The 56373-nt window shown below is 71.2% G+C and carries 50 protein-coding genes, 7 tRNA genes and 4 pseudogenes (1 of these 61 cut by a window edge); 39 read left to right on the top strand and 22 right to left on the bottom strand.

All coding sequences use genetic code 11. From position 1 onward, the window contains the following. Nucleotides 1-134 precede the first annotated feature (134 nt). A pseudogene (locus tag ACIBAE_RS11120) lies at nucleotides 135-206 on the bottom strand (ATP-binding protein); the annotation flags it as partial. 249 nt (nucleotides 207-455) lie between these two features. Between ACIBAE_RS11120 and argC the strand changes: the two are divergent. The 5 genes and pseudogenes from argC (at nucleotide 456) to ACIBAE_RS11095 (ending at nucleotide 5430) form a co-directional block, all read left to right on the top strand. Then, nucleotides 456-1493: an N-acetyl-gamma-glutamyl-phosphate reductase gene (argC, locus tag ACIBAE_RS11115; RefSeq protein WP_399283966.1), complete on the top strand. Its 1038-nt coding sequence runs from the start codon at nucleotides 456-458 to the stop codon at nucleotides 1491-1493. Continuing rightward, the gene (gene argJ / locus ACIBAE_RS11110; RefSeq protein ID WP_399283964.1) at nucleotides 1490-2671 is read left to right on the top strand and encodes a bifunctional glutamate N-acetyltransferase/amino-acid acetyltransferase ArgJ; all 1182 of its coding nucleotides are present in this window, start codon (nucleotides 1490-1492) and stop codon (nucleotides 2669-2671) included. Before argC ends, argJ begins: the two co-directional genes overlap by 4 nt. Further along, nucleotides 2668-3555, top strand: a pseudogene (gene argB / locus ACIBAE_RS11105) (acetylglutamate kinase); the annotation flags it as partial. The gene argJ and the pseudogene argB, both read left to right, overlap by 4 nt. A gap of 131 nt (nucleotides 3556-3686) precedes the next feature. After that, nucleotides 3687-4886 carry an acetylornithine transaminase gene (locus ACIBAE_RS11100; RefSeq protein WP_399283962.1) on the top strand — a complete coding sequence of 400 codons (1200 nt, stop codon included), beginning with the start codon at nucleotides 3687-3689 and terminating at the stop codon, nucleotides 4884-4886. Between the two features lie 7 nt (nucleotides 4887-4893). Then, nucleotides 4894-5430 carry an arginine repressor gene (locus ACIBAE_RS11095; protein ID WP_399283961.1) on the top strand — a complete coding sequence of 179 codons (537 nt, stop codon included), beginning with the start codon at nucleotides 4894-4896 and terminating at the stop codon, nucleotides 5428-5430. Nucleotides 5431-5451: 21 nt separating this feature from the next. Here ACIBAE_RS11095 and ACIBAE_RS11090 read toward each other — a convergent pair whose 3' ends face one another. Both ACIBAE_RS11090 and ACIBAE_RS11085 read right to left on the bottom strand, forming a co-directional pair. Continuing rightward, nucleotides 5452-6204, bottom strand: a complete 753-nt coding sequence (locus tag ACIBAE_RS11090) for a L,D-transpeptidase (protein WP_399283960.1) — start codon at nucleotides 6202-6204, stop codon at nucleotides 5452-5454. Nucleotides 6205-6275: 71 nt separating this feature from the next. Further along, complete coding sequence (locus ACIBAE_RS11085) at nucleotides 6276-6857, bottom strand: pyridoxamine 5'-phosphate oxidase family protein (protein WP_399283959.1); 582 nt, start codon at nucleotides 6855-6857, stop codon at nucleotides 6276-6278. Between the two features lie 266 nt (nucleotides 6858-7123). Between ACIBAE_RS11085 and ACIBAE_RS11080 the strand changes: the two genes are divergently transcribed. Then, complete coding sequence (locus tag ACIBAE_RS11080) at nucleotides 7124-8317, top strand: argininosuccinate synthase (protein ID WP_399283957.1); 1194 nt, start codon at nucleotides 7124-7126, stop codon at nucleotides 8315-8317. Between the two features lie 82 nt (nucleotides 8318-8399). Beyond that, a complete protein-coding gene (argH, locus tag ACIBAE_RS11075; RefSeq protein ID WP_399283956.1) occupies nucleotides 8400-9827 on the top strand; it encodes an argininosuccinate lyase in 1428 nt (475 codons plus the stop codon). 10 nt (nucleotides 9828-9837) lie between these two features. Here argH and ACIBAE_RS11070 read toward each other — a convergent pair whose 3' ends face one another. Next, entirely contained in the window at nucleotides 9838-10344 is a 507-nt protein-coding gene (locus tag ACIBAE_RS11070) for an HAD domain-containing protein (RefSeq protein ID WP_399283954.1), read from the bottom strand. 81 nt (nucleotides 10345-10425) lie between these two features. Here ACIBAE_RS11070 and ACIBAE_RS11065 point away from each other — a divergent pair, with 81 nt between their 5' ends. Together ACIBAE_RS11065 and ACIBAE_RS11060 are read left to right on the top strand one after the other, a co-directional pair. After that, on the top strand, nucleotides 10426-10974 hold the full coding sequence (locus ACIBAE_RS11065; protein ID WP_399283952.1) for a TetR/AcrR family transcriptional regulator: 549 nt from the start codon (nucleotides 10426-10428) through the stop codon (nucleotides 10972-10974). Further along, nucleotides 10971-12512 carry an MFS transporter gene (locus ACIBAE_RS11060; RefSeq protein WP_399283951.1) on the top strand — a complete coding sequence of 514 codons (1542 nt, stop codon included), beginning with the start codon at nucleotides 10971-10973 and terminating at the stop codon, nucleotides 12510-12512. Before ACIBAE_RS11065 ends, ACIBAE_RS11060 begins: the two co-directional genes overlap by 4 nt. A 130-nt stretch (nucleotides 12513-12642) precedes the next feature. On the opposite strand, the gene ACIBAE_RS11055 is transcribed toward ACIBAE_RS11060, so the two are convergent. Next, nucleotides 12643-13410 carry a lysophospholipid acyltransferase family protein gene (locus tag ACIBAE_RS11055; protein WP_399283949.1) on the bottom strand — a complete coding sequence of 256 codons (768 nt, stop codon included), beginning with the start codon at nucleotides 13408-13410 and terminating at the stop codon, nucleotides 12643-12645. Between the two features lie 152 nt (nucleotides 13411-13562). Between ACIBAE_RS11055 and ACIBAE_RS11050 the strand changes: the two genes are divergently transcribed. From ACIBAE_RS11050 to ACIBAE_RS11040, 3 genes are all read left to right on the top strand, one after another. Continuing rightward, on the top strand, nucleotides 13563-14711 hold the full coding sequence (locus ACIBAE_RS11050) for a glycerophosphodiester phosphodiesterase (RefSeq protein WP_399283948.1): 1149 nt from the start codon (nucleotides 13563-13565) through the stop codon (nucleotides 14709-14711). Nucleotides 14712-15019: 308 nt separating this feature from the next. Continuing rightward, nucleotides 15020-15553 (top strand): sigma-70 family RNA polymerase sigma factor, encoded by a 534-nt coding sequence (locus tag ACIBAE_RS11045; RefSeq protein ID WP_399283945.1) that lies wholly within the window; start codon nucleotides 15020-15022, stop codon nucleotides 15551-15553. 37 nt (nucleotides 15554-15590) lie between these two features. Beyond that, nucleotides 15591-16094, top strand: a complete 504-nt coding sequence (locus ACIBAE_RS11040) for a GNAT family N-acetyltransferase (RefSeq protein WP_399283944.1) — start codon at nucleotides 15591-15593, stop codon at nucleotides 16092-16094. A 58-nt stretch (nucleotides 16095-16152) separates the two neighbouring features. Here ACIBAE_RS11040 and ACIBAE_RS11035 read toward each other — a convergent pair whose 3' ends face one another. Beyond that, complete coding sequence (locus ACIBAE_RS11035; RefSeq protein WP_399283942.1) at nucleotides 16153-16596, bottom strand: hypothetical protein; 444 nt, start codon at nucleotides 16594-16596, stop codon at nucleotides 16153-16155. A gap of 2 nt (nucleotides 16597-16598) precedes the next feature. Next, complete coding sequence (locus ACIBAE_RS11030) at nucleotides 16599-16958, bottom strand: hypothetical protein (RefSeq protein WP_399283941.1); 360 nt, start codon at nucleotides 16956-16958, stop codon at nucleotides 16599-16601. Nucleotides 16959-17384: 426 nt separating this feature from the next. On the opposite strand from ACIBAE_RS11030, the gene ACIBAE_RS11025 reads away from it, so the two are divergent. From ACIBAE_RS11025 to ACIBAE_RS10970, 12 genes are all read left to right on the top strand, one after another. Continuing rightward, nucleotides 17385-18464, top strand: coding sequence for a methionine ABC transporter ATP-binding protein (locus ACIBAE_RS11025; RefSeq protein WP_399283939.1), 1080 nt, complete (start codon nucleotides 17385-17387; stop codon nucleotides 18462-18464). Next, on the top strand, nucleotides 18461-19132 hold the full coding sequence (locus ACIBAE_RS11020; RefSeq protein WP_399283938.1) for a methionine ABC transporter permease: 672 nt from the start codon (nucleotides 18461-18463) through the stop codon (nucleotides 19130-19132). Before ACIBAE_RS11025 ends, ACIBAE_RS11020 begins: the two co-directional genes overlap by 4 nt. Before the next feature lie 157 nt (nucleotides 19133-19289). Next, nucleotides 19290-20147: a MetQ/NlpA family ABC transporter substrate-binding protein gene (locus ACIBAE_RS11015; protein ID WP_399283937.1), complete on the top strand. Its 858-nt coding sequence runs from the start codon at nucleotides 19290-19292 to the stop codon at nucleotides 20145-20147. Nucleotides 20148-20295: 148 nt separating this feature from the next. Continuing rightward, the gene (locus tag ACIBAE_RS11010) at nucleotides 20296-20934 is read left to right on the top strand and encodes a GNAT family N-acetyltransferase (protein WP_399283935.1); all 639 of its coding nucleotides are present in this window, start codon (nucleotides 20296-20298) and stop codon (nucleotides 20932-20934) included. 109 nt (nucleotides 20935-21043) lie between these two features. Next, nucleotides 21044-22264: a precorrin-6y C5,15-methyltransferase (decarboxylating) subunit CbiE gene (gene cbiE, locus ACIBAE_RS11005; protein WP_399283933.1), complete on the top strand. Its 1221-nt coding sequence runs from the start codon at nucleotides 21044-21046 to the stop codon at nucleotides 22262-22264. Between the two features lie 349 nt (nucleotides 22265-22613). Further along, on the top strand, nucleotides 22614-26051 hold the full coding sequence (gene cobT / locus ACIBAE_RS11000) for a nicotinate-nucleotide--dimethylbenzimidazole phosphoribosyltransferase (protein WP_399283931.1): 3438 nt from the start codon (nucleotides 22614-22616) through the stop codon (nucleotides 26049-26051). Nucleotides 26052-26408: 357 nt separating this feature from the next. After that, a complete protein-coding gene (cobA, locus tag ACIBAE_RS10995) occupies nucleotides 26409-27632 on the top strand; it encodes a uroporphyrinogen-III C-methyltransferase (RefSeq protein WP_399283929.1) in 1224 nt (407 codons plus the stop codon). A gap of 55 nt (nucleotides 27633-27687) precedes the next feature. Further along, nucleotides 27688-28590 (top strand): TrmH family RNA methyltransferase, encoded by a 903-nt coding sequence (locus tag ACIBAE_RS10990; RefSeq protein ID WP_399283927.1) that lies wholly within the window; start codon nucleotides 27688-27690, stop codon nucleotides 28588-28590. A 789-nt stretch (nucleotides 28591-29379) separates the two neighbouring features. Continuing rightward, nucleotides 29380-30561, top strand: a complete 1182-nt coding sequence (locus ACIBAE_RS10985) for a hypothetical protein (RefSeq protein WP_399283925.1) — start codon at nucleotides 29380-29382, stop codon at nucleotides 30559-30561. Next, nucleotides 30546-30917: a LamG-like jellyroll fold domain-containing protein gene (locus ACIBAE_RS10980; RefSeq protein WP_399283923.1), complete on the top strand. Its 372-nt coding sequence runs from the start codon at nucleotides 30546-30548 to the stop codon at nucleotides 30915-30917. The genes ACIBAE_RS10985 and ACIBAE_RS10980 overlap by 16 nt, the downstream gene beginning before the upstream one ends. A 396-nt stretch (nucleotides 30918-31313) precedes the next feature. Further along, a complete protein-coding gene (locus ACIBAE_RS10975) occupies nucleotides 31314-38018 on the top strand; it encodes an RHS repeat-associated core domain-containing protein (protein WP_399283921.1) in 6705 nt (2234 codons plus the stop codon). Beyond that, nucleotides 38015-38380, top strand: coding sequence for a hypothetical protein (locus tag ACIBAE_RS10970; RefSeq protein ID WP_399283920.1), 366 nt, complete (start codon nucleotides 38015-38017; stop codon nucleotides 38378-38380). Before ACIBAE_RS10975 ends, ACIBAE_RS10970 begins: the two co-directional genes overlap by 4 nt. Nucleotides 38381-38573: 193 nt before the next feature. Here ACIBAE_RS10970 and ACIBAE_RS10965 read toward each other — a convergent pair whose 3' ends face one another. From ACIBAE_RS10965 to ACIBAE_RS10955, 3 genes and pseudogenes are all read right to left on the bottom strand, one after another. After that, the gene (locus ACIBAE_RS10965) at nucleotides 38574-38918 is read right to left on the bottom strand and encodes a transposase (RefSeq protein ID WP_399283919.1); all 345 of its coding nucleotides are present in this window, start codon (nucleotides 38916-38918) and stop codon (nucleotides 38574-38576) included. Between the two features lie 23 nt (nucleotides 38919-38941). Further along, a pseudogene (locus tag ACIBAE_RS10960) lies at nucleotides 38942-39025 on the bottom strand (hypothetical protein); the annotation flags it as partial. Continuing rightward, a complete protein-coding gene (locus ACIBAE_RS10955) occupies nucleotides 38995-39270 on the bottom strand; it encodes a winged helix-turn-helix domain-containing protein (protein WP_399284264.1) in 276 nt (91 codons plus the stop codon). The pseudogene ACIBAE_RS10960 and the gene ACIBAE_RS10955, both read right to left, overlap by 31 nt. On the opposite strand from ACIBAE_RS10955, the gene ACIBAE_RS10950 reads away from it, so the two are divergent. Continuing rightward, nucleotides 39157-39438, top strand: coding sequence for a hypothetical protein (locus ACIBAE_RS10950; protein WP_399284287.1), 282 nt, complete (start codon nucleotides 39157-39159; stop codon nucleotides 39436-39438). The two genes, ACIBAE_RS10955 and ACIBAE_RS10950, sit on opposite strands and share 114 nt — an antisense overlap. Continuing rightward, the gene (locus ACIBAE_RS10945; RefSeq protein WP_399283918.1) at nucleotides 39435-39638 is read left to right on the top strand and encodes a hypothetical protein; all 204 of its coding nucleotides are present in this window, start codon (nucleotides 39435-39437) and stop codon (nucleotides 39636-39638) included. The genes ACIBAE_RS10950 and ACIBAE_RS10945 overlap by 4 nt, the downstream gene beginning before the upstream one ends. Nucleotides 39639-39665: 27 nt before the next feature. Here the strand turns inward: ACIBAE_RS10945 and ACIBAE_RS10940 are convergent. Further along, nucleotides 39666-39879 (bottom strand): annotated as a pseudogene (locus tag ACIBAE_RS10940) (tyrosine-type recombinase/integrase); the annotation flags it as partial. A gap of 182 nt (nucleotides 39880-40061) precedes the next feature. Further along, nucleotides 40062-41270 carry a serine/threonine-protein kinase gene (locus tag ACIBAE_RS10935; protein ID WP_399284263.1) on the bottom strand — a complete coding sequence of 403 codons (1209 nt, stop codon included), beginning with the start codon at nucleotides 41268-41270 and terminating at the stop codon, nucleotides 40062-40064. Between the two features lie 637 nt (nucleotides 41271-41907). Between ACIBAE_RS10935 and ACIBAE_RS10930 the strand changes: the two genes are divergently transcribed. The 3 genes from ACIBAE_RS10930 (at nucleotide 41908) to ACIBAE_RS10920 (ending at nucleotide 43846) form a co-directional block, all read left to right on the top strand. After that, the gene (locus ACIBAE_RS10930; protein WP_399283917.1) at nucleotides 41908-42114 is read left to right on the top strand and encodes a hypothetical protein; all 207 of its coding nucleotides are present in this window, start codon (nucleotides 41908-41910) and stop codon (nucleotides 42112-42114) included. Nucleotides 42115-42520: 406 nt separating this feature from the next. Then, entirely contained in the window at nucleotides 42521-43483 is a 963-nt protein-coding gene (locus ACIBAE_RS10925) for an aminoglycoside phosphotransferase family protein (protein ID WP_399283915.1), read from the top strand. 69 nt (nucleotides 43484-43552) lie between these two features. Beyond that, on the top strand, nucleotides 43553-43846 hold the full coding sequence (locus tag ACIBAE_RS10920; RefSeq protein WP_399283913.1) for a zf-TFIIB domain-containing protein: 294 nt from the start codon (nucleotides 43553-43555) through the stop codon (nucleotides 43844-43846). Between the two features lie 149 nt (nucleotides 43847-43995). Here ACIBAE_RS10920 and ACIBAE_RS10915 read toward each other — a convergent pair. The 5 genes from ACIBAE_RS10915 to ACIBAE_RS10895 form a co-directional block, all read right to left on the bottom strand. After that, a tRNA-Val gene (locus tag ACIBAE_RS10915) sits at nucleotides 43996-44070 on the bottom strand. 65 nt (nucleotides 44071-44135) lie between these two features. Further along, nucleotides 44136-44207 (bottom strand) — tRNA-Val (locus ACIBAE_RS10910). A 21-nt stretch (nucleotides 44208-44228) separates the two neighbouring features. Then, nucleotides 44229-44300 (bottom strand) — tRNA-Val (locus ACIBAE_RS10905). Between the two features lies 1 nt (nucleotide 44301). Further along, nucleotides 44302-44375: transfer RNA gene (locus ACIBAE_RS10900), tRNA-Cys, on the bottom strand. A 38-nt stretch (nucleotides 44376-44413) separates the two neighbouring features. Beyond that, nucleotides 44414-44486 (bottom strand) — tRNA-Gly (locus ACIBAE_RS10895). A gap of 156 nt (nucleotides 44487-44642) precedes the next feature. Here ACIBAE_RS10895 and ACIBAE_RS10890 point away from each other — a divergent pair. Genes ACIBAE_RS10890 through ACIBAE_RS10880 form a run of 3 tightly spaced genes read left to right on the top strand, consistent with a single transcriptional unit; the run spans nucleotide 44643 to nucleotide 47412 of the window. Then, a complete protein-coding gene (locus ACIBAE_RS10890) occupies nucleotides 44643-45698 on the top strand; it encodes a chorismate-binding protein (protein ID WP_399283912.1) in 1056 nt (351 codons plus the stop codon). Further along, nucleotides 45699-46520: an aminotransferase class IV gene (locus ACIBAE_RS10885; protein WP_399283911.1), complete on the top strand. Its 822-nt coding sequence runs from the start codon at nucleotides 45699-45701 to the stop codon at nucleotides 46518-46520. Between the two features lie 52 nt (nucleotides 46521-46572). Continuing rightward, on the top strand, nucleotides 46573-47412 hold the full coding sequence (locus ACIBAE_RS10880) for a GNAT family N-acetyltransferase (protein ID WP_399283909.1): 840 nt from the start codon (nucleotides 46573-46575) through the stop codon (nucleotides 47410-47412). Between the two features lie 9 nt (nucleotides 47413-47421). Here ACIBAE_RS10880 and ACIBAE_RS10875 read toward each other — a convergent pair whose 3' ends face one another. After that, nucleotides 47422-47940: a DsbA family protein gene (locus tag ACIBAE_RS10875; RefSeq protein WP_399283907.1), complete on the bottom strand. Its 519-nt coding sequence runs from the start codon at nucleotides 47938-47940 to the stop codon at nucleotides 47422-47424. A gap of 216 nt (nucleotides 47941-48156) precedes the next feature. Between ACIBAE_RS10875 and ACIBAE_RS10870 the strand changes: the two genes are divergently transcribed. Both ACIBAE_RS10870 and ACIBAE_RS10865 read left to right on the top strand, forming a co-directional pair. Next, nucleotides 48157-48603 (top strand): hypothetical protein, encoded by a 447-nt coding sequence (locus ACIBAE_RS10870; protein WP_399284262.1) that lies wholly within the window; start codon nucleotides 48157-48159, stop codon nucleotides 48601-48603. A 193-nt stretch (nucleotides 48604-48796) separates the two neighbouring features. Then, nucleotides 48797-48949: a hypothetical protein gene (locus ACIBAE_RS10865; RefSeq protein ID WP_399283905.1), complete on the top strand. Its 153-nt coding sequence runs from the start codon at nucleotides 48797-48799 to the stop codon at nucleotides 48947-48949. 3 nt (nucleotides 48950-48952) lie between these two features. Here ACIBAE_RS10865 and ACIBAE_RS10860 read toward each other — a convergent pair whose 3' ends face one another. After that, a complete protein-coding gene (locus ACIBAE_RS10860; RefSeq protein WP_399284261.1) occupies nucleotides 48953-49522 on the bottom strand; it encodes a CGNR zinc finger domain-containing protein in 570 nt (189 codons plus the stop codon). 250 nt (nucleotides 49523-49772) lie between these two features. Beyond that, complete coding sequence (locus ACIBAE_RS10855; RefSeq protein WP_003959770.1) at nucleotides 49773-50186, bottom strand: SsgA family sporulation/cell division regulator; 414 nt, start codon at nucleotides 50184-50186, stop codon at nucleotides 49773-49775. Nucleotides 50187-50376: 190 nt separating this feature from the next. Here ACIBAE_RS10855 and ACIBAE_RS10850 point away from each other — a divergent pair, with 190 nt between their 5' ends. Continuing rightward, a complete protein-coding gene (locus ACIBAE_RS10850; protein WP_399283904.1) occupies nucleotides 50377-50835 on the top strand; it encodes a TIGR02611 family protein in 459 nt (152 codons plus the stop codon). 78 nt (nucleotides 50836-50913) lie between these two features. Next, nucleotides 50914-50985 (top strand) — tRNA-Val (locus tag ACIBAE_RS10845). A 101-nt stretch (nucleotides 50986-51086) separates the two neighbouring features. On the opposite strand, the gene ACIBAE_RS10840 is transcribed toward ACIBAE_RS10845, so the two are convergent. Further along, on the bottom strand, nucleotides 51087-53585 hold the full coding sequence (locus tag ACIBAE_RS10840; RefSeq protein WP_399283902.1) for an SCO7613 C-terminal domain-containing membrane protein: 2499 nt from the start codon (nucleotides 53583-53585) through the stop codon (nucleotides 51087-51089). Between the two features lie 140 nt (nucleotides 53586-53725). On the opposite strand from ACIBAE_RS10840, the gene ACIBAE_RS10835 reads away from it, so the two are divergent. After that, a tRNA-Val gene (locus tag ACIBAE_RS10835) sits at nucleotides 53726-53797 on the top strand. Nucleotides 53798-53855: 58 nt separating this feature from the next. On the opposite strand, the gene ACIBAE_RS10830 is transcribed toward ACIBAE_RS10835, so the two are convergent. Then, nucleotides 53856-54584 carry a 3'-5' exonuclease gene (locus ACIBAE_RS10830; protein ID WP_399283900.1) on the bottom strand — a complete coding sequence of 243 codons (729 nt, stop codon included), beginning with the start codon at nucleotides 54582-54584 and terminating at the stop codon, nucleotides 53856-53858. Between the two features lie 188 nt (nucleotides 54585-54772). Here ACIBAE_RS10830 and ACIBAE_RS10825 point away from each other — a divergent pair, with 188 nt between their 5' ends. After that, entirely contained in the window at nucleotides 54773-55345 is a 573-nt protein-coding gene (locus tag ACIBAE_RS10825; RefSeq protein WP_399283898.1) for a DUF4365 domain-containing protein, read from the top strand. Then, on the top strand, nucleotides 55345-56373 hold the 5' portion of the coding sequence (locus ACIBAE_RS10820) for a hypothetical protein (RefSeq protein WP_399283896.1). The gene runs 267 nt beyond the window's last position; the window shows 1029 of its 1296 coding nt (coding positions 1-1029); the start codon lies at nucleotides 55345-55347; its stop codon lies off the right edge, out of view. The genes ACIBAE_RS10825 and ACIBAE_RS10820 overlap by 1 nt, the downstream gene beginning before the upstream one ends.

Here is a 56373-nt window from a genome sequence, read left to right as displayed (position 1 = left end):
CGGGGCGACCGCGTCCCGCTTGAACTCGGCCGTGTACCGCTTACTCATGTTGCTCTTGTTACTCACTACCTGTGACTGCTTCTTCCGGGACCATCCGTCCCAGTATCAAGCTGTCCAGCCGACAGGGGGAACCTCATCAGCTGCTGTACGAGTGCACTGGTTGTCGTCTTGCCCGCGCCGTGGGTGCCGTTGAGCCATACGATCACGGCCCAACGCTAGCGGCGTGCGTGCCGTGGGGGGCGGGCACAGCAGAAACTCCGATACCACCAAGATCAGCTGTCAGTGACTTGAGTCGGATCATTACACAGCGTTACGAAGGCGAGATCCGCCAATTAGCCTTCTCTGTCCGCCAACTAAAATTCTCGGTCACGCGCCTGGCGGCTACGGCCATTCCGGCGCTTTGCATAAAGCTGCAGCGGTACGTATAGTCATGCCATCACCGAGGAGGGTTTTCGATGGCGACACGTGCGGTACGCGCGGCGGTGGCGGGAGCGAGTGGGTACGCGGGCGGGGAACTGCTGCGGCTGCTTCTCGCGCATCCCGCCGTCGAGATCGGAGCCCTCACCGGCAATTCCAACGCGGGCCAGAAGCTCGGCGGGCTGCAGCCGCATCTGCTGCCGCTGGCCGGCCGGGTGCTGGAGGCGACCACCCCCGAGGCGCTGGCCGGGCACGACGTTGTTTTTCTGGCCCTGCCGCACGGCCAGTCCGCGGCCGTCGCCGAGCAGCTCGGCGACGACGTACTCGTCGTCGACATGGGCGCCGACTTCCGGCTGCGGGACGCGGCCGACTGGGAGCGGTTCTACGGCTCCGCGCACGCCGGGACCTGGCCCTACGGCCTCCCCGAACTGCCGGGTGCCCGTGCCGCGCTGGAGGGATCCAAGCGTGTCGCGGTGCCCGGTTGCTATCCCACGGCCGTCTCGCTCGCGCTCTTCCCGGCGTACGTCGCGGGTCTGGCCGAGCCCGAGGCCGTGATCACCGCGGCGTCCGGCACCTCCGGGGCCGGCAAGGCGGCCAAGCCGCATCTGCTCGGGTCCGAGGTGATGGGCTCCATGTCGCCGTACGGCGTCGGCGGCGGCCACCGGCACACCCCGGAGATGATCCAGAACCTCAGCGCGGCCGCCGGCGAGCGGGTCACCGTGTCCTTCACGCCCACCCTCGCCCCGATGCCCCGCGGCATCCTCGCCACCTGCTCCGTCAAGGCCCGGCCCGGCACGACGGCCCAGCAGGTGAGGGACGCGTACGAGAAGGCGTTCGCCGACGAGCCGTTCGTCCATCTCCTGCCCGAAGGGCAGTGGCCCGCCACGGCGTCCGTCTACGGTTCGAACGCCGTACAGCTCCAGGTCACCTACGACGGGGTCGCGGGGCGGATCATCGCGATCAGCGCCATCGACAACCTCACCAAGGGCACCGCGGGCGGCGCGGTACAGAGCATGAACATCGCCCTCGGACTCCCCGAGGACACCGGACTTTCCACGATCGGAGTGGCACCGTGAGCGTCACCGCAGCGAAGGGATTCACGGCAGCGGGCATCGCCGCCGGGATCAAGGAGAACGGCAACCCGGACCTGGCCCTGGTGGTCAACAACGGTCCGCGCCGCGCCGCCGCGGGTGTCTTCACCTCCAACCGGGTCAAGGCCGCGCCGGTCCTCTGGTCCGAGCAGGTACTGAAGGGTGGTGAGGTCACCGCCGTCGTTCTCAACTCCGGTGGCGCCAACGCCTGTACGGGCCCGCAGGGCTTCCAGGACACCCACGCCACCGCCGAGAAGGCCGCCGAGGTCCTGAGCGGACTCGGCGACAGCGCCCACAGCGCCGGCGAGATCGCTGTCGCCTCCACCGGGCTGATCGGGCTGCTGCTCCCGATGGACAAGCTCCTGCCCGGGATCGGGAAGGCCGCGGCCGAACTCTCCGCGCACGGCGGTGAGAAGGCAGCCATCGCCATCAAGACCACCGACACCGTCCACAAGACCGCTGTCGCCGGTGGCGGAAGCGGCGAGAGCGGCTGGACCGTCGGCGGCATGGCCAAGGGCGCCGGCATGCTCGCCCCCGGCCTCGCCACCATGCTCGTCGTCCTCACCACCGACGCCGACGTCGAAGCGCCCGTACTGGACTCGGCGCTGCGCGCCGCCACCCGTACGACCTTCGACCGTGTCGACTCCGACGGCTGCATGTCCACCAATGACACCGTGCTGCTGCTCGCCTCCGGCGCTTCCGGCGTGACGCCCGCGTACGACGAGTTCGCCGAGGCCGTCCGTACGGTCTGCGCCGACCTCGCCCGCCAGCTGATCGGGGACGCCGAGGGCGCCTCCAAGGACATCCGCATCGAGGTGATCAACGCCGCGAGCGAGGACGACGCCGTCGAGGTGGGCCGTTCCATCGCCCGTAACAACCTCCTCAAGTGCGCCATCCACGGTGAGGATCCCAACTGGGGCCGGGTGCTCTCCGCCGTCGGTACGACGAAGGCCGCCTTCGAGCCCGACCAGCTGAACGTCGCCATCAACGACGTATGGGTCTGCAAGAACGGCTCCGTCGGCGAGGACCGCGATCTCGTCGACATGCGCTACCGCGAGGTCCGGATCATCGCCGACCTGGCCGCCGGCTCCGAGACCGCCGTGATCTGGGCCAACGACCTCACCGCCGACTACGTCCACGAGAACAGCGCGTACAGCTCATGACCGCCCGCAAGCACACCGCCCTGCCGAAGGCTCAGATTCTCATCGAGGCGCTGCCCTGGCTCACCCGCCACAACGGCAGGACCGTCGTCATCAAGTTCGGCGGCAACGCCATGGTCGACGAGGACCTCAAGGCCGCTTTCGCCCAGGACGTCGTCTTCCTGCGCCAGGCCGGCCTCAAGCCGGTCGTCGTGCACGGCGGCGGCCCCCAGATCAACGCCCAGCTCGACCGGCACGGCCTGGTCAGCGAGTTCCGGGCCGGTCTGCGGGTCACCACGCCGGAGGCGATGGACGTCGTACGGATGGTGCTGGCCGGACAGGTCCAGCGTGAGCTGGTCGGACTGCTCAACCAGCACGGCCCGCTCGCCGTCGGCATGACCGGCGAGGACGCGCACACCATGACCGCCACCCAGCACCGCCCGCTGATCGACGGCGAACTGGTCGACATCGGCCGGGTCGGTGAGATCACCGCGATCGACACGGGCGCCATCGAGGCGCTGCTGAGCGACGGCCGGATCCCGGTGATCTCGTCCATCGCGCGCAGCGCCGACGACGGGCATGTCTACAACGTCAACGCCGACACCGCGGCCGCCGCCCTCGCCGCCGCCCTCGGCGCCGAGACGCTGATGGTCCTCACCGATGTCGAGGGGCTGTACGAGGACTGGCCCCACAGCGACGACGTGATCAGCAGGCTCACCGCCACCGAGCTGGAGAAGCTGCTGCCGGAGCTGTCCAGCGGCATGGTGCCGAAGATGGAGGGCTGTCTGTTCGCCGTACGCCATGGCGTCACCACCGCCCGGGTGATCGACGGCCGCGTCCCGCACTCGATCCTGCTGGAGATCTTCACCGACGAGGGCATCGGCACGATGGTGGTCCCGGACGGCCCCGCGTACTCCGGCCAGGAACAGGAACAGGATCAGGACCAGGACCCGCCCGCCGTGTCGAAGACCCTGTCGGGGCCCGGACCGGACACCGTACGGAAGCCCGCATCGGGACCCGCGTCAGAAGGGGGAGCACAGTGACCGGCAACGAGGAGCTCGTCCAGCGCTGGCAAGGCGTCATGGCGGACAACTACGGCACCCCGGGGCTCTCCCTGGTCCGTGGCGCCGGCGCCACCGTCTGGGACGCGGACGGCACGGCGTACACCGATTTCGTCGGCGGGATCGCGGTGAACGCGCTCGGCCACGCCCACCCGGCCGTCGTCGAGGCCGTCTCCCGGCAGATCGCCTCCCTCGGCCATGTCTCCAACCTGTACGTCGCCGAGCCGCCCCTCGCCCTCGCCGAGCGGCTGATCCAGCTCGCCGGCCGCCCCGGCCGGGTGTTCTTCTGCAATTCCGGCGCCGAGGCGAACGAAGCGGCCTTCAAGATCGGCCGGCTGACCGGCCGCTCGCACATGGTCGCCACCGACGGCGGCTTCCACGGCCGCACCATGGGCGCGCTCGCCCTCACCGGCCAGCCCCCGAAGCGGGAGCCCTTCCTGCCGCTGCCGGGTGACGTCACGCATGTCCCGTACGGGGACGCCGAGGCGCTGCGGGCCGCCGTCACCGAAGAGACCGCGTTCGTGATCATCGAGCCGATCCAGGGCGAGAACGGCGTGGTCGTCCCGCCCAGGGGCTATCTCGAAGCGGCCCGGCGGATCACCCGCGCCACCGGCACGCTGCTCGTCCTGGACGAGGTGCAGACAGGGATCGGCAGGACGGGCCACTGGTTCGAGCACCAGGCCCACCAGGGCGTCGAGCCCGATGTCGTCACTCTCGCCAAGGGTCTCGGCGGCGGGCTGCCGCTCGGCGCGACCCTCGCCTTCGGCCCGGCCGCCGACCTGCTCCGGCCCGGCCAGCACGGCACCACCTTCGGCGGCAATCCGGTCGCCTGCGCCGCCGGCCTGGCCGTTCTCGACACGCTCGCCTCGGACGGGCTCCTCGACCAGGTCAAGCGGCTGGGCGAGAGGATCCGGGGCGGCGTCGAAGCGCTCGGCCATCCGCTGGTCTCCCACGTCCGCGGCGCGGGACTGCTCCTGGGTATCGTGCTCACCGAGCCCCGCGCGCCTCAGGTGCAACAAGCGGCTCAGCGTGCCGGTCTCCTGGTGAACGTGCCCGCCCCCGACGTCGTACGGCTGATGCCACCGCTGGTCATCGGCGACGACGCGGTGGACGCGCTGCTCTCCGCACTGCCCGGCATCCTTGACGCGTGCTACGAGGACGGACGATCCGGAGAATGAGACGACGATGACCGAGGCCCAGGAAACCGAGCACGGCGGGCCGTCCGTGCCACAGACCAGAACGGCCCGCCACCGCCGGATCGTGGACATCCTCAACCGGCAGCCGGTGCGCTCCCAGAGCCAGCTGGCGAAGCTGCTCGCGGACGACGGGCTGAGCGTCACCCAGGCGACGCTCTCCCGCGACCTGGACGAACTCGGCGCGGTCAAGATCCGCAACCACGGCGGCGAGCTGATCTACGCGGTCCCGAGCGAGGGCGGCTTCCGCACCCCGCAGGCCCCGCTGGGCGAGTCGGCCAAGGAGGAGCGGATGCGCCGCCTCTCCGGCGAACTGCTGATCTCCGCCGAGGCCTCGGCCAACCTCGTCGTTCTCCGTACGCCCCCGGGTGCGGCCCAGTTCCTCGCCTCGGCCATCGACCAGGCCGAATTGAGCGACGTCCTCGGCACCATCGCGGGCGACGACACGCTGATGCTGATCAGCCGCGACCCGGCGGGCGGCCAGGCCCTCGCGGAGCATTTGCTGAAGCTGGCCCAGAACGACCGCTGAGCCGGCCCCGGCAGGTCCGCGTCAGTAGCGGGTGATCGCCGTCGCGCCCGAGGGGGTGCCCACCGCGATGTGCGGGGCGCGGCGCGGGTCCGCCCAGGTCAGGATGGCGCTCATCGCGCCGGGCGGTACGGAGACACAGCCGGCGGTCGCGCCCTTGCCGTTGACGTGCAGGAAGATTCCGGCGCCCCGGCCGTGGACCGGCCGGTCGTAGTTGAAGCCGATCACCAGGGCGCGGGCGTACTGGACCGGGTAGTCGGCCAGGTGTTCGGCGTCGGCCGGCCGGCAGTCCCGGGGAAGGCCCTCCACCCAGCGGTTGTAGGACCGCGCGTCGTTGTCCTGACACCACCAGGACGCGTCCGTCACCCGGCGGTAGCGGTACGCCGTACCGGAGGGCGCCGGCGAGACGCCGAAGGCGTACGGCAGGTCGTACAGCCCGGTCGGGGTGGTGGAGGTGCCCTGTCTGCGCGTCGCGCCCTCGGCCAGGCCGCCCGCCCCGAAGCGCGCGTCGGCGGAGCCGGCCGCCACCCATCGGCCGTCCTTCCGGTCCCACCAGGTCACCCGGCCGGTGGTCGACCCGGTGGCCGGGGCCTCGGCGGTGATCAGCTGGCTGCCGCCGCCGGTGTCCGCCATGCGCTCGGGAAGCGGTGCTTCCCGGGGAGCGGCCGGAGCGGCCGGAGCGGCCGGAGCGGCCGGGGAAGCGGGGGAAGCGGGGGAGGCCGCCGCTCCGGTGGTGACGGCGAGCAGGACGGAGGCGAGGGCGAGAGCGGTGCGCATGGTCCGGACCGTACGCCGCCGGGCCGCTGACGGCCGCTCAGGCCGGGTCGCCTTGGGCCGAACGGGCCGGTTCAGTCCGTCCGCGGGGGGAGCGGCAACGGCAGCGCCGGCAGCCCGTCCAGGCTCACCCCCACATGGTCCTTCTTCGCGCAGTACGCCGCGAACTCCTCGTCCGACTTCCGCCCGAAGTGCTCCGCGTGCTGGGTGCGCTCCTCCCGGTACTCCATGAAGGGGACGGCGAAGCCGCACGCGTCGCTGACGCGCTGCGCGCGGATGAGGATGATGGCGCGGGCGGAGGGGCCGTCCGCGTCCGTGAAGTACGGGATGTACTCGGCCCAGCGCGGATCGTCGCGGAAGACCGGCTCGCCCCGCCCGTGCACCCGGAGCACCTTCGGCGGCCCGGTGAACGCGCACCACATCAGGGTGATGCGGCCGTTCTCCCGCAGATGCGCGATGGTCTCGGCGCCGCTGCCGCCGAAGTCGAGATAGGCCAGGGTCATCGGGTCGAGGATGACCAGGGTCCCGGCCCGCCCCTTGGGCGAGAGATTGATGTGGCCGTCGTCCGCCAGTGGCGCGGTGGCGGTGAAGAAGACGGGCTGCTCTTCGATGAAGGCACGGATACGTCCGTCGATCTGTTCGTAGCGCTTACCCATGCCCCGGATTATCCCCGCGCGGGGGCAGCCGGGGCAGTGGTGTTCGAGGCAGCTGCCCGCCTGCCCGCCTGCCCGCCTGCCCGCCTGCCCGCCTGCCCGCAGCCCCGCCGACCCGCAGCCCCGCCGACCTGACTCCGCGACCCGGTCCTGAGGCTGTCATCGCGATCGTGGTGACCGCCGCGCACCTTCCCACCAGGGGCTTTGACAAAACATACGGTGCATTGCATAGTTATACCTGTCAGTGAATGGATCGTAAGGAGATACCCGTGACCGAGCGCGTCGTACTCGCCTACTCGGGCGGCCTGGACACCTCCGTCGCCATCGGCTGGATCGCCGAGGAGACGGGCGCCGAGGTCATCGCCGTCGCCGTGGACGTCGGCCAGGGCGGCGAGGACCTGGATGTCATCCGCAAGCGCGCGCTCGCCTGCGGTGCCGTCGAGGCCGAGGTCGCGGACGCCAAGGACGAGTTCGCCGAGGAGTACTGCCTCCCGGCGATCAAGGCCAACGCGCTCTACATGGACCGCTACCCGCTAGTCTCCGCCCTCTCCCGGCCGACCATCGTCAAGCACCTCGTCGCCGCCGCCAACAAGCACGGCGCCGGCATCGTCGCCCACGGCTGCACCGGCAAGGGCAACGACCAGGTGCGGTTCGAGGCCGGTATCTCCGCTCTCGGTCCCGACCTGAAGTGCATCGCCCCCGTCCGCGACTACGCGATGACCCGGGACAAGGCGATCGCCTTCTGCGAGGAGAAGAACCTCCCGATCGCGACCACCAAGAAGTCCCCGTACTCCATCGACCAGAACGTCTTCGGACGCGCCGTCGAGACGGGCTTCCTGGAGGACATCTGGAACGCGCCGATCGAGGACATCTACGAGTACACCGAGAACCCGGCCGTCCAGCGCGAGGCCGACGAGGTCGTCATCTCCTTCAAGGAGGGCGTCCCGGTCGCCATCGACGGCAGGCCCGTCACCGTCCTCCAGGCGATCCAGCAGCTCAACGAGCGGGCCGGCGCCCAGGGCATCGGCCGGATCGACATGGTCGAGGACCGGCTCGTGGGCATCAAGTCCCGTGAGGTGTACGAGGCCCCCGGCGCGATCGCGCTGATCACCGCGCACCAGGAGCTGGAGAACGTCACCGTCGAGCGCGAGCTGGCCCGGTACAAGCGGCAGGTCGAGCAGCGCTGGGGCGAGATGGTCTACGACGGCCTGTGGTTCTCCCCGCTCAAGCGCGCCCTGGACGGCTTCATCAACGAGGCCAACCAGCACGTGACCGGCGACATCCGGATGACCCTGCACGGCGGCCGGGCCGTCGTCACCGGCCGGAAGTCGGACGAGTCGCTGTACGACTTCAACCTCGCCACCTACGACTCGGGCGACACGTTCGACCAGTCCAAGGCGCAGGGCTTCATCGAGATCTTCGGCCTCTCGTCGAAGATCGCCGCCCGGCGTGACCTCGCCTGATCCCCTTCCGTACGGCAGCCGCCTCCCCGATCCTCCGCGGCGGGGAGGCGGTCGTGTTCTCCGACCCCTCTGAGGAGCAGCAGTGAGCAGCAACAACGGTGATGTCCGGCTCTGGGGCGGCCGGTTCGCCGACGGTCCCGCCGAAGCCCTCGCGAAGCTCTCCGCGTCGGTCCACTTCGACTGGCGGCTCGCCCCGTACGACATCGCCGGCTCCCGCGCCCACGCCCGCGTGCTGCACCAGGCCGGGCTGCTCACCGCCGGGGAACTGACCCGGATGCTGGCCGGTCTCGACCAGCTCGAAGCGGATGTGGCCGACGGCTCGTTCACCGGCACCATCGCCGACGAGGACGTGCACACGGCCCTGGAGCGCGGTCTGCTGGAGCGGCTCGGCGCCGACCTCGGCGGCAAGCTGCGCGCCGGCCGGTCCCGCAACGACCAGGTCGCCACGCTCTTCCGGATGTACCTGCGCGACCACGCCCGGATCATCGGCGGCCTGATCGCGGAACTCCAGGACGCGCTGGTCGGCCTCGCGGAGACGCACGCGGACGTCGCGATGCCGGGCCGTACGCATCTCCAGCACGCCCAGCCCGTCCTCTTCGCCCACCACATGCTGGCGCACGTGCAGTCGCTGTCCCGGGACGCGGAGCGGCTGCGGCAGTGGGACAAGCGCACCGCGGTCTCCCCGTACGGCTCCGGCGCGCTGGCCGGCTCGTCGCTCGGGCTCGACCCCGAGGCGGTCGCCGCCGACCTCGGCTTCGAGCGCGGCTCGGTCGGGAATTCCATCGACGGCACGGCCTCCCGCGACTTCGTCGCGGAGTTCGCCTTCATCACCGCGATGACCGGCGTCAACCTGTCGCGGATCGCCGAGGAGGTCATCCTCTGGAACACGAAGGAGTTCTCCTTCGTCACCCTGCACGACGCCTTCTCCACCGGCTCGTCGATCATGCCGCAGAAGAAGAACCCGGACATCGCGGAGCTGGCGCGTGGCAAGTCGGGCCGCCTCATCGGCAATCTGACCGGGCTGCTGGCCACCCTGAAGGCGCTGCCCCTCGCGTACAACCGCGATCTCCAGGAGGACAAGGAGCCGGTCTTCGACTCCTGTGACCAGCTGGAGGTCCTGCTGCCCGCCTTCACCGGGATGATGGCGACGCTGACCGTCCACCGCGAGCGGATGGAGGAGCTGGCCCCGGCCGGTTTCTCGCTCGCCACGGACATCGCGGAGTGGCTGGTCAGGCAGGGTGTGCCGTTCCGGGTGGCGCATGAGGTCGCGGGGGAGTGCGTCAAGGAGTGCGAGGCGCTGGGCATCGAGCTGGACGAGCTGACGGACGAGCAGTTCGCCAAGATCTCCGCCCACCTCACGCCCGAGGTGCGCTCCGTCCTCAACGTGCCGGGCGCGCTGGCGTCCCGTAACGGCCGGGGCGGTACGGCTCCCTCGGCGGTGGCCGTTCAGCTCTCCGAGGTCAAGGCCGATCTGGTGATCCAGCACGCCTGGGCGACCGCCAAGCGGTGACACGGGTTCCTCACCTCGCCGCCGCCCACTCCGCGAGCGCCTCGAAGTCCGGCCGGATCAGGCCGATCCCGGGATCGACGCGGAGCAACAGGGCGGCGGCGAGGTGCCGTTGCTCCACCCAGTCCCGGTCGTACGCGGTGATCTCGTCGTCGATCCAGGCGAAAGGCCGGCCGGCCGCGTACTCCAGGACGTAACGCGTCTTCCAGAAGGTCCCGCGAGGGGCCTTTCCGCGCGTCCGGGGCCAGTCGATGTACGGCAGCTCCGGCAGCCCGAGACGCGGCCCGATCCACTCGTTGGCGTCGTCCTTCCAGGTGGTGGCCCAGACGAGGTCGTACCGGTCGGCGAGCGCGAGCAGCTCGGCTCCGTGCCCGGGGTTGAGCAGCACGGGCAGCGGCTCGGGCCAGGTCCAGCCGGAGGGGCGGGTCCGGTGCTTGGTGTAGCCCTCCGGCGTGGGGCCCGCCAGAGCCTCGTACGGGTTCAGCGGACCGTCGATGTCGATCAGCAGCAGGGGTTTCATGGGGTGACACTCTCCTGACTCATGGTGCCTGACGTATCTGGGAATGAGACGTTCATGTCTCATATGGGTTAGCCTTGTCCCATGACTGTCGATCGTGACCAGGTGCTGCGCACCGCCGCCGCCCTCCTCACCCGCAAGGCGACCGCCACCATGGACGAGGTCGCCCGCGCCGCCGGTATCGGGCGGGCGACCCTGCACCGGCACTTCGCCGGGCGGAACGCGCTCGTCAAGGCGTTGGAGGAGCTGGGGATCCAGGAGATCGAAGCGGCACTCGACGCCGCGAGGATCGAGGAGGGGCCGGCCGCCGACGCGCTGCGCCGGCTCATCGCCGGCGTCGAGCCCGCCGCCGGGCTCCTCGCCTTCCTCGTCACCGAGAACCAGCTCTTCGAGGACGACGTCAACGACGGCTGGGACCGGCTCGACGCCCGCTTCTCCGCGCTCTTCCGGCGCGGCCAGGAACAGGGCGAGTTCCGGATCGACCTCAGCCCCGCGTGGCTGACCGAGGCTCTCTACGGACTCATCGGCGCCTGCGCCTGGACCATCCAGGACGGGCGGGCCGCCGCCAAGGACTTCCCCCACATGATCGCCGAGCTGCTGCTCGGCGGAGCACGACGGAGCGTGGAGACATGACCGGCACCCTCCGGCCGGCGGCGGGGAGCGCACTCGACGCCCGTCCCGGGCGGTGGGTCGCGCTCGCCGTACTCGTCCTGGCCGTCCTGCTGGTGGCCGTCGACGCCACCGTACTGGGTCTCGCGACCCCGTTCCTCAGCGAGGACCTCAAGCCGTCCGGCACCCAGCTGCTCTGGATCGGCGACATCTACTCCTTCGTCATCGCCGGCCTGCTGGTCTCCATGGGCAGCCTCGGCGACCGTATCGGCCGCAAGAGACTGCTGCTGACGGGCGCGGTGGCGTTCGGCGGGATCTCCGTACTCAACGCCTACGCGGGCTCCCCGGAGATGATGATCGTGGCACGGGCGCTGCTCGGTGCCGCGGGCGCGACCCTGATGCCGGCCACCCTCGCACTGATCCGCAACATCTTCCACGACCCGAGGGAACGCAGCCTCGCCATCGGCGTCTGGGGGGCGATGGCGTCCGCGGGCGCGGCGGTCGGTCCGGTCGTCGGGGGCTTCCTGCTGGAGCACTTCTGGTGGGGCTCGGTCTTCCTGATCAACGTCCCCGTCATGGTGGTGCTGGTGCTCGTCGGCATCAGGACGCTGCCCGAGTCGAAGGACCCGACACCCGGCCCCTGGGATCTGCCCAGTGTGCTGCTGTCACTCGTCGGCACCGTCGGCGTCGTGTACGCGGTCAAGGAGGCGGCGGTACGGGGCCCGGACTGGCAGGTGGCCTTGGTGGGCCTGGCCGGCGCGGGCGCGCTGTACCGGTTCCGGCGCCGCCAGCTCACCCTCCCCACCCCGCTGCTGGACATGCGGCTCTTCCGCCACCGGGGTTTCTCCGGCGCGGTGCTGGCCGACCTGCTGACCATCCTCGGCCTGTCCGGGCTGGTCTTCTTCCTGTCGCAGTTCCTGCAGCTGGTACAGGGACGATCGCCCCTGGAAGCGGGCCTCGCCGAACTTCCGGCGGCGGTCGGCGCGGTGACGACGGGTCTGCTCGCGGGCCGGGCCGCCCGGCGCTTCTCCGTACGCTCCGTGGTGGCGGGCAGCCTCGCGGCGATCAGCCTGGCCCTGGCGGCGCTGACCGGGATCGGCCAGGCCACCGGATATCCCCTGCTCGGCGGGGTGCTGCTGGTCGTCGGCGCCGGCGCGGGCTTCTCCTTCACCGTCACGGCGGACGTGATCCTGTCCGGCGTCCCCAAGGAACAGGCCGGTTCGGCCTCGGCGGTCTCGGAGACGGCCTACGAACTGGGCGCGGCGCTCGGCATCGCGCTGCTGGGCTCGATCGTCACCGGCGTCTACCGGGGCTTCCCCGTCCCGGCCGGCGTTCCGGCGGGGACGGCCTCGGCGGCCCACGAATCCCTCGGCGGCGCGGTGGACGCGTCCGCCGGTCTCCCGGCTCACGCCGGCGCGGCCCTGGTGAGCGCGGCTCAGGACGCCTTCGTCGAGGGTCTGCGCCTCGCGGTGGGCGTGGGCGCCGCGGTCCTGCTGGCCACGGCGGTGGCGGCCTGGTTCCTGCTGCGCGGTCAGAAGCTTGAGGACGGACCCGGACACTGAAGCCGCCCCCGGCCTCCTTGCCCGAGCGAGTCCGAGCGAGTCCGAGCGAAGAACCGCGCCCGGAAGGCCCCTCCGGCCGGAGACCGGCGGGCGGGCGGCCGGGCCCGGTCGGCGTCCCCGCCGCCGGGCGTCAGGCCGCCTTCGCCTTCGTGGCGTACATGTCCACGTACTCCTGGCCCGACAGCCCCATGACCTCGGTCATCACCGAGTCCGTGACCGCCCGCAGCACATAGCGGTCGCGCTCCATGCCCTCGTACCGCGAGAACTCCATCGGCTCGCCGAAGCGCACCGTCACCTTTCCGGTGCGCGGCATGCCCGAGCCGTTCGGCTGGAGCTTGTCCGTGCCGATCATCGCGAAGGGCACCACCGGAGCCCCCGTCATGAGCGTCAGCCGCGCGATGCCCGTACGGCCCCGGTACAGCCGGCCGTCGGGGGAGCGGGTGCCCTCCGGGTAGATGCCGAAGATCCGTCCCTCGTCCAGCACCCGACGGCCCGTCATGAGCGCCGCGACACCGCCACGCGCGCCGTCGCGGTCCACCGGGATCATGCCGACGCCGGTGAAGAACCACGCCATCAGGCGGCCCTTGAGGCCCTTGCCCGTGACGTACGAGTCCTTGCCGATGAAGACGACCTGCCGGTCACAGACCAGGGGGAGGATCATCGAGTCGATGAAGGTCAGGTGGTTGCCGGCGAGGATGACCGGCCCGCTCGCCGGGATGTTCTCCGCACCCTCCACCCGTGTGCGGAACATCAGGCGCACGATCGGTCCGAGCACTGCCTTGATGAGCGCGAAGCGGGACAACAGGTCCTCCGGCGTCGTATGACGATCAGGATGGGCGATGAACGGTGCAGGTGAGCACGTTACTCGCGGTGTGCGGCAGCCGCACATCGGGTTCACGTACCGGATACCCGCTGTTGACGTTCGTTTCCGCCTCGTTCGTCCAGGGTCCCCCTTGCGTAGGGCGTGGATCCCTACGCTCAGCCGTGACGTGACAGGTGCCGGACATCACACCCGCCACCTCCACACCCACCACATCCAGGGGAGCGTTCATGACACAGGCCGCGCGGCACACGCCCGGACGGCGAACCGTACTGGGAGCGGCGGTGCTCGGCTCGGCGGCCGTGGCGCTGCCCGCCACGGCGCAGGCCACGGAGCGGGGGCACGGCGGCCACGGACCGGTCCGTCCGGACCTGCCGGTGCCCACGATCGTCGGACACCGCGGCGCCAGCGGCTACCGCCCGGAGCACACCCTCGGCTCGTACCAGCACGCCCTCGACCTCGGCGCGCACGTCATCGAGCAGGACCTGGTGCCCACCAAGGACGGACATCTGGTGTGCCGTCACGAGAACGACATCACGGCCACGACGGACGTCGCGGACCACCCCGAGTTCGCCGGCCGCAGGACCACCAAGAAGGTCGACGGCGTCAGTCTCACCGGCTGGTTCACCGAGGACTTCACGCTCGCCGAGCTGAAGACCCTGCGCGCCAAGGAGCGCATTCCGGGCAACCGCCAGCGCAACACCCTCTACGACGGCCGCTGGGAGATCCCCACCTTCGAAGAGGTACTGCGCTGGGCGGACGACGAGGGCCGCCGCCGGGGCCGCCGCGTCTGGCTGTACACCGAGACCAAGCACCCCACCTACTTCCGGGGGATCGGCCTCGGCCTGGAGGAGCCCCTCGCGAAGCTGCTGCGCCGGTACGGGCGTGACCGCAAGGACTCCGCGATCTTCCTCCAGTCCTTCGAGCCGACGAGCATGCAGAGGATGGCGAAGCTGGTCTCCTCGCCGCGCGTCGTCCTGCTGAACGCCTCGGGCAGGCCGTGGGACTTCCAGGCCACGGGCGACCCGCGCACGGTGGCCGATCTGGTCAGGCCCGAGGGCCTGAAGTGGATCGCGTCCTTCGCGCAGGGCCTCGGCCCGACGCTCGACCTGATCATCCCCAAGGACGCCACGGGCAAGCTGGGCACGCCCACGACGCTGGTACGGGACGCGCACGCCAAGGGCCTGATCCTGCACCCGTACACGATGCGCAACGAGAACACCTTCCTGCCCGCGGACTTCCGGCGCGGCACGGACCCGAACGCGTACGGTGACGCGTTCGGTGCCTTCAAGGCCTACTTCGCGCAGGGCATCGACGGCGTCTTCACCGACAACCCGGACACCGGGCTGCTGGCGCGCGCGGACTTCCTCCGCCGCTGACCGACCGACCGGCTGACCGACCGACCGGCTGACCGACCGACCGGCCGCCGACCGTCCGTCGCGGACCCGCCGTCCGGCTGACGCGCCGTCCGGAACGTCAGCCGCTGACAGCGTGCCCCCCGGTCGGGTGACTGCCCGCCCGGGGGGCAACCGCCCGTCACCGCCATGACGTCCCGCCGGGCATGACGTCCGCCACGCTCGCCGAAACGACTCCCGCGCCGTGCCCGGCGCCCCGCTCCGCCCCGCTCCCGGCCCGCCCGCCCGCACCCTCGTCGCCCGCACCGTGGCCGCCCGCACCGGAAGACCTCGTGCGCGCGCTGCTCCCGCTGGTCAGTGCCGAGGCGGCGGCGGAGGCGTGGGGCGCGGGTGTCGAGGCGGGGGACCTCGAACAGAGTCTCTGGGTCCGGTTGCTGGAGCGGCTGGACGAGGAGGGGCCGCCCGGGGACATCGGGCGGTGGGTACGCGACGTCGTACGGGCGGAAGCGCGGCGCGCCCGCCGCACCGCGGCCCGTGAACTCCCGTACCGCGAGAACCGGCCTCCGGAGAACGGCCCCTACGGCGATGAGCCCGCCGCCCGCTCCGAAGCCGGCCCCGAGCGCTCCGCGCTGCGCGCCGAGCTCCGCCGTACACTCCGCGCGGCGGTCGTCCGCACTCCCGGCCGCTGCCCCCGGCTGCTCACCGCGATGCTGTCGCCGAAGGACCCCACCTACCGCGAGATCGCGGGGGAGTTGGGTACGTCACAGGGCAGTTTGGGCCCCTTGCGATCCAGATGCCTGGGATGCCTGCGCAGAATGCTCGCGGCGGGGGTTGCGGCTCCCGCGCCCGGGGGAAAGGAGCGGTAGACAATCGGCTTACCAGGTGAGCGGAAGGCATGCACACATGGGCATGAGCGTGACCATCTCAGCGGCGAGCGCGCAGGACGCGGAGTACATCCTCAAGCTGCAGTACCTCTGCTATCAGAACGAGGCCGAGCTGTACGGCGACTACACCATCGAGCCGCTCACCCAGACCCTTGACGATCTGCGGGCCGAACTGGACCAGGGCCACGGCCTGGTGGCCCGGCTCGGCGACGAGGTGGTCGCGTCGGTGCGGGGCAGTGCGGACGCGGCGGGTCTCGCCCGGTTCGCCAAACTCATCGTCCACCCACGGCTGCGGCGCCACGGTCTCGGCGGGCGGCTCCTCGACGCGATCGAGGCGCACTTCGCGGCGGAGCCGGCCGTCCAGCGGTTCCAGCTCCGCGCCGGTCACCTCAACGAGAGCAATCTGCGGCTCTACCGCAACCGGGGCTATGTGCCCGTGTCGACGGAACAGCTCGGCCCGCGGCTGCGGCTCGTCACCCTGGAGAAGGCCGCAGCCGTCGGAGCGTACGCGGCCAGCGCCTGACGCCGTCGTATCTCCTTGTCCCCGTCCCCGTATCCCCTTGTCCCCGTATCGCCGCCGGTCACCGACGCGACGTACGCAGCCACATCATGCCGGTGACCGGCAGCAGTACGGGGATGAAGAGATAGCCCATGCCGTAGTCCGACCAGACCGTGGCATCCGGGAAGGCCGACGGCTGGAGCAGGGTCCAGGTCCCGACGGTCAGTACGCCCATGAGTTCGGCGGCGCAGCAGACCAGCGCCGCCTTCCGGGCCGTTTCCCCGCCGCGCACGAGGGTGTAGGTGATGAAGACGTACACCACGGCCGCGACGGCGGAGAGCGTGTGGGCCAGCGGAGCCCGGTCGAATTCGGTCGCGATCTGGTAGGCGGAGCGGGAGACCGCGCCGACCGACATCACGCCGTACAGCCAGACCAGCAGCAGTCCGGGACCCGTGACGAGCCGGGCGGGGGCCTTCTCCCCTTCCGCGCTGTTCTCCGTCTTCGCGCCGGTGGCGGACCCGTCCATCGTCAGCCTCCCCAGATGTCATGGAGCCGTACTTCGAGCACGGCGAGGACGACCGCTCCCGCGGACACCGTCACGGAGCCCCAGCGGGTCCGCTCGGTCAGTGAGAGAAAACCGGCCGCCGGCACCGCGAACAGCGCGCCGATCAGATACGACACGAAGATCACCGAGCCGTCGTCGGGCTTCTCGCCGCCGGCCAGTCGCGCGATTCCTATGACCAGCTGCGCCAGTACCAGTACCGATACCACGGCCATACCGATGAAGTGCCAGTCCTTGGTGGGCTGGTCGCGGTAGGCGGCGAAGCCGCACCAGGCGGCGAGGGCGAGCGCGACCACGGAGACCGTGACCGTCAGGGCGACAAGCATGGGCCTGAGAGTATTACGGCGAAAAAGGCACCGGACGCGCGCCCCCGGCCCCGGAGATCCGTCCGCTATGCGGACACTTTTCCAGAACTCGTACTGATGTCTGCTTTACTTATCCCATGACCACGACGAGCTACCGCGACCCCGCGACCGAGGCGATCAACACGCCCGGTGCTCGTTGTCTGTGTCGAATGCGCGCCATCTGAGGGCCCCTGCCTGAACCTCGCGCCCCGAAGCGAGATCTGACAGCCGCGCCGCGTCCGCAGGCCGTGAAGCCTCATCTCCCGAGGCCGCCGGACGGACCGCGCCTGCCCCACGCGCACGCCGCTTCCCGGTCACCCACCGTGTCAGCCGTGCCGCGTCGGAATGACGAACGCCCCGTGCCCGGCGGCCACCTCGCCGCGCACTCGACAGTGACGGAACCCCCCTGTGATCACTACTACGGGCCTGACCAAGATCTACCGGTCCGCCCACGGGCGAGGCCGTGAGGTCACCGCACTCGACGGCGTCGACCTGCATGTCCGTGAGGGCGAGGTCTTCGGAGTCGTCGGACAGAGCGGAGCCGGCAAGTCCTCGCTCATCCGCTGCGTCAACCTCCTCGAACGCCCGACCACCGGCACGGTGACGGTCAACGGCCAGGACCTCACCGCACTCGCCGGCCGGGGCCGGCGCGCGGGCGGGGAACTGCGCCAGGCCCGCACGGCGATCGGCATGGTCTTCCAGCACTTCAACCTGCTCTCCTCGCGCACGGTCCAGGCCAACGTCGAACTACCACTGGAGATCCTCGGAGTCTCCGGCCAGGAACGCTCCCGCCGCGCCCGGGAACTGCTCGACCTCGTCGGTCTCGCCGACAAGGCGCGGTCCTACCCCGCCCAGCTCTCCGGCGGCCAGAAGCAGCGGGTCGGCATCGCCCGCGCGCTGGCCGGCGACCCCAAGGTCCTCCTCTCCGACGAGGCGACCAGCGCCCTCGACCCCGAGACCACCCGCTCGATCCTCCAGCTGCTCCGCGACCTCAACCGGCAACTCGGCCTGACCGTGCTGCTCATCACGCACGAGATGGAGGTCGTGAAGACGATCTGCGACTCGGCCGCGCTGATGCGGCGGGGCCGGATCGTCGAGTCCGGCACGGTCGGCGAACTGCTCGCCACCCCCGGCTCGCAGCTGGCGCGCGAGCTGTTCCCGGTCGGCGGGGCCGCCGCGGGCCCCGGCCGCACGGTCCTCGACGTCACCTTCCACGGCGACGCCGCCGGCCGGCCCGTGATCTCGCAGCTCTCCCGTACGTACAACATCGACATCTCGATCCTCGGCGCCGCGATGGACACCGTCGGCGGACGTCAGATCGGCCGGATGCGGATCGAACTGCCCGGCGTGTACGAGGACAACGTCGTCCCGGTCGGCTTCCTGCGCGAGCAGGGACTCCAGGTCGAGACCGTCGACGAGGCCACCGCCCCCCACGACGGCGCCGTCCCGGCGCAGCGCCCCATCCCGGTGAAGGAAGATGCCAAGTGACCTGGTCCGAGATGCAGCCGCTGCTGTCCCAGGGGACCGCCGACACCCTGTACATGGTGCTGTGGGCCACCCTCGTCACCGTCGTCGGCGGACTGCCCCTCGGCATTCTGCTCGTCCTCACCGACAAGGGCGGACTGCTCCAGAACGCCCCGGTGAACAAGATCGTCGGCGTGATCGTGAACATCGGACGGTCCCTGCCGTTCATCATCCTGCTGATCGCGCTGATCCCGTTCACCACCCTGGTCATCGGCACCTTCATCGGCCCCACCGCGATGATCGTGCCGCTCGCGATCGGCGCCATCCCCTTCTTCGCGCGCCTCGTCGAGACATCGGTCCGCGAGGTCGACCCCGGACTGGTCGAGGCCGTCCAGGCGATGGGCGGATCCATCCCCACGATCGTCCGCAAGGTGCTGCTGCCCCAGGCCCTGCCGTCGCTCGTGTCCGGTACCACCACCACCGTCATCGCCCTCATCGGCTACTCGGCGATGGCGGGCGCGGTCGGTGGCGAGGGACTCGGCTCCAAGGCCGTCACCTACGGATTCCAGCGCTTCGAGAACGGCTTCATGATCGCCACGGTCATCGTCCTGATCGTGATCGTCACCGTGGTCCAGCTGCTCGGCGACGGGGTCGTGCGCCTGCTGGCACGCCGGGGCCGTACCGCTTCCTGACCCTCCCCCCCGGCCTTCACCCCCGGCCTTCACCCCCGGCCTTCACCCCCGGCCTTCACCCCCGGCCTTCCCCCGGGCCGCCCCTGAACTCTTCTCCCCAGGGCCCGCACTCCTTGTCCGGGCTTCACCACCGCATCACAAGAAAGAGGCACTCTTCGTGCGCACTCACATCAAGCTCGCCACCGTCGCCGCGACCGCGGCCGTCGCCCTCGGTCTCAGCGCCTGCGGCACCTCCTCCGACCCGGGCGGCTCGTCCGACGCGGGCGGCAAGGCCGACACGTCCAAGCCGCTGGTCGTCGCCGCGTCCCCCGTACCGCACGCCGACATCCTGAACTTCGTCAAGGACAACCTGGCGGCCAAGGCCGGCCTCAAGCTGGAGGTGAAGGAGTTCACGGACTACGTCCTGCCGAACACCGCCACCCAGAGCGGCGAGGTCGACGCCAACTACTTCCAGCACAAGCCGTACCTGGACGACTTCAACAAGAAGAAGGGCACCGACATCGTGCCTGTCGTCGACGTCCACCTGGAGCCCCTCGGCCTCTACTCCAAGAAGCTCAAGGACCTCTCGGACATCAAGGCCGGCCAGAGCATCGCGATCCCCAACGACACCACCAACGAGGGCCGCGCGCTCAAGCTGCTCGCCGACAACGGCCTGATCACACTCAAGGACGGCGTCGGAGCCGAGGGCAACCTCTCCGACATCAAGGACGCCAAGGGCATCGAGTTCAAGGAGCTGGAGGCCGCCACCCTGCCGCGCGCCCTGAACGACGTCGACGCCGCCGTCATCAACGGCAACTACGCGATCGAGGCGAAGCTCAAGCCCGCCCAGGACGCGCTGGCCCTGGAGAAGGCCGAGGGCAACCCGTACGCCAACTTCCTCGCCGTCAAGCGCGGCCACGAGAAGGACCCCCGCGTGGAGAAGCTCGCGAAGCTCCTCAACTCGCCCGAGGTGAAGAAGTTCATCGAGGACACCTACGACGGCGCCGTCATCCCCGCCTTCGGCCCGGTCAAGTAGTCACGGCAGGAACGTTCTTGTCCGTGGGGGCCCGGCGCACGCCCGTCGCGCGCCGGGTCCCCACGCCTGTCGAGGACCCGGCCATGCGCCGCCCCCACCCGATGCTGCATGCTGTGCCTTTACGACGGACTGAGGCATGGAGCTGCGCATGACCACCACCTTTCCGGACGTCTCCATCAGCACGGAGCGATTGGTGCTGCGCCCCTTCGAACCGGCGGACATTCCGGCGCACATCGAGATGATGAACGACGAGATGGTCGTCGCCTGGACCTCCGTACCCCACCCCTACACCCAGGCGGACGCCGAGAAGTGGGTCGGCGCGATCGCTCCCGCCGAGCGCACCGGGGGGCGCGGGATCGCCTTCGCCGTCACCGAGTTCCTCACCCAGCGACTCGTCGGCGTCGTACGGCTGCGGAACACCAACTGGTACGCGCTCGCCACCGAAGTGTCCTACGTCACCGCACCCTGGGCCCGCGGTGAGGGATACGCCACCGAATCGGCCCTCGCGGTCGCCCAGTGGCTCTTCCGCGACCAGAAATTCGAGCGCATCGAAGTGCGTACGGCCGCCGACAACACCGCGTCCCAGCAGGTCGCGCAGAAGATCGGCTGCATCAGCGAGGGCGTCCTGCGCAACGCCTGGATAGCGCGCAGCCAGACCGAGGACGGCGGCTGGACCGACATCCGCACCGACCTCATCGTGTGGAGCCTGCTCCCCGAGGACCTCGAAGGCGTCGCCGAGCAGATGGCCGACGCGAGCGGCTACGCGTCCTTCACCGACTGGAACTGACCCCAGGACCGCTCCACCGGCGGGACGCCCCGGCCGTGGCCAGGTACTCTCACCCTGCCCGCACCTGACCGGGCAGCCCCACCTGTGACGACTTCGGGAGACTGACGAGATGGCCGACCGCGTCACGGTGATCGGCTGGGACGGCTCACCCCTCACCGCCGCGGCCACCTCCGCCCTCTCGGCCGCCACTCTGGTGGCCGGAGCCGCGCACCATCTGGCCCTCCCCGAGGTGCCGGCCGACGCCGAGCGCGTCCGGCTCGGCAGCATCGACCTGGCGGCCCGCAGGATCGCCGGCCACCGTGGCAGCGCCGTCGTCCTCGCCGACGGCGACCCCGGCTTCTTCGGCGTCGTACGGACCCTGCGCGCCCCCGAGCACGGACTCGAGGTCGAAGTCGTGCCGGGTGTCTCCTCCGTGGCCCGCGCCTTCGCCCGCGCCGGCATGGCCTGGGACGACGCCCAGGTCGTCGTCGCCCACCGCCGTACGCTGCGCCGCGCCGTCAACGTCTGCCGGGCCCACACCAAGGTCGCCGTCCTCACCTCGCCGGGCGCGGGACCCGCCGAACTGGCGCTGCTCCTCGAAGGTGTCCACCGCACCTTCGTCATCTGCGAGGAGCTCGGCACCGAACGCGAACAGATCACCGTCCTCACCTCCGACAAGGCCGCCGACCACGTCTGGCGCGACCCCAACGTCGTCATCGTCATCGGAGGCATCGGCGCCTCCGGCGCCCCGGCCGCCGGCTGGATCGCCGGCCGCGACCCCGGATACCCGTCGGGCGAGCGGGGCTGGGCGCTGCCCACGGAGGAGTACGGCATCGCCCTCGACGAGGGCGAGTCGACCTGGCTGCGCGCCGCCCAACTGGCCAGGATCGGGGCCCGTACCGGCGACCTGATCTGGGACATCGGCTCCGGCAGCGGCGCTCTCGCCGCGGAGGCGGCCCGCTTCGGCGCCGCCGTCATCGCCGTCGACGACGAACCGGGAGCCTGCGCCAGCACCGCCGCGGCGGCCCGGCGTGCCGGCGTCCAGCTCCAGGTCGTCCAGGGCCGGGCGCCGCACGTGTTGGAGCGGCTGCCCGAACCCGACGTCGTCCGGATCGGCGGCGGTGGCGTCGACGTCGTCATAGCCTGCGCGGACCGCCGCCCCGAGCGCATCGTCACCCACGCGGCGACCCGGGACGAGGCCGAGGCGATCGGCAGGGCCCTGGCGGAAGGCGGCTACGAGGTGGAGTGCGCGCTGCTCCAGTCCGTCGGCCTGGACACCGGTGACTGGTCGGAGCGCGAGCGCTCCGTCGTCTTCCTGCTCTCCGGGCAGCGGCCGGAGAGCGCCCCCTGACCTGGCCGCCGCACGGCGCGGGGTAGGCTGGCCGATCGTCGTACCGCACCCGGACGTTCGTCGCTTCGTCGGTCAATGTCCGGAATGGGGGGCCGGTTTGGGCCCTGATGTGATACGGCTGATTCCGGGGGGGACGCGGGACGTGGCGCAGTCCACACCGGGCTGGGGACGGATCCCCCGGCACGGCTGTGAAAGACCGCGTGAAGCCGCGAGAATACGGGATGACCGCGGGCCGCACGTGCCGCGCGGCGCCCATGCTCGTTGTTGTTGACGGGTGGCCGGAAGCGCCGCGGTTCGGGCGCCCCGGGCGAAGGGCTGAAGGAGCACAACCAATGGGCGAGGGGTACGCATGACTGACACCGGCCAGGTCCCGGGCGAGGGACTGCCGGAGAACGCAGGCATGGTGGAGCAGCCGGGCATCCCCGCTCCCGGTTCGTACACCTACCTGGACCCCTCCGCGACCGTCACCGAGGACGAAGGACTGCTGCTGATGCCGAGCGGGCAAGGGGGGTGGAGCGACCCGCAGGTGGTGCCGGCGGAGGCTCCCGCCGCCTACGCGGTGCCCGGCGGATACGCGGCCCCCGCCGGGTACGGAGTGCCGGACGGCTACGGCGCCCCGGAGGGATACGTCCCGCCCGAGGGGTATGCGGCGCCCGAGGGGTACACGGCTCCGGAGACGTACGCGACTCCCGACCATTACGCCGTGCCGGACGGGTACACCGCCGCCGAGGGGTATCCGGCGGCCGAGGGGTACGCCGCTCCCGAGCAGACGCGGGCTCAGCCGCAGGTGCCTCCCATAGAAGAGGCGGCCCCGACCGTGGAGCCCGTGCCGCACTTCCAGGCCGAGGCCCAGGCCGACGCCCAGGCCCACATGCCGGGTGGGTTCCCGGCGCAGCCGCAGGAGACCGTGGACGTCGTGCCCGAGGCCGTTCCTGAGGTTGTGCCTGTCGCGCCCGCCGAGCTCGGCGGGCCCGTCGAGCTTGCCGAAGAGGTCGCGGAACAGCCCGTGGCCCCTGCGGAGCCCGCCTACGACGCGGCCGCGCAGGGATCCATCGGGCGCGGGCAGAACCTGGCCCAGCCGGGTGCGCACGAAGCCGGCGGCCGGCATTCCGGTTCGGTGGACCTCAGCGGTGTACGTATGCCGCCGGCCACGTCGATGGCCACCGCGCCCCCCTCGCGCCGCCCGCTGCACATGGGCCCCCCGGTGCCCGACCCGACCGGTGGCGTGGTGCGTTCGCTGGCCGACCGTGGCCCCGCCGGGTCACCGGCGCACGCCGTTCGCGTACGGCCCCGGCCGCAACAGGTCCAGGTGGCACAGGCCCAGGTGGCGACCGCCGTCGCCCCGGAGCAGGCGGACGCCGCGCGTGAGCCGTGGAGTTCGGAACAGCCGGTGCCCGCAGCAGAAACGGTCGTCCCGCAGCCCCTGGAGCCCCACGAGACCCACGAGATCCCGGAGACCCCCGAGGCCCTGGAGGTCCCGGTTCAGGCCGGACCCGACCCTGTCGAGGCCGTGGCGGTGCCGGAGCCGGAAGCCGAGCCGGAGCCGGTGGCCCCGGATCCCGAGCCCGACGTCGTGGCCGAGGTCCGGGAATCCGCTCCTGAACCCGTGCCCGTATCGGAGCCCGTATCGGAGCCCGCGCCGGAACCCGAGCCGGTTGTCGCGGAAGAGGCGGCCGTCCCGGTGGAAGAAGCGCCCCTGGCCGACGAGCCCCCGCAGCAGGCCGAGGTCACCGCGCCCGTCGAGCAGGTGGAGCCCGGTGAGCCCGCCGAGCCCTTCGAGCCCGCCGACGCCGTCGCCGAGGTACCGGAGGAGCCGGCGCCGGTGGTGGAGCCCGTCCTCGTCGTGCCGGAAACCCCCGAGGCACCCGAGGCTTCCGGGGAAGCCGAGCAGGTGCCGGACCCCGAGCCCGTTCCCGTGGCGGATCCGGAGGCGGAGCCCATGACCGAGCCTCAGCCCCCGGAGGCGCTGGAGCCCGTACCGGACGCGGAGCCCGCACGGGAGCAGCCGGAGCCCGAGCCCGTACCGGAGCCGGTCCCCGCTCCCCGGCAGGGACCCGCCGCCGCGTCCGGGTACGACGACGCCGAGCGCGACGCCGTACTCCGGGTGATGCGCGAGCGGCGCGACATCCGTAACGGATTCCGCTCCGACCCGATCCCGCACGAGGTGCTGCTGCGCGTCCTGGAGGCCGCGCACACCGCGCCCAGCGTGGGCCACTCCCAACCCTGGGACTTCGTGGTCATCCGCTCCGCCGAGACCCGGCGGTCCATGCACGAGCTGGCGCAGCGTCAGCGTGACGCGTACGCCAAGTCGCTGCCCAAGGGCCGGGCCAAGCAGTTCAAGGAACTGAAGATCGAGGCCATCCTCGACACCCCGGTGAACATCGTGGTCACCGCCGACCCGACGCGCGGCGGCCGGCACACCCTCGGCCGGCACACCCAGCCGCAGATGGCCCCGTACTCCTCGGCCCTCGCCGTCGAGAACCTCTGGCTCGCCGCCCGCGCCGAAGGACTCGGCGTCGGCTGGGTCAGCTTCTTCGACGAGCGCGAGATGGTACGAGCGCTGGGCCTGCCCGAGCACCTCGAAGTCGTCGCGTACCTGTGTGTCGGTTACGTCGACGAGTTCCCGCAGGAGCCCGAGCTGATGCAGGCGGGCTGGTCCAAGCGCCGCCCGCTGTCCTGGGTCGTCCATGAGGAGACGTACGGCCGCCGGGCCCTGCCGGGCGCGGAGCCGCACGACCTGCTCCAGGAGACCATCGCCGGGATCCGGCCGCTGGACGCGAAAGCGCTGGGCGAGGCCTGGGAGCGCCAGAAGAGGATGACGAAACCGGCCGGTGCGCTCGGCATGCTGGAGATCATCGCCGCGCAGCTCAGCGGATTGTCCCGGATGTGCCCGCCGCCCATCCCGGAACCCGCGGCGGTCGCGATCTTCGCGGGCGACCACGGCGTGCACGCCCAGGGCGTCACCCCGTGGCCGCAGGAGGTGACCAGTCAGATGGTCGCCAACTTCCTGAGCGGCGGCGCGGTGTGCAACGCGTTCGCGACCCAGGTGGGGGCGGAGGTGTGCGTCATCGACGTCGGCGTCGCGGGCGAACTCCCGGGTACGCCCGGCCTGCTGCCCCGCAAGGTGCGCGCCGGCACGGCCGACTTCACGACCGGCCCGGCCCTCAGCCGCGAGGAAGTCCTCTCGGCGATCGAGGTCGGCATCGAGACGGCGCGCGACCTGGTCGCCGCCGGCAACAAGGCGCTGCTCACCGGCGAGATGGGCATCGCCAACACGACCGTGTCGGCCGCGCTGATCTGCGTCTACACCGGCCAGGATCCGGCGGAGGTCACCGGGCGCGGCACGGGCATCAACGACGAGACGCACGCCCGCAAGATCGACGTCGTACGGCGCGGCCTGGAACTCCACCAGCCGGACCCGTCCGACCCGATCGGCGTCCTCGCGGCGATCGGCGGCCTGGAGCACGCGGCGCTCGTCGGATTCCTGCTGGGCGGCGCTTCGTTGCGTACCCCGGTGATCCTGGACGGCGTGAGCGCGGGCGCCGCGGCGCTGGTCGCCCGGGCGATCGCCCCGGAGGCCCTGGCGGCCTGCATCGCCGGCCACCGCAGCGTGGAGCCGGGGCACGTGGCCGCCCTGAACAAGCTGGGCCTGCGCCCGCTGGTCGACCTGGACCTGCGCCTGGGCGAGGGCACGGGCGCGCTGCTGGCCCTCCCGGTGGTGCAGAGCGCCGCGCGCGCCATGCACGAGGTCGCGACGTTCGATTCGGCGGGAGTGACGGAGAAGTAGCGAAGCGGGCGCTGGGAGCCTGTCGGGTGGCCTTCGATCGGAGGTCACCCGACAGGCTCTGAGGGGCCCCGGACCGCGCGGGTGAAGCCGGTCCGGGGGCCGCCGTGCGCGCACCACCCCACCCCACGCCCGCCGCGAAACCGGGAGCCGGAGAGCGGGCCGTGCCGTCCCCACGGGCCGTGCCGTCCTGCCGGAGTCCGGGCCGCCCCTCCGCAGGGCCCCGCGCCCACGGCCGTGACCCCCGCGCCCCCTCCCCGTAAGGTGGTCGCCGGGACCGTAACCGGCTCCCACCAGCCGCTTCACCTCCGCAGCGGCCCCGCAGCACACCGCCCAGCCGCCCGAGGAGCCCCTGCCGACATGGCCGACCACGCCGAGCACCCCGCCTACCCCGTCGGACTTCGCCTGTCCGGTCGGCGCGTCGTCGTCATCGGCGGCGGCCAGGTCGCGCAGCGCCGGCTTCCGGCGCTCATCGCTGCGGGCGCGGACATCGTGCTCGTGTCCCCGTCCGCGAAGCCGTCCGTCGAGGCCATGGCGGACACCGGCGAGATCCGCTGGGAGCGCCGGCTCTACGCCGAGGGAGACCTCCAGGGCGCCTGGTACGCGCTCATCGCGTCCAGTGACCCCGCCGCCAACCTGACCGCCTCCGCCGAGGCCGAGCGCGACCGGATCTGGTGTGTACGGAGCGACGACGCGGAGGCCGCCACCGCCTGGACCCCGGCCACCGGACGCAGCGAGGGCGTCACCGTCGCCGTACTCACCGGACAGGACCCGCGCAGGTCCGCGGCCGTACGCGACGCGATCGTCGAAGGCCTGCGCGACGGCACCCTCCCCGCGCCCCACCACCGCGCCCGTACGCCCGGCGTCGCTCTCGTCGGCGGCGGTCCCGGCGACCCGGATCTGATCACCGTGCGCGGCCGGCGGCTGCTCGCCGAGGCGGACGTCGTCATCGCGGACCGCCTCGGACCGCGCGACCTGCTCAACGAACTGCCGCCGCACGTCGAGGTGATCGACGCGGCGAAGATCCCGTACGGCCGTGCCATGGCCCAGGAGGCCATCAACGACGCGCTGATCGAGCACGCCAAGGCGGGCAAGGCCGTGGTCCGCCTCAAGGGCGGCGACCCGTTCGTCTTCGGGCGCGGTATGGAGGAGATCCACGCGCTCGCCGAAGCCGGCATCCCCTGCACGGTCGTGCCCGGCATCTCCAGCTCCATCAGCGTGCCGGGGGCCGCCGGAATCCCCGTCACCCACCGGGGTGTAGCCCACGAGTTCACCGTCGTCAGCGGCCATGTCGCCCCCGACGACGAGCGGTCGCTCGTCGACTGGGCGGCGATCGCCCGCCTCCGGGGCACACTCGTCCTGCTGATGGCCGTCGACAAGATCGGCGCCATCGCCCAGGCGCTCATCGACCACGGCAAATCCCCCGAGACCCCGGTCGCCCTGGTCCAGGAAGGCACCACCGCCGCCCAGCGCCGGGTCGACGCGACGCTCGCCACGGTGGGGGAGAGGGCCAGGGCCGAGGCGGTACGGCCCCCGGCCGTCATCGTCATCGGCGAGGTCGTCGCGCTCGGCGACGGGCAGTAACCACCATCTCCCGCCCCCGTGGGGGCGCATCACCCCGGACAAGGCAGTGTCACCCGTGGCCGAACTCATCACCGTCGACGACCCCGAAGACCCCCGTCTGCATGACTACACCGGCCTGACCGACGTGGAACTGCGGCGCAGGCGCGAGCCCGCCGAGGGCCTGTTCATCGCCGAGGGTGAGAAGGTCATCCGCCGCGCCGCCCAGGCCGGGTACCCGATGCGGTCGATGCTGCTCTCGGCCAAGTGGGTCGACACGATGCGGGACATCATCGAGGAGGCCGAAGCACCCGTGTACGCGGTCAGCCCCGAGCTGGCCGAGCGCGTCACCGGCTACCACGTGCACCGCGGCGCGCTGGCCTCCATGGGGCGCAAGCCGCTGCCGACAGTCGGCGAGGTGCTCCGCACCGGCCGGCCCGTCGCCGCCGGGGAAAGCGTCGACGGCCACACCGACACCGACACCGGCGCGGTGCCGCCTTCGGAGCCTCGGCGGTCCGGGGTGCGGCGCGTCGCCGTTTTCGAGGACATCGTCGATCACGCCAACCTGGGGGCCGCCTTCAGGAACGCCGCCGCTCTCGGCGTCGACGTCGTCCTCCTCACTCCCCGCTGCGCCGATCCCTTCTACCGGCGGTCCGTGAAGGTCTCGATGGGAGCCGTCTTCCAGGTGCCGTGGACTCGCTTGGAGTCCTGGCCCGAGGATGTCGAGATCCTGCGCTCCACGGGCTTCACGGTCGCCGCGCTCTGCCTGAGCGACCGGGCGATCACCCTCGACGAGCTCGCCGCACGGCGTGACGAGAAACTCGCCCTGGTCTTCGGCACGGAGGGCGCCGGCCTCACCCCGGGGATTCTCGCCGCGGCCGACGAGCACGTCCGTATCCCGATGGACGCCGGTGTCGACTCACTCAACGTGGCAGCGGCCTCGGCCGTGGCCTTCTACGCGACCCGCCCGCGGTCTGCCTGAACCGGGACCGCGGATCGAACGGCTCTGTCCCGTGATCGGTGGTAGCTGTACGCCACACCAGGCCGAGTCCTGCCTGACGTCAAGGCCCTTGCGGGTCTGGTCCTCTGGGCCTGTCCGCGCGCTGATGGTCGCGGGGATGGCGGATGAGGGTGATCTGCTCCGAGCGGTGGCGCGCCCCCTGGACGACCCGGTGCCGTGTCCGGTGTGCGGGACGCCTACCGGGCGGGGATACGGCGTCCATGGCCGCGAGGCGGACACCCTCCGGACATGGCCGTGCGAGCACCCCGGCGCCGAGATCGCCTGCCGGGACGGCTCGGGTGCCTACGGCGAGGCCATACGTCACGCCCTGCTCGACACGGTGCGGGCTGACGACCGACGGCACCTCCGCACCACCTCGGTGGCAAAACCCGGCCGAGGCCTCTCTCCCCTCCGCAGCTCCCGCTGGACCGCTGTCGACGCGCCCGCCCCGAGGGAACGCGCATAGACCACCCGCGAGCGAGGGCATCAGGTCCGCGTCATCGAGTGGTAATTGGCTGGGTGACGGGAAGTGGTCCTCAGTGAGTCAATTGTTCATCTGTGGCATGCGTCACCCATGGGATTTCGCCCCCATGGAGCCCGACGTCCGAACGTATGTCGCATAAATTCGTGTGGCCGTTCTCAACCTCCTTCTTTAGATTCCGCATTGGCTTGTTGTGAGTGAAACATGGTTGATCTGTGGGGGATTTGAGAGTGCGGAGCGCTGTGAGGCGAAATCCATATGGGGGGCCAGCTGTGCGCGGGGCTGGGGGTGTGCTCAGCGCACTTCTGGTGGCTGGACTGCTGGGGGGCGTTCCCGCAGCAGCCGTCGAGCCCGCGAATACGGTGCGAGCCGGCGCGGAGCTGGTGTCGGGAGGGGCCGAGGCGCGGGTCGCTCGGGAGCGGGCCGTGGAGTCCGGCGAGCGGGTTGAGGTGGAGGGGGAGCGCACGGAGTACGCGTCGACCTTCGCCAATCCGGACGGCTTCACGTTCACGTGGGAACAGGCGACGGTGCCGGTTCGGGTGAGCACTTCCGGCGGAAGCTGGGTGACGCCGGATGCGACGCTGGAGGTTCGTCCGGACGGACGGGTGGGACCCAAGGCCGCCGTGGTGGACCTCCGCTTCTCCGGGGGTGGCGACGGCGCGGACCTGGTCACGATCACCAGGAATGGCCGGTCTCTGGGACTCGGCCGGCCGGGTGCGCTGCCGAAGCCGGTTCTCGACGGTGACAGCGCCGTCTACGGGGATGTGCTGCCAGGTGTCGACCTGCGGATGACCGCCACGGCGGACAGTTTCCGCGAACTGCTGGTGGTCAAGTCGCCGGAGGCCGCAGCCAATCCCCAGCTGCGCCGGATGGAATTCTCGATCCGAACCGACGGGCTGACCGTACGGCAGGGTGCGGGCGGCAGTATGACGGCCGTGGACGAGAACGCGAACGTTGTTTTCTCCGCACCGCCGGCATTGATGTGGGATTCGGGCCATGGCGCGCCCGTCAAGGACGCCGGCGGGGCACCGGAGACGGGGGTTCCGCCGCGTGGCGCGGAGCCTGATCCGGTGAACGGCCCGGTGGATGGGGCGGCTTCGGCGGTGCTGCCGATCGAGGTCGGCGGGAATGCCCTGGTGGTGACGCCGGACGTGGGAATGCTGGGGGAGACGGACGAAGCCGTGTTCCCGCTGTACATCGACCCGACGGTCGGGGTGGATGACACGGCTCGGACGCTGCTCAGGTCGGACGGCTATACCTCGTACAACTGGGGCAACGGGAGCGACAACCAGGGCGAGGGGATGGGCCGCTGCGGTACGTACAGCGGCTACTACTGCGGCCCGGACTACACGCAGCGGCTGTACTTCCAGTTCGCCCCGGACAAACTGGCCGGCAAAGTACTGGACGCGGCCACGCGGAGAACCGGACGTATCAGCGGACCGGCACCGACACCATCGTGGACGACGAGCTGAACGACGTGACCGTTCCGGTCGGCTTCTGGCAGTTCGGTCGTCTCGACGCCGGCGGGACGTTCACGGCCGTACGGTCCGACGAGGCCGCTTCGCTGGACACGGCGGTGCGACTGACCGGCGTCTTCGACTCTCCGTCGGGCACAGTCCAGCTCTTCCTCGCGGGGAACGAGATGGACGCGGGTGCCACGCACACCTACACCGCCACCTCGGGGTCCGGCGACTTCGCGGCGGGCAAGGGGTACGCGGCGGGTGACAGCGGTTGGGCTCATCACCTGCCCGGCCGGATCAACGACCTGCGGCTGTGGGTCGGCGCGGTGACCAGCCCTGCGGAGCTGGGAATCGGTACGGGCGCGTAAGCCCGAACCGAACGCTCCGGGGCGGAGCCGGTACGTGTCTCCGCCCCCGGAGCCCTGGACTCCCTTTCCGCATCTCTTTCCTGGTGCCGGTCGAACGGCGCGCGCTGTTCGACCCATGCCCACACACGGTCCATTCGTTCTTGCCCTGGGGGTTCGATCATGAGCAGACGTACGCATGCGCGAGCGAAACGAGGGGACCTGGCGCGTGCTGCCTGGTTCCCATGGCGGAGATCAGACCCGCCGAGATCTCGCATCGGGCAGCGGGGAGCACCTGTCACCGCGCTGTCCGTAACGGCGATTCTCCTGACCGGCCTCCTGCCGTTGGTCGGATTCGCGCCCGCCGCCGGAGCGACGGGTGGCCTGGGGCGACCGAACCTGCCCACGGCACGGTCCGGAGTGTTCCAGCAGACCGAGGAGGAGCGGCCGACTCAGGCGCGGGACGACGTCGCCCGCTCCGAGGCCGTCGACGCGGAGCGCGGCCGACGGGCCCGAGCCGAGCAGCAACACCGGAGGTGGCCCGACCCGGGGCGGCGGTCGGTCCGGATCGGCCTTTCCGGAAAGGCCGATCAGACCGTCGGCGGACTGCCCATCAGCGTCTCACCGGTCACGAGCGGTGGCGCCTCCGGTACCACCGACATCCAGGTGCTGGGTCAGACCCAGGCCGAGGCCGCCGGAGTGCGGGGTGTGCTGCTGTCAGCAGCGGCGGAACGACCCGGCAAGGCAGAGCTGCGGATGGGCTACGCCGACTTCGCCTCCGCCTACGGCGGCGGCTGGTCAGGCCGGCTGCGCCTGGTGGAGCTGCCGCCCTGCGCGCTGACAACACCGGAAAGAGCGGTGTGCCGGGCTCAGAGACCGCTGGACTCCCACAACGACATCGCCGGACAAGCGGTGTCGGCCACGGTTGACCTGGTTCAGGCGGGTACCGCCGCGGCGACGACTCCGGCGGTCACCGTGCTGGCACTGGTGGCGGCGGCCGGGGAATCGTCCTCCGGTTCGGGCAACTACGCGGCCACACCACTGTCCGCCTCCTCCACCTGGCAAGCGGGCAGCTCGTCCGGCTCCTTCGGCTGGTCGTACGGTCTGGATCTGCCTCCGGCCGCGGCGGGACCCACTCCGGTGCTGTCGCTGTCGTACGACTCGGGGAGCATCGACGGCCGGACGGCCTCCACGAACAACCAGGGCACCATGGTCGGCGAGGGCTTCGACCTGACCTCGTCGTACATCGAGCGCTCCTACGGGTCCTGCGACGACGACGGCCAGGACGGCAAATACGACCTGTGCTGGAAGTACGACAACGCGTCACTGGTCCTGAACGGCAAGTCCACCGAACTGGTCAAGGACGACACCACCGGTGTCTGGCGACTCAAGGACGACGACGCTTCCACGGTCACGCCCTCCAGAGGGGCGGCGAACGGCGACGACGACGGCGAGTACTGGACGGTCGTCACCGGCGACGGCACCAAGTACGTCTTCGGACTGAACAAACTGGACGGCGCGGGCACCGAGCGAACCAACTCGGTATGGACCGTGCCCGTCTTCGGGGACGACGCCGGAGAGCCCGGTTACACCAAGGGCAGCACCTACGCCGACCGCTGGCTGGAGCAGGCATGGCGGTGGAATCTCGACTACGTCGAGGACCTGCACGGTAACGCCACGACGTACTGGTACACCGTCGAGACCAATACCTACGCCCGCGACGGCGCCACCAAAGCCGACGCCGGCTACACCCGTGGCGGCTACCTGACCCAGATCCTCTACGGCCAGCGCAAGGGCGCACTGTTCACCGGCAACAGCGCATCCGACAAGGTCACCTTCGACTACGCGGAGCGGTGCACGGCGTCGGACTGCTCCTCGCTGACCAAGAACACCGCCCACAACTGGCCTGATGTCCCGTTCGACTCCATCTGCGCGTCCGGGGCGGATGACTGCAAGGCGACCAGTCCGTCGTTCTTCACCCGCAAGCGGCTGACCGGTGTGAACACGCTCGCCTGGTCGGCCGCCGACACGAAGTACGCCGCGGTGGACTCCTGGGCGCTGGCACAGGCATACCAGGATCCGGGCGACATCGGAGACAGCTCGGACCAGGTCCTCACCCTCACCTCGATCCAGCACACCGGCAAGAACGGCACCGCCGTATCGCTGAACCCGGTGAAGTTCACCTACAAGATGCTGCCCAACCGGGTCGACGGCCAGGACCACATCCTGCCGCTCACCCGCCCCAGGATCTACGAGATCACCTCGGAGACCGGCGGTATCACGTCGGTCACCTTCTCCCCGCCGGAGTGCGTGCGGGGGAGCAGCCTGCCGGCCGAGGACAGCAACACCGGCCCCTGCTACCCGCAGTACTGGCACATCAACGGCGCGAAGGAGGCGTCGATCGACTGGTTCCACAAGTACCGCGTCACGACGGTGCTCTCCTCCGACCCCACCGGCCACAGCGACGCGGTGGAGACCACCTACACCTACTCCGGGCCGGCCTGGCACTACAACGACTCACCCTTCGTACCGACCGGTGAGCGCACCTGGTCGGTCTGGCGCGGCTACCGCCAGGTCACCACGCTCATGGGCACCGGACCGAACCAGTCCAGGACGGTCGCGCTCTATCTCCAGGGCATGGACGGGGACCGCAAGAAGGACGGCGGCAAGCGCTCGGTCAGTGTCCCCGGCATCAGCTTCACCGGCCTGAGCGTGGCCGACCAGAAGGACAGCGAACCGTACGCCGGGATGCCGCGCGAGCAGGTCACCTACAACGGAACCACGCCGATCGGCGTGACCGTCAACGATCCGTGGTCGAAGAAGACCGCGACCCAGCACAAGTCCTACGCGGACACCGAGTCGTACTACCTCCGCACGGCCCGCAGCTACGCACACACCTACCTGACGGCCAAGGCCGCCTGGCGTACCACCATGTCGGAGACCACCCGGTTCGACGACTACGGCATGCCCGAGCTGGTCTTCAACGCGGGGGACACCGCCGTCACCGGTGACGAGACCTGCACGCGCGCCTGGTTCGCGCGCAACGCGGCCCTGGGTCTCATCTCCCTGACTTCCCGGACCCGCGTGGTGGGCCGGGCCTGCACCACGGCCGAGACCGACCTGAATCTGCCGACCACCGCCGCCACCCGTGGTGACGTCCTCTCCGACACCGCGGTCGTCTACGACAGTGCCGGGGCCACCACATGGACCGCGTCCCAGAGCCCGACCAAGGGCGAGCCGACCTGGACGGGCCGGGCCTCCGCCTACCCGGCCACCGCCACCGGCGGCGAGCGCAACCCGACCACGTGGCAGACCACCGCCAAGAAGATGACGTACGACACCCTCGGCCGCCCACTGTCGGTGACCGACGACAAGGACAACCCCACCTCCACCGCCTATGCTCCCGCCGCTGCCGGCCCGCTGACCCGCACCGCGGTCACGAACGCCATGACCCAGCGCGTGGTGACCGACGTCGACTTCGCACGCGGCCTCACGGTCCGGGTCACCGACGCCAACAACAAGCGGACCGACACCGCCTACGACGCGCTCGGCCGCACCACAGCCATATGGCTGCCCAACCGCGACCGGGCCGCCACCCAGAGTGCCAACTACACCTTCGCCTACCACGAGGACACCGATAAACCCTCCTGGGTGTCCACCTCCAGCATCCACACCGATACCACCTACAACACCTCGTACGACTTCTACGACGCACTGCAGCGGCCGCTGCAGACCCAGTCCCCCGCCGCCGGCGGTGGACGACTGCTGACCGACACCCGCTACGACAGCCGCGGCCTGGCGTACCAGACCTATGCGGAGGCGTACGACTCCACCAGAGCCCCCAACGGCGCCTATACGCGGATCGAAAACGGCGGCGCACCCAAGCAGACCGGGACCACCTTCGACGGAGCCGGCCGACCGGTCACCTCAAGCCTGTACGTCTTCGGCGTCAAGCAGTGCACCACGAGCGCCAGTTACACAGGTGACTCCACCGCCACCACCGCCCTGGACGGCGGTTCGGCCACCCGTGTCATCACCGATGCCCTCGGCCGGACCACCGAGCGCCGTGAGTACGCCAGTACCTCCCCGGACGACAAGGAGTACGGAGCCGCCGGAGGGGCCGCCTACACCTTCACCGCCCACACCTACACCCGCGACGGCCTCCAGGACACCCTCACCGGCCCGGACAAGGCCCGCTGGTCCTACGGCTACGACCTCTTCGGCCGCCTGACCAGCAGCACCGACCCCGGCACCGGCACCACCACCACCGCCTACACCTCCCTGGACCAGGTCGACTGGACCCGGGACGCGGCCGGCAAGACCCTCGCCCACACCTACGACGTACTGGGCCGTCAGACAGCCCAGTACTCCTCCACCACCAAGGACTCCACCACTCAGCTCGCGGGATGGTCCTACGACAGCTTGGCCAAGGGCCGGCTCGACAGCTCCACGCGCTATGACGGCGGCAAGGCTGTCACCACCAGGGTCACCGCGTACGACAGCCTCTACCGAGCCACCGGAACCCAGCTCACCCTGCCCGCCGACGACCCTCTGGTCACTTCCAAGGCGGTCACCTCTCCTCTCACCTTCACCTCTTACTACAACGTCGACGGCACCCAGCAGTCCTCCTCCCAGCCCGCTGCCGGCGGGCTCGGTGCCGAGACGATCACCACGGACCACGACAACCTCGGACTGCCCACAGCCGTCCGCAACGGCACCGGCACCAGCTACCTCCTGGGCGCCGACTACTCGCCCACCGGTCAGCCCTGGCAGCTCTCCCTGGGCACGTCCGCCGCTCCGACGGCCAAGAAGGCCTACCTCACCAACGAGTACCAGGCCGGCACCGACCGCCTGGTGACCTCCCTGGCCACCGACCAGACCCACGACTACAAGCTGCAGCAGCTCAGCTACACCTACGACGACGCCGGTGATGTCACCTCCCTCACCGACCTCGCCCGGCCCCTCGGTGGCATCGAAGCCGACAACCAGTGCTTCGCCTACGACGGCTACCAGCGCCTCACCGAGGCCTGGACCCCGAAGAGCACCGACTGCTCCGCCGGCGGACGTACCACCGCCAACATCGGCGGCGCCGCCCCTTACTGGAGCAGCTGGACCTACGACGACGCCGGCCTGCGCACCACCCAGAAAGACAACACCGCCGGTACCACCACCCGTTACTGCTACGGAACCACCACCTTCAAGCAGCCTCACGCCCTCGCCGCCACCACCGCCGCGAGCACGTGTGACGGCGCGGCCAACACGTACGACTACGACCAGACCGGCAACACCACCAAACGCCCCGCCCCCGAAAACAGCACCGGTAGCGAAACCCTCACCTGGGACAGCGAAGGACACCTCAAGGCGCTCGCCGGCGGTGCCCCCACCACCGCGAGCACCAGCTACCTCTACGACGTCGACGGCTCGCTGCTGATCCGCCGTCCCGCCAACCCGACCGGCACCGGCGAAACGGTCCTGTACCTCGGTCCTACCGAAGTCCACCTCAACAACAACGGCACCAGCACCAGTACCTGGGCCCAGCGCTACTACACCGCTGCCGGTCAGAGCATCGCCCTGCGCAGCAACCAGAACGCGGCCGAGAAGGTCTCGTTCCTCGCGGGTGACAACCACGGCACCGCGGGCCTCGCCATCGAGGCTGCCACCCAGACCTACACGAAGCGATACACCACCCCCTACGGAGCCCCCCGGGGCGCCACCGCCGACGGCACCTGGCCCGACGACAAGCAGTTCCTCGGCAGACCCACCGACACCACCACCGGCCTCACCCACATCGGCGCCCGCGAATACGACCCCACCACCGGCCGATTCCTCAGCGTCGACCCCCTCCTCACCGTCGACCAGCACCAGTCCCTCAACGGCTACGCCTACGCCAACAACAACCCGACCACCCTCAGCGACCCAACGGGTCTGCGTCCGGACGGAATCTGCGGTTCGTCATCCGTTTGCAAGGACGCGAGCGGCCAGACCGTACACGAGAGCTTCTGGAGCACCAGCAAGGGCTGGGCTTATTCCTCGTACGACAACGTCCTGACCACCAAGAAAAACCCCACTACCTACTATGGCGGTAACAAGAAGGCCTTCCTCACCGACACTCTTAAGAGCAAGAGCGCGAAGCAGCGCATCACGGAGTCCGCTGAGCTCCTCGGCATGGTTCCCATCCTGGGAACCCCCGGAGATGTACTGGTAACCAGCATCCACATAGCTGCCGGAGACTGGGAATCCGTCAAATGGGATGCCGTCGGCTTCATTCCCGTAGGAGGCGACGCTCTCAAGTTCCTGCATCTCAAGAAACAGGCCGAGGCTGCCGAAGATCTGCTCCGCAGCTGCGCAAAGCACAGCTTCGCGACCGGCGCCGACGTCAAGATGAGTGATGGCAGTCACAAAGACATCGAAGACATCAAGATCGGTGACAAGGTCCTTGCCACCGACCCGGTAACCGGAGAAACCGAACCCCGGGCCGTCCAAGCAGTGATCGTCACCGATCACGACAAGGACTTCACCGACCTCACCATCCAAACGGGGACGACCAGGGCAGCCATCACCGCGACGGACACCCACCCCTTCTGGGTTATCAGTGAAGGTCGCTGGGTCAACGCTGGTGACATCCATCCCGGGATGACGCTCCGCAAGGACGACGGAACTGCAGTTCCCGTCGTGTCGATCCGCCACTTCCACAAAAAGCAGCGCACTTACGACCTCACTGTCGAGGGCATCCACACGTACTATGTACTCGCTGGTCAGACGCCGGTCCTCGTTCACAACAGCAACTGTGATGTCCCATCCGGCTCTCTCCAAGGGGAAAAGCTCGCGCAAAAGTTGCGGCTGGAGTCAGCGAACTCGCCCTTCGCCGAGAGTGGCCAGCTAACACCTGATGCGATCTCCGGTTCCAGATTGGCGATGCCGGGAACGAAAATGGGGAACAAGGGACTTCAAGCTCGATTCGCAGAACGCGGAGGTGCTTCACAATGGGGCAAGTACAGTACCGAGACGCATCAAAGCCCGTACGGTGATTATCAAGTGCACTACTACATGAACCGAGTATCTGGCGAGGTCATGTACGACTACGACTACAAGGTAGTCATGAACCGCAGGGGGAGCGCCCCGTGAAAGTGAGGTTCACCGGCGTCGAAGGTCACGAGCAGAGCGTTCGCCAGGGGGCGGATGCCCTGCGTCAGGGACAGGTGTACGTAGTCCTTGAGGCGTACTGTCAGGCGGACGGACCGAACTACTTCAGGATCGAGTTCCGTAGAGGCGAACTTCCGCCCCTCTTTGACTCGCGACTCTTCGAAGTGGTTGATTCAGGGGTGCATTCATCGTGGACGGTATCCACTGAGTGGGACGGATCGCTCACAATGGCACCTGCTGCCTGGCAAGTTCCGGGGTTCTGGGAGGAATTCATGGATCATTTCCCCGGTGCGATCGAAATCTATGAGCTCGGCAGAGATGCCCTGATGGCGGGGTCTAAATAGCTAGAGCCTCCATTCTCGATTTCAGACCGGCGGCGAACGTGATTCGGTGCGATGTTGTGAGGCTCTGAGCGCACCGCCTCGCGGTGGCGATACTTCAATAGGTTGCGCCTATTTCTGCCAGCAAATCTGGAGCCCCGACGGGTGACGCCCGTCGGGGCTCCAGCGCTGTCTGACGGCAGTATTGATCAGAAACTCATGGGGTTCTCGTCCAGGGTGTAGCGGACGTGCGGGCCGCCGAAGTAGCCACGGACGATGTGCGGCTGCCGCTGGCGTCTGCGGCAGAACTGGCGGCCTCGGTGACAAGTGCGGCCTGGTTCCGGGCCCGGTGCTGTTCCGGCAGGCTGTGCTTGAGGTCGGCGTTGATCAGCTCGTCGGGGTTCAGCTCCGGCGAGTATGGCGGCAGGAAGTGCGGCTCGACATCGCCGGGGTGAGCGGCGAGCCAGTCGCGGACCTTCCTGGAGCGGTGCGCGGAGTGTCCGTCGACCTCGAGGTGGACCTTGTGTCGAAGTGGCCGGCGAGGCGGTCCAGGAAGCGGCACATCACCTCGGTGGTGAAGCTCTCGGTGAAGACCATGAAGTGCATCCGGCCTTTGGTGCTGATCGCCGACATGGCGTTCACCGAGAACCGGTTCCCGCTCCGCCACACCACGGGCGTCTTGCCCTTCTCGCCCCAGGTGCGGCCGTGACCTGGTCGGACCGGACACCGACCTGATCGGCAAACAGAACCTCGCCGCTGTCCCTCCTCGCCTTCGCACGGATCTCCGGCCAGGTCTCCTCGTGCCGACGCCGGGCAGTCTGCGGGTCCTGCTCGACAGCCCGCTTGTCCGGACGCTGGAACGACAGCACCCACCGCTCGAGGTACTTACCCACGCCCGACACGGTCAGCCGCACCCGGTACGGCTTCGCGATCAGCTCGCCCACCAGCCGGCGCGTCCACAACTGCCCGCCCAGCCCCATGTCACAGGGCTGGTGCTCGAGGACGGCCTGCCGCACCGCGGCCCGATCGACCTCGTCCAGCACCTGGTGCACACCGACCGGTTTGCCGCGGAGGCCGCATGACCAGCGCCCGCCGGCCGCCGGCCTGCCACTTCGCCCACCAGCCGTCCACCGCGTTCAACGACACCTCGAACATCGCCGCGACGTCCTCACTGTCCAGGCCCACCATCAACGCGGCCACCGCCCGCAGCCGCAGGTCCTCCTGCGCCGACGGCGGCAGATGCCGCGCGTCCCCCACCAGATCGCTCACACACCGCCAATGACCCAGAACCCCCGAACGCTTCGGATCAATAGACGGTCGCGGTGACGCCGGTGTGGGCGTGGCCGGGAAGTTCCTTGATCACGACGAGTTCGACGCCCCGCTCCAGAGCAGGGTGGCGGCGGCGTGCCGGAGGTCGTGGCAGTGGAGGCCGCGGAGCCCGGCCCGGTTGAGGACTCTGCCGAAGCGGCGGGTGAGCTTGGTGGGGCCGAGGGGGCGGCCGGTCGGGGTGCGAGGAGGAGCCCGCTGTTCGACCGGCTCGTCCTGCGGCTCGGCGTTCCTTCCCGGTGTTTCTGGAGGCATGGACTCGCTGAACGGCGCCGCCGCGGTCTCCTTCTGCACGGTCACGACAGGGGGTCGTCCCGAGAACTGGCGGCGGCTTCCGGAGGCCTGTTCGCAGCCGTGGGCGCGGCCGGCTGGGTATGGCTCAGAGCTGCTGGGCGGCGGCGATCCCCAGCGCCACGATGATCGTCACGACGACGAAGACGATCAGCCGCTGCCGCAGCAGCCGGGGATTGGCCGGCCGCAGACCGCCCGAGGTGGGCCTCGGGCGGTCGTTCTGACGGCTCCCGGTGCGCGCCGGGCCTCGCGGGGCCGGGGGGCGCGAGCCACCGGTACGCGCGGCCGAGCTCCCGCTCCGGGGAGCCTGCGGGCGGGAGCCGGCGGACGGTCCCGACGGGCCCGGTGCCCCTGGCGTACGACTCTGGGGGCCGCGCTCGACGGCCCGCTCCGTGTAACGCTCCGTCAGCCGCCCGGTCGGCGCCTCGTGCCCACCGCGTTCCCGCTGCGCGGGCGGGCGGCTCTCGATGAGGCCCTGGGCTTCCCGGGCGGCGATCTCCTTGAGTCGCATCGACAGTTGGAGCGTGCTGGGACGGTCCTCCGGGTCCTTGGCGAGACAGGCGCGCACCAGCGGGGCCAGAGCGTCCGGCACCCCGTACAGGTGAGCCTCCTCGTGCACCACGCGGTACAGCATGACCTCCGAACTTCCCTGTCCGAACGGGGAGTCGGCGGTCGCGGCGTACGCCAGGGTGGCACCCAGCGAGAACACGTCCGTGGCCGGCGTCACCGCCACGCCCCGCACCTGCTCGGGTGCGAGGAAGCCGGGCGACCCGACCGCCGTACCGACATGCGTCAGCGTGCTCGCGCCGGTCGCCCAGGCGATGCCGAAGTCGATGATGCGCGGGCCTTTGGGAGAGAGCAGGATGTTCGACGGCTTCAGATCGCGGTGGACGACCCCGGCCTCGTGCACGGCCACCAGGCCCTCCGACAGCGCGGCACCGACCGAGGCCACCTCGGCCGCGGAGAGCGGACCCTCCTCGGCGACCTTGTCGTGCAGCGAGGGCCCCGGTACGTACTGCGTGGCGAACCACGGCCGGTCGGCGTCGAGATCCGCCGCCACCAGCCGTGCCGTACAACCGCCCCGGATCCGCCGCGCCGCCGAGACCTCGCGGGCGAACCGCGACCGGAATTCCTGATCCTCCGCCAGGTCCGGCCTGATCACCTTCAGCGCGACGCGCTGGCCGCGCCGGTCGGAACCCAGGTAGACGACACCCATGCCGCCCGCGCCCAGCCGCCGGTGAAGCCTGAACGAGCCGACGACACGCGGGTCCTCGCGCCGGAGCCGCATCATCGCCATGTCCATCCCCGCTGCCCGGTCGTCCGTGTGACGTGGCACAGCTTACGTACCCGCGCCCCGGTGTGCTCATAGGCCGCGCCCTCGCGTTCCGACCGATTGTCAGTGCTGGGTACGAAAATTGAGGAGTGGTCAGGGGCAGACGGATCCGGTTCGGTCTGAGCCGTGCCAGATCTCAAGGGTCGCTCCCAGAAGGGGGATTGGTTCGTGAAGGGTGACCGTGCGGAGACCGTGGTGGACGCGGGTGACCCGACCCGCGCCTGCGAGGTGGTGGCGAGCCGAGCGGGCCGCCGGGTGGAGACGGCGGTGCGCCGGGGAGCTGTGGAAGTGAGCGAAGTCACCAGCAGCGGATCGGTGGTCAGGACGGCCCACCCCGGGGGGCGAACCGAGCCCCTGAGGCTTCTCGGGGCGTTCCCTCCGGCAGGCCCCGGTGGGCTCACCTGACGTGGCCGAGGACCGACTCTCCACCCAGGGGAGTAGCCGCGGGGTGGCGGCTCATCCTCCGGGAGGCCCGGTAATCGGTACGCGGGCATGACGCCCGGGGCCCGCCGTGTCCCTAGGGTGGAGACAAGCGGCGGGTGCAGCACTCGTCCCCCGAGGCCAGACGCTCGCCGCTGTCGGACAGAACAGGGGAGGGACCATGGCGGACATGGCATCGCGGGCAGTGATCCGCGCTCAGGGACACAAGGCGTTCGCCGCTTTCGGTGGCCGCCGGTCCGGGACCCGCCACCCCCTGGTGGCGACCGCCATGGTCCTTCCTCTGGCGGCACTGCTCGTGGTCGTCTTCGGCGGCTGGGACGCGGTGGTCACCCAAGCGTCGTCCGTGGGCCTGATGCTGGGGCGCTGAGCGGCGCCCCGGACCCGGAGAGCGGTCCGGGTCAGGGACATCCGGCCGACAGCCCCGTGGGGACGGGGGTGCGGCGGACGGCAGCGTATGGCCGGTCAGCTGGGGAGCTGACCGGCCATCGCGCTGTCCGGGCCGCCCCGCCACCGCCCGCCCGCCACAACCGCCGCCCGCCACCGCCCCGCCCGCCGCCGACCGTGAACGGCGGGCTCCCGGCCCCCGCTCCGGCCCCCACTCCCGGCCCCACTCCCCGCTCCTGGCCCCCGCCCCCCTCCCCGCCACTCCTCGCTCCCGCCCGCGCGGCGCGAACGGACCGCCGCTCCGGCCCGTGCCGGGCGGCCCAGGCGCGCATGCCGCGACGCCACCGGGTTACGCTCCCGCCCGGACATCTCGCATCCGGGGGACCAACGTGACCGCAGCCATTGTTCCGGTGCTCCGTGCCGTCGCTCGGGAAGCCGCTCATCCGGCCCCGGATTCGCCGCACTGCCGGGGCTGCGGCCGGGAGGAAGCCGTCCTGGCCGACCGGGCCGACGGCGTCGTCGTACGGCACGGCGAGGTCGTCGCCAAGGTGCACGCGGACGGTACGGACCCGGCCGGTCACCGCGCCAGGCTCGCCGTCGCCGCGCGGCCCCGGCTCGCCGGGATCCTGCTGCCGCCGCTTCCGACGACGACCGAGCAGGTCCACGGGCGGCCCGTCACCGCCTGGCCCTACGGCACGCCGGTCGACCCCGCCGACCCCGGCGCCGCCCCCTGGGAGGAGGCCGGGGCGCTCATCGCCCGGCTGCACACCGTCCCGCTCGGCACGCTCCCGGCCGCGCTCCCCGCCATGCGCGGGCCCGCCAAGGCCGCCCTTGCCGTCGCCCGGATGCGGGCCGCCGGCCACCACCGCGCCGCCGGTCCCGTACTGCGCGCCTGGGAGCGGCTCCCCGCCTGGGCCCGTGACGAGGCGCCCGCACCGGGACCCGGCGCCCTGTGCCACGGTGACCTGCATCTGGGCCAGCTCGTCCGCCACCCGGCTCCGGACGGCCCCTGGCTGCTCATCGACGTGGACGACCTCGGGGCCGGAGAGCCCACCTGGGACTTGGCACGCCCCGCCGCCTGGTACGCGGCCGGTCTGCTGCCCCCGGAGGACTGGCAGGCGTTCCTCGGCGGCTACCGCCGCGCGCACGGTCCCGCCGTACCCGCCGAAGGCGATCCCTGGCCCCAACTGGACGTCGCCGCCCGCGCTCTCACCGTGCAGGCCGGAGCGCTCGCCATCGCCAAATCCACCGCCGAAGGCCGGGAACTCGATGACGCCGAGCTGCTGATGATCGACTCGTGTGCCCGCATCGGCGCCCTCGCAACCGAGTTGGCGTCCGAGGCGTCGTCGTAGGGTGAACCGACAGTCGCCGGGACCGCGTTCCGGTGACGCCGGGCCCAACGGCGAGGAGCTGAACCAAACATGCAGTGTCCCAAGTGCCACGCACCGATGCACACGTACAACCGCAACGGCGTCCAGATCGAGCAGTGCAGCGGTTGCCGGGGAATCTTCCTCGACTACGGCGAGCTGGAGGCCCTGACCCGCCTGGAGTCGCAGTGGGTCCAGCCGGGCCCGCCCGTGCCTCCGGCCCCCCAGGCCTACCCGGCCGCGCCCGCCTGGGGCGCCCCGCAGCACGGCGGTCACCACGGCGGCCACGGCGGGCATCACGGCGGGCACCGCCGGCAGAGCTTCGGCCGGATGCTCTTCTCCTCCTGAGCCCCAGGCGCCCCGGGGCCCCGTGCGCCCCGGGGTATCCAGCGGTCCCCAGCAGTCCGGAGGACCGTCCGGAGCTGTCCGGAGAGGGGCCCGGGCGTCCGGGCATACGACAAAGCCCCCGGTCGTGATGTCGACCAGGGGCTTCGTGATGGTGCGCGATACTGGGATTGAACCAGTGACCTCTTCCGTGTCAGGGAAGCGCTCTCCCGCTGAGCTAATCGCGCGGGGGTCGTGCGGGTGCTGCGACTACGTGGTGCCGGGACTACGGGTACTGCTCTGCGTTACTGCGTGCGCGATACTGGGATTGAACCAGTGACCTCTTCCGTGTCAGGGAAGCGCTCTCCCGCTGAGCTAATCGCGCGGGGGATCCTCGCGGATCCGGTGGACGATACTGGGATTGAACCAGTGACCTCTTCCGTGTCAGGGAAGCGCTCTCCCGCTGAGCTAATCGTCCTTGGAGGTGGAGACGGGATTTGAACCCGTGTAGACGGCTTTGCAGGCCGTTGCCTCGCCTCTCGGCCACTCCACCAGGAGTGTGGGGGTCGGGAAAGATCCCCCACCTTCTCGAGCGGACGACGAGATTCGAACTCGCGACCCTCACCTTGGCAAGGTGATGCTCTACCAACTGAGCTACGTCCGCCTGTCGTTTCCCGGCCACTCTGTGCGGTCGGCGACGTGTTGAACTCTAGCGGATTCCCGGGCCAGTACAAAAACGCGTTTGCGCAGCGTGCTGGGATGCGTTGGTGCCGCGTTCAGGTCACGTCGGTCCAAGAGCTCCTGTTCTAGACTCGCAACTGTGCACGACCTCGCTCCTTTGGCCCGCTTCGGCGGCCTCGTCGCCTCGGGTCTCCGGGACGTCACCCATGATCCCGAGGCCCTCGATTCCGCCGGCTTCTGGGCCGTCGCCGCGGACTTCGAAGGCCGCCTCACCTGCGCCCGCTTCGACGACGTACGCACCGAACCGGTGCCCGCGCCGGTCCCGGGGCAGTGGCGCGGACCGCATCCCGACGACTGGACGTCCTCCCTCGACCGCGCCGCGTACACCGCGGGCGTACGCCGCATCCGCGAGCACATCGCGGCGGGCGATGTCTACCAGGTGAACCTCTGCCGCGTACTGACCGCGCCGCTGCCCGACCCGGCCGCGGCCGACGTCGACGCGCTGACCGCCCTGCTCGCCCGCGACAACCCCGCCCCCTACGCGGGCACGATCCGGCTGCCCGGGCACGGGGTGGAGATCGCCACCGCCTCACCCGAGCTGTTCCTGCGGCGGGACGGCCGCACCGTGGAATCCGGGCCCATCAAGGGGACCGCCCTCACCGCGGCGGACTTCCTGGAGAAGGACCGTGCCGAGAACGTCATGATCGTGGACCTCGTCCGCAACGACCTCGGCCGCGTCTGCGCCACCGGATCCGTGACGGTCCCCGCGCTCTGCGCGGTCGAGGCCCACCCGGGGCTCGTCCATTTCGTCTCGACCGTACGGGGCGAACTCACCGGGTCGGCGGGCTGGCCGGAGCTGCTGCCCGCCACGTTCCCGCCCGGGTCCGTCACCGGCGCCCCCAAGTCCAGCGCGCTGACGATCATCGAAGCGCTGGAGACGGCTCCCCGGGGCCCCTACTGCGGCGGCATCGGCTGGGTCGACGCCGACCGGCGTACGGCGGCGCTGGCCGTCGGCATCCGGACCTTCTGGATCGACCGGAGCGAGACACCGGGACCCGTCCTGCGGTTCGGGGCCGGCGCCGGGATCACCTGGGGCTCCGACCCCGACGGCGAGTGGGCGGAGACCGAGCTCAAGGCGGCGAGGCTGCTCGCGATAGCGTCGGGTGTGTACGAGGCGAGCGGAAGGAGCGCGTAGATGAGCATCTGGGTCAATGGCGGGCTGGAGACGGCCGGAACCGCCCGGGTGTCCGTGTTCGACCACGGACTGACCGTCGGCGACGGCATCTTCGAGACGGTCAAGGCGGTGCGGGGCCGGCCCTTCGCCCTCACCCGCCACCTGGACCGGCTGACCCGCTCGGCGCGCGGACTCGGCCTGCCCGAGCCCGACCTCGACGAGGTACGCCGCGCCTGTACGGCCGTCCTCGACGCCAATCCGATGGAACTGGGCCGGCTGCGCATCACGTACACCGGCGGGGTCTCTCCCCTCGGCTCCGACCGGGGCGACGCCGCACCCACGCTGGTCGTGGCCGTCGGCCGGACGACGCGCCGCCCCGACACCACCGCCGCCGTCACCGTCCCCTGGACGCGGAACGAACGCGGCGCGCTGACCGGGCTCAAGACCACCTCGTACGCGGAGAACGTCGTCGCTCTCGCCCGCGCGCACGAGCGCGGCGCCTCCGAGGCACTCTTCGCCAACACCGTCGGACAGCTCTGCGAGGGCACCGGCTCCAACGTCTTCGTCGTCCTCGACGGGGAACTGCACACCCCACCCGTCTCCTCCGGCTGCCTGGCCGGCATCACCCGCGCCCTCGCCGTCGAGTGGTCCGGGGCCCGCGAGAGCGACCTGCCGCTCGATGCCCTGCGGCGCGCGGACGAGATTTTCCTGACCTCGACCCTGCGCGACGTCCAGGCGGTTCACCGCGTGGACGACCGTGAACTGGCGGACGTCCCCGGGCCCGTGACGGCCAAGGCGATGCGCGTCTTCGACGAACGGGCCGGCGCCGACCTCGACCCGTGAACCGGCCGGAAACCGGATGACGCGAGCACGCACGGTGGGTAGAACTTCCCTGATGACCACCACCCTGCGGCCGACCGGGCCGCTCCAGCGCACTGCCGACGGCACCCTGTCACGCTCCTACGAGGTCCGCGTGAACAGCCGTCCCGTCGGAACGATCGACCTGGGCACGGATCCCGGCTTCGGCCCCACCGCCGGGATGCTCCACGCTCTGTGGATCGACGGACCCGACCGGCGGCGCGGCCGCGCCACGGTCGCCGCACTCGCCGCCGAGGAGGTACTGCGCGGCTGGGGCTGCACCCAGGTCCTGGCATCCGTGCCCGCCGGGTCCGGTCCGGCGCTGCGCATGCTGGAATCCCTCGGCTACACCGAACGCAGCCGCAACATGGACAAGGAACTGCCGCCCGAGCCCCCCGCGCTCCCGGGGGGCGTCCAGGGCCGGTCCATGAACGAGACGGAGTTCCAGGAGTGGCTGGCCGCCTCGTGCGACGGCTACGCACGGAGCTGGATCGACCGGGGGGTGCCCCCGGAGCAGGCCCGCGCCAAGTCCGAGGCGAGCCACCGGGCAGACCTCCCCGACGGGCTCGCCACCCCCGGGGTCTCGATGAACGTGCTCGTCCACGAAGGACGGGTGGTGGGCCATGTCTGGCTCGCGGGCCGCGAGGTACGCCCCGGCGAGCGGGGTGCGTACGTCTACGACGTGGCGGTCGCCGACGGCCGGCGCGGCAAGGGCTACGGCCGCGCGCTCATGCTGCTCGCCGAGCGGATCGCCCTGGAGTCCGGCCACACCCTGCTGGGCCTGCACGTCTTCGCGGACAACACTCCGGCCGTACGGCTGTACGAGTCGCTCGGCTTCGCGACGACCCACCACCACTTCTACAAGCGGCTGGTCTGAGGTCCGGGCCTACGCGCCGTCGTCCGCCAGCAGGCGGTCGGCGATCTCCTCGATGCGCTCCCGCAGCCCCTCCTGGCTCCGGCCGCCGTCGAGCCGTTCGCCGTCGATGACGTACGTGGGCGTGCCGGTCACCCCGATGGCTTTGCCCTCGGCCTGGTCGGCGTCGACGATCAGCAGGTGCCGCCCGTCGATCAGCGCGGTGTCGAACTCCTCGGCGTCCAGGCCGAGATCGCGCGCGATCCGCAGCAGGACGGGCTCGCCCCCGGCGGCGAGCTCCTCGGTACGGGCCAGCACGGCCTCCACGTACGGCCAGCCCTGCCCCTGGTCGACGGCCTCCTCGGCGGCCTGCGCGGCGGCGTACGCGTGCCGGTGCTTCTCCAGGGGGAAGTGCCGGAGCCGCAGCTCCAGCCGGTCCCCGTAGCGGGCGCGCAGGGCGCGCACGTCGTCCAGGGCGCTGTGGCAGTCGGAGCACTGGAGCTCGCACCAGAGGTCGAGGACGACGGGGCGGGTGGTGGTGGAGTCGTTCATGGGTCCAGTCTTCCAGCACGCCAGGTCCCGCCCGACCGGGACCTCGTCCGGGCGCACCCGGCCGACCGGGACCTGGGGAGGATGCCGTCCCGGAGATGTCCCCCAGATGTCCCGGGGCGGGGACGGGCCCGTGGCCCCGAGCCCGCCGGGAGGTGCACGATGGAGAAGAGAGGCGTTCGACCACGACGCCATGAGGTGCTGTGCCTGGAGGACCTGATGATTGCCGAGACCATTGGCGCGGCGCTGTCAGCGGCGGGCCTGGGCGTCGCCGCGATCACGGCGTACCGCAAGCGTTTCCTCGCCGCCGCGCGGATCACCGCCTACGCGCTGGTGCCGATCGCGCTGGTGATGACGGGCATCGTGAAGTGGGCCGCCCATACGGCGTTCTCCCCGGTGGCCTGGGCGGGCTTCGGGGTGCTCGCGATCGCCTGGCTGCTCTTCCTGACCACCCGCGCGCTGGAGCGGCGCGGCGGCCGGAGCCGCAAGGAGCGCAAGGCGGCCGAGAAGGCGGCCCGGCGGGGTGTCGTCGAGCCCGCGGCGTCCGTGCCCTCGCTCGGCCCGGGCACCGGGCAGGCCGCGCGGCCGAAGGCCGAGCCGGAGCCGGCGCGGTCCGGCGACGACTTCCGGGACATCGAGGCCATCCTGAAGAAGCACGGCATCTGAGGCGGGCACGGCCTCCAGGACGGGCGCGGCGCCCGGCTACGGCCCCGGCGCGCGAACCGCCCGGGCACCCTTGCAGGTCAGCGCGGCTCCAGCAGGGTTTCCGGGTCTTTTTCCACGGAATATGATGAACTCCCGCCCGGAAGGTGCCGATTGGTCATGGGCCGGGTTCGAGGTAGGCCATCATCGCCCCGAGATGCTCGATACCTCCCGGGGCGACCCCCCCGTACCCACCGATGAGCAGCGCGGTTGTCTTTTCGCGCTCTCCCAGCCGCCGTTGATGATCTTCCTGGCGGTGATCGGCTCGCTGCTGCTGATGGCGGCGGTGCACGACATGTTCCTGCTGTGAGGGTCAGCCGGCCGCTTCCTTGCGGCGGGCCCGGTACGCGGCCACATGCAGACGGTTGCCGCAGGTCCGGCTGGAGCAGTACCTGCGCGACCGGTTGCGCGACAGGTCGACGAACGCGCGCCCGCAGTCCGGGGCCTCGCAGCGCCGCAGCCGCTCCTGCTCGCCCGCCACGACCATGAAGGCCAGTGCCATGCCGCAGTCGGCGGCCAGATGATCGGCGACGGAGGCACCCGGCGCGAAGTAGTGGACATGCCAGTCGTAGCCGTCGTGGTCGGTCAGCTGCGGGGTCGTCCCGGCCGCCGCCACCAGGCGGTTGATCAGATTGGCTGCGGTGGGGGCGTCCGGCGCGGCGAACACCTGCGTGAACCGGGTCCGTACGTCCATGACGGCGCGCAGGTCCCGGCTGCTCAGCTCACCCACGCCGCTGATGCTGTGACCCCGCAGGAAGGCGTACAGCGCCCTGACATCCGCCAAGCCGTCGCCGGTGTCGGCGCCCGGATCGTATTCCGGCGCGGTGTTCACCAGATCGACGACGGTCTCGAGCGCATTCCGGGTGTCGTGGGGAATCAGCACCATCCGCTCCCTGGCCCGCCACGGGCCTGGTGCCCGCGTCATTCCGCTGACTTTAGACGGACCGGCTGTCGGGAGGCGGCGCCGGGCTGCCGGTCGGCCGGCGGCTGCCCGGCGGGCAGTGGCGGGGGAACGCACCGGCGCCGTCGCCGCGGTGGATTCCGCGGCTCCGGCGCCGGTGTGCTCCGTATGCGATTGTCCGCACGGCGCCGTCTCCCCGAGTCGGACGGCGCCGAGCAGCCCTTTGCCTGGCTCAGCTCTCGGCCAGGATGTGGGAGAGCTCCGTGTCGAGATCGAAGTGACGATGCTCGGTGCCGGGTGGCACCGCGGCGTCGGTCCGCTTGAGGAACGACTCCAGAGCCCGCGCCGGGGCTTCGAGCAGGGCTTCGCCCTCCGGGGAACTCAGAGCGATGCAGACGACGCCCTGACCGTGACTGCGGGACGGCCAGACTCGGACGTCGCCGGTGCCGGTGGGCCGGTGCAGCCCCTCGGCGAGAAGGTCGCGGGCGAAGACCCACTCGACCGTCTCCTCGGCTCCGGTGTGGAAGGTGGCGTGCACGGCGTAAGGATCGGCCGTGTCATACCGCAGGCCCGCGGGTACAGGCAGTGATGACTCGCTCGATACAACGAGGCGCAGGTGCAGCTCGCAGCTGACCGTGGTGTTCATAAGCGCCAGGGCCTTTCGCTCAGTGTGCGCTCGGGGATTCGCACGTCGGCGAAATCGACATGCCACCTACGGTGCCGTTGTAAACCCCTCTGCCCTTTTTGTGGGCCTTCAAGTAGCTCGTATGGCGGTGTCCGACTTCGGGCCATACGGCCATACCGGTGATGGGGCCGAATCCGGTACGTTGGTGCCCATGCATGCGGAGAGTGACCAGCGGGGGCGTGTCGTCGTGGCGGATGGCGCGACGACCATCACGGCGACCGGAGAGCCGGTGCCGGAACGGGCGCTGGGCTCACGCGCGCCCGAATTCATCAAGTCTTCCGGGCCCCTTCACCTGACCTGGAAGATCGGCGTCTTCCTCGTCGGTCTCGCGATCGTGGGGATAGGCATCGTCCTGATCCCGCTGCCGGGCCCCGGCTGGCTCGTGGTCTTCGGCGGAATGGCGGTCTGGGCGACCGAGTTCGTCTGGGCCCAGCTGGTTCTCCGCTGGACGAAGCGCAAGGTCAGCGAGGCGGCCCAGAAAGCCCTCGACCCCAGGGTCAGGCGGCGGAACGTCATCCTCGCCACCATCGGCCTGCTGATCCTCGCCGTACTGGCCGGTCTCTACGTCTGGAAGTTCGGACTGGCAATGCCCTGGAAGGTCACCCGATGACCCGGCGCACGTTCCGGTGAGCCTCCCGGCGCGCGTCGGGCGACGGCCCTGACATGGGGTAATGTTTGCGGTGCGCCCGGGCGATTAGCTCAGTGGGAGAGCGCTTCGTTCACACCGAAGAGGTCACTGGTTCGAACCCAGTATCGCCCACCCGGAATCGAGGCCCCGAAGACCGCACAGGTCTTCGGGGCCTCGGTCGTTTTCCCACCCCGGCCGTGCCCCCCGCCGGGGCCGGCGCGTTCCGCGCCGGGTCAGCGCATCCGGCCCAGGGTCCTGCGCAGCTTGCGGGCGTCCCGCAGGCGCTGTTCGTACGTCGCGCCCACCACCAGGAGCAGCAGCCCGGCGAGGGCAGGCGGCAGCCAGCGCGGCAGCGCGCCCACGGCCTGCACGACGTACGGGGCGAGCTCGTGCAGCCCGTCCAGGGCGAGGACCGCGCCGCCCAGCAGCAGGGGAGCGAGCAGCCTCAGCCGGGCGCCGACGAGCGTGACGGCCAGGGCGGCGAGCCCCAGCAGCAGCGGCCTCGTCCCGTGCGCGTCCCCCCACGCGGCCAGCAGGCTCGGCAGCAGCGTCGCGGCGAGACCGGGGCCGTACGCCGTCCACGAGGACGCGTCCGGGTCGCGCCGGCGCCGCAGCGCCCCCACGGCGAGCGCCAGGACCGTCACCGGCAGCGTGTACGCCTCCGGTCCGGCCGCGCCGGAAGCGGCGAGCCGGACCCAGGCCGCCAGTACGAAGAGCGTCGCGGCCAGGTACCCGGCGACCGGACGCCGCTCGGCGCGTACCGCCGTACCCGCCGCGATCACCCCGCTCAGACCCAGCACCAGCGCGAGCGCGGACGCCCGCCCCGAGGCCAGCATCACCGCGAGCGGAACGGCCCCGGCGGCCGTGATTTCCAGGGGCAGGGCAACCGGACGGCCGCGCAGGCGGGCGGCCGGCACCGCCACGGCGGCGGGCACGGCGAGGACGGCCAGGGCCGCACCCTCCGCCGGCAGCCCCGCCGCGACCGGCACGGCCACCGCCAGAGCGGTCGCGTATCCGGCGGCCACGCACGCGAGCACCGCCCCCACGACCCGCGCCGACGGGCGTACGGTCACCGCCGCGACCACGGCGGCTCCGGCGAACAGGACCGTCAGCACCGCGAGCACGGTCACCGTCGCGGGCCGGGTGCCGAGGGACAGCAGCGCCACCCCGACCGACCCCACGGCCGCGCAGAGCAGCGCGGTGACGGCCGGCGCCGGGCCCGCCGAGCCGCGATGAAACGCGGCAGGCGCCAGGACGGCCGCCGTCAGGGCCAGCAGCAGCGCCGTCGCGGCCGGACGGCCCAGACCGAGCGCGAGCGGCAGTGTCAGGACGGCGGACCAGGTGAGTGCCAGAGCGCCGCACAGCGCCGGGGCGCGCCACGGCTTCCCCGCCGCGACCGGCACGGCGGCCGGCCACCGGTACGCCGTCGCCAGGGCCGCGGCCGCCGTCAGCAGGACCAGCGGCGCGGTCGTCCGCTCCGTCCACGGCAGGCCCATGACGAGCGCCGTACGCGGGCCGCCCGGGTCGCCCGCCCAGATCGACGGGATCAGCCGTACCCCGCTCAGGAGGGCCATGGCGACCGAGGGCAGGGCCCAGAGGACGGCCCCGGCCGTCACCGCCGCCGCCGCGCCGGTCAGGCCCCCGGCGACCGGGCGCGGCAGCCGGGCCCTTCCCGCCGTAGCCGTAGCCGTAGCCGTAGCCGTAGCCGCAGCCGAAGTCGCAGGCGCAGCCGCAGCCGAAGTCGCCACGACCGCCGACAGCACGAGACCGCACAGCAGATACCCGGGAACGGCCCAGCCGTCCGGCAGTGCCGCGCCCAGCACACCGCCGGCCCCGGCCACCGCCGCCAGGCCGGCCACGACCGCGCACGCGAGCCCGGCCCCCGTACCGGCATCCCGCCAGGCCGCGAACAGACCGAGGGCCGTCGCCGCCAGGAGCAGCACCCCGGGGCCCGTCGCGGCGAGCGGCGTCCCGGCCGACACGGACAGGGTGACTCCGGTCAGCAGCGCCGCGCCCCCGCTCACCCCGGCGGCGACCACGACCACGATTCCCACGGCCCGCCGCGTGGCCGCCGTGACCGACCGGGCGGCCACCGCGGCCGGAGCGGCGGTCAGCAGCAGGGCCCAGGCCGTCGTCAGCGCCGACGCCCCCGCCGCGAACGACCAGAGCACCAGCGGGAATTGGGCGACCACCACGGCCGCCGGGAGCGGAAGGCGCAGCCGGGGGAGCGCGACACCGTACCCGGCCCAGAGCGCGCCGAGCACGGCGGTGGCGCCCGCCGTGTAGCCGAGCGGGCCCGTCCCGGGCGGCGCCACCCGATACCCGGCGTACGCGTCGAGCACCGTCAGCAGCAGCCCCAGTGCGGCCACCGCCTCCGCCGTGGAGGCGAGTCCCCGGCGCGCCAGCGCCGCCGGGGCGGTGAGCGCCAGAGCGGTCACGGCGGTCAGCACCACCGCGCGGCCGCCGATTCCCAGCCGGCCCCAGCTGACCAGGGTGAAAGCGGTGGCGGCGACCGCCAGCAGGATCCCGCCGATGGTCAGCAGCGCGTTCTGCGCACCCGAGGCGGACGTCTCCGGACGGGGAAGGACGGGCGGCGCCGGTGGCGCGGGCCGGGTGAGCAGACCCACCAGATAGGACCGGCGGCTCAGCAACTGGGCTCTGCGGGCGTCGAGTCGCAGCAGCTCCCCGTCGAGGATCGCCAGCTCGCGGGCGGGCTGCGGAACATTCTCCATGGGAGCGAGTGTGGTCCGGGGCGCCCGGCCTGCCATCGGCTCAGGTACTCAGGTACGCAGCCGCCCTGGTGCTCAGGAGTGAGTACCCGGTATCCGGTTTGGAGGGAACCCGCCGGGCCTGTAAGGTTCAATCCGTTCCCGGGCGATTAGCTCAGTGGGAGAGCGCTTCGTTCACACCGAAGAGGTCACTGGTTCGAACCCAGTATCGCCCACCGGGAAAGGCCGGTCCGTCATCGACGGACCGGCTTTCGCGCGTTCCGGACCGGTGAATCAGGCTGCGGCGGCGGGCAGTTCGGGCCGCAGCGGCCACGCCGTGTCCACCGACTCCGCCGTCCCCTGCCGGGAGAACCACGCCTGCAGCCCGCGTGCCTGTGCCGCGTGCCAGACGGCCTGCTGCCGGTGCAGCTCGCCGGCGGTCAGCCGCTCCATCCGCGACGCGAAACGGCGGCCGACCGCCCGGACGACCTCCAGTGCCGCCAGCGCGTCCACCGCCGCGTCATGCGCCCCGTCCAGCTCCACCTCGTAGTGCGCACAGAGATCGGTGAGCCTGCGGCGGCCCTTGCGGTACCGGTCCAGATGCTTGTCCAGGACCCGGGGATCCAGCACGGACAGGGGCACCCCCTCCAGGGCCGCGGCCAGCGACGACGCCCGGTGGCGGCGCAGTTCACGGTCCAGGATCGTCAGATCGAACGGTGCGTTCATCACCACGAGGGGCCGGCCGGACCCGCACTGCTCGCCCAGCGCCCTGGCCATCTCCTCCACCGCGGGCGCCGGCCAGCGGCCGTTGCGGTGCAGGAAGTCGTCGGTCAGACCGTGCACCTCGGTGGCCCCGGGGGGCACCGGCACGCCGGGGTCTATCAGCCAGCGCAGCACCCTCGGCCGCGCACCCGTCATGTCCTGGACGACCAGAGCGGCCGAGACGATGCGGTCCTCCTCGACGTCCACCCCCGTCGTCTCGGTGTCGAATGCGGCCAGCGGCCCTTCGTACCAACACGTCATTGCTGAACTCCTCGCGCATACGCGGCAGATGGCGTGCATCCCCTGCCCGAATCGGTGATACCCGGACAGGTCGTGAGGTACGCGCCGTTTAGGGAGGGCTTGACCTGGCGACAACACTCTTGACGGTACGAGAAGTTGACGGGCCGTCGCCCCCAACTGACCGGCACGGCCCGGAAGGCACCAGAGCCATGGCTCTCGCGCAGCCTGAACCGGGCGGGTTGCTGCCCGAGCGGATAGCACCGCTGCGCGGAGCGCTCGCCACCACCGCCTGCATGGAGACACTCCAGGTGGGCTACCTGCACGCCGTCGCCGCCGCGGCCGGCTGCTCACTGAGCCAGCCGTTCCCCGACAACGGCATCGACTGGCACGTCAGTCACGGCTCACCCAGCCACACCGTCGACGACGAAGTGACCATCAAGGTGCAGCTCAAATGCACCTACCAGCTGGGGCCTGTCCGGCATCCCGCAGGACCGGCCTTCTCCTTCACCCTCGACAACGCCCACCTGGTGAAGCTCGCCCGCACCCCCGTCTCGGTGCACAAGATCCTCGTCGTGATGCTGGTGCCCAGGACGCAGGACGAATGGCTGCGCGCCGACCACGACCGGCTCGACCTCAGACACTGCTGCTACTGGATCAATCTGGCCGGCCACCCGGTGACCGGCCGGCACAGGACCACCGTGCGGGTTCCCACCGCGCGGATCTTCGACGACCGGGCCCTCTGCGAGATCATGGCCCGGGTCGGGTCGGGAGGGAGACCGTGATGCACCGGCCGTCCGACGAACCCAGCGACGAGGAAACCCCGTCAGGGGTACGCCCCCACCCGGCCATCGACCTCCCCGGCCCCTGGGCCGGCGGCGTGGCCGGGTACCCAGGCCCCGACCCGGCCGCGGACTTCGACGGGAGCCGCGACCTCGATCCCTCGCGGACCGACCCCGCCGTCCTCGCCGCGCTCCTCGCCCGGCACGGCTGGCGGCGGCGCGGCGGATCCCCCGGGCGCTACGCCCGCTGGACCCCGCCGGGACCCGGCGCCGGCGGGACGAGCCTGCTCGTCCCCGAGAGCCGCGCCTTCCCCGACTGCGAGGACCTGCTCACCGAAGCCCTGACCGCGCTCGCCCGCAGCGCGGCCCCCTCCGCCCGCGAGGTCCTGGTCGGGCTCGCCGTGCCCAGCGACGAGATCCGCTGGTGGCGTGATGTGCCGCCCGGTCCCTCGGGCGCGGCGGCCTGGACCGTACAGGAACAGCTCAGGTCGGCCGCCCGGCAGCTCCTGCTCGCCGGGGCGCTCGCGGCGCGCGGCCGGGCCGGGTACTACGGGGCACGCCATCGCCGGCAGGCCCAGGCGTCCCTGGAGGGCGTCCTGGTCGGGTCCGCGCCCGGCGGACGCGAGCTGACCGCGTTCCTGCCGGTGGCGACCGGGCGGGCCGTCGCCGTACGGCTGCACGACGCGCTGTACGCCGCCCGCGAGGCCGCCGACTACCAGCGGGCCACCGGCGGGATGGAGGCGTTCGACGCGGCTGTGCGGGCCGGAGTGAGCCGGGAGCTCACCGAGGCGGTCGTGGCGCTCGTACGGGGCACGGAGGGTGCCCGGATCGGGCTGGCCTGGGCGCCGGGCGCCGGTGTGCCGCAGGGGTGCGCGGCCCGTCCCGAGCCGGTGGAATTCTCACCCGGCGACCTGCCCGCCCTGCGCGAGGCGGGCAGGCGCTACCTGCGGGTCGAGCCGTCCGTGCCGGTGCGCCTCACCGGCGCCGTGATCAGGATGCGCCGGACCGGACCGCACGGCGACGGGTCCGTA

Origin of the sequence: Streptomyces sp. NPDC051569 (genome assembly GCF_044454085.1) — a bacterium.
Taxonomy (GTDB): Bacteria; Actinomycetota; Actinomycetes; order Streptomycetales; family Streptomycetaceae; genus Streptomyces.
This window is presented reverse-complemented; position numbering and strand designations above follow the sequence as displayed.

What these genes read in the sequence shown, in the direction of transcription:
- ACIBAE_RS10920 (WP_399283913.1), top strand. Translation starts at nt 43,553, where the DNA reads ATGCAGTGTCCCAAGTGCCACGCACCGATGCACACGTACAACCGCAAC.
- cbiE (WP_399283933.1), top strand. Translation starts at nt 21,044, where the DNA reads ATGGCCGACCGCGTCACGGTGATCGGCTGGGACGGCTCACCCCTCACC.
- ACIBAE_RS11040 (WP_399283944.1), top strand. Translation starts at nt 15,591, where the DNA reads ATGGGCATGAGCGTGACCATCTCAGCGGCGAGCGCGCAGGACGCGGAG.
- ACIBAE_RS10825 (WP_399283898.1), top strand. Translation starts at nt 54,773, where the DNA reads ATGGCTCTCGCGCAGCCTGAACCGGGCGGGTTGCTGCCCGAGCGGATA.
- ACIBAE_RS11070 (WP_399283954.1), bottom strand. Translation starts at nt 10,344, where the DNA reads ATGAAACCCCTGCTGCTGATCGACATCGACGGTCCGCTGAACCCGTAC.
- argC (WP_399283966.1), top strand. Translation starts at nt 456, where the DNA reads ATGGCGACACGTGCGGTACGCGCGGCGGTGGCGGGAGCGAGTGGGTAC.
- ACIBAE_RS10935 (WP_399284263.1), bottom strand. Translation starts at nt 41,270, where the DNA reads ATGGCGATGATGCGGCTCCGGCGCGAGGACCCGCGTGTCGTCGGCTCG.
- ACIBAE_RS10855 (WP_003959770.1), bottom strand. Translation starts at nt 50,186, where the DNA reads ATGAACACCACGGTCAGCTGCGAGCTGCACCTGCGCCTCGTTGTATCG.
- ACIBAE_RS10945 (WP_399283918.1), top strand. Translation starts at nt 39,435, where the DNA reads ATGACCAGCGCCCGCCGGCCGCCGGCCTGCCACTTCGCCCACCAGCCG.
- ACIBAE_RS10930 (WP_399283917.1), top strand. Translation starts at nt 41,908, where the DNA reads ATGGCGGACATGGCATCGCGGGCAGTGATCCGCGCTCAGGGACACAAG.
- ACIBAE_RS11085 (WP_399283959.1), bottom strand. Translation starts at nt 6,857, where the DNA reads ATGGGTAAGCGCTACGAACAGATCGACGGACGTATCCGTGCCTTCATC.
- ACIBAE_RS10885 (WP_399283911.1), top strand. Translation starts at nt 45,699, where the DNA reads ATGAGCATCTGGGTCAATGGCGGGCTGGAGACGGCCGGAACCGCCCGG.
- cobA (WP_399283929.1), top strand. Translation starts at nt 26,409, where the DNA reads ATGGCCGACCACGCCGAGCACCCCGCCTACCCCGTCGGACTTCGCCTG.
- ACIBAE_RS11030 (WP_399283941.1), bottom strand. Translation starts at nt 16,958, where the DNA reads ATGCTTGTCGCCCTGACGGTCACGGTCTCCGTGGTCGCGCTCGCCCTC.
- ACIBAE_RS11095 (WP_399283961.1), top strand. Translation starts at nt 4,894, where the DNA reads ATGACCGAGGCCCAGGAAACCGAGCACGGCGGGCCGTCCGTGCCACAG.
- ACIBAE_RS11050 (WP_399283948.1), top strand. Translation starts at nt 13,563, where the DNA reads ATGACACAGGCCGCGCGGCACACGCCCGGACGGCGAACCGTACTGGGA.
- ACIBAE_RS10840 (WP_399283902.1), bottom strand. Translation starts at nt 53,585, where the DNA reads ATGGAGAATGTTCCGCAGCCCGCCCGCGAGCTGGCGATCCTCGACGGG.
- ACIBAE_RS11065 (WP_399283952.1), top strand. Translation starts at nt 10,426, where the DNA reads ATGACTGTCGATCGTGACCAGGTGCTGCGCACCGCCGCCGCCCTCCTC.
- ACIBAE_RS10830 (WP_399283900.1), bottom strand. Translation starts at nt 54,584, where the DNA reads ATGACGTGTTGGTACGAAGGGCCGCTGGCCGCATTCGACACCGAGACG.
- ACIBAE_RS11060 (WP_399283951.1), top strand. Translation starts at nt 10,971, where the DNA reads ATGACCGGCACCCTCCGGCCGGCGGCGGGGAGCGCACTCGACGCCCGT.
- ACIBAE_RS10870 (WP_399284262.1), top strand. Translation starts at nt 48,157, where the DNA reads ATGATTGCCGAGACCATTGGCGCGGCGCTGTCAGCGGCGGGCCTGGGC.
- ACIBAE_RS10875 (WP_399283907.1), bottom strand. Translation starts at nt 47,940, where the DNA reads ATGAACGACTCCACCACCACCCGCCCCGTCGTCCTCGACCTCTGGTGC.
- cobT (WP_399283931.1), top strand. Translation starts at nt 22,614, where the DNA reads ATGACTGACACCGGCCAGGTCCCGGGCGAGGGACTGCCGGAGAACGCA.
- ACIBAE_RS10865 (WP_399283905.1), top strand. Translation starts at nt 48,797, where the DNA reads ATGCTCGATACCTCCCGGGGCGACCCCCCCGTACCCACCGATGAGCAG.
- ACIBAE_RS10850 (WP_399283904.1), top strand. Translation starts at nt 50,377, where the DNA reads ATGCATGCGGAGAGTGACCAGCGGGGGCGTGTCGTCGTGGCGGATGGC.
- ACIBAE_RS11010 (WP_399283935.1), top strand. Translation starts at nt 20,296, where the DNA reads ATGACCACCACCTTTCCGGACGTCTCCATCAGCACGGAGCGATTGGTG.
- ACIBAE_RS11035 (WP_399283942.1), bottom strand. Translation starts at nt 16,596, where the DNA reads ATGGACGGGTCCGCCACCGGCGCGAAGACGGAGAACAGCGCGGAAGGG.
- ACIBAE_RS10880 (WP_399283909.1), top strand. Translation starts at nt 46,573, where the DNA reads ATGACCACCACCCTGCGGCCGACCGGGCCGCTCCAGCGCACTGCCGAC.
- ACIBAE_RS11090 (WP_399283960.1), bottom strand. Translation starts at nt 6,204, where the DNA reads ATGCGCACCGCTCTCGCCCTCGCCTCCGTCCTGCTCGCCGTCACCACC.